44 protein-coding genes and 3 pseudogenes are annotated in these 41,528 nt (G+C 64.4%); 23 read left to right on the top strand and 24 right to left on the bottom strand.

What is annotated here, in order from left to right; genetic code table 11:
- Positions 1-260 precede the first annotated feature (260 nt).
- From ABID26_RS33080 to ABID26_RS33070, 3 genes are all read right to left on the bottom strand, one after another.
- Positions 261-959: an RNA polymerase sigma factor gene (locus ABID26_RS33080; RefSeq protein ID WP_292304032.1), complete on the bottom strand. Its 699-nt coding sequence runs from the start codon at positions 957-959 to the stop codon at positions 261-263.
- A gap of 81 nt (positions 960-1,040) precedes the next feature.
- Positions 1,041-2,126, bottom strand: coding sequence for an HPP family protein (locus ABID26_RS33075; RefSeq protein WP_292304034.1), 1,086 nt, complete (start codon positions 2,124-2,126; stop codon positions 1,041-1,043).
- A gap of 207 nt (positions 2,127-2,333) precedes the next feature.
- Positions 2,334-3,506: a cystathionine beta-lyase gene (locus ABID26_RS33070; RefSeq protein WP_292304036.1), complete on the bottom strand. Its 1,173-nt coding sequence runs from the start codon at positions 3,504-3,506 to the stop codon at positions 2,334-2,336.
- Between the two features lie 298 nt (positions 3,507-3,804).
- Here ABID26_RS33070 and ABID26_RS33065 point away from each other — a divergent pair, with 298 nt between their 5' ends.
- The 5 genes from ABID26_RS33065 to ABID26_RS33045 all read left to right on the top strand — a co-directional run bounded on the left by ABID26_RS33065 (position 3,805) and on the right by ABID26_RS33045 (position 8,381).
- Positions 3,805-3,954 (top strand): hypothetical protein, encoded by a 150-nt coding sequence (locus tag ABID26_RS33065; RefSeq protein WP_354417742.1) that lies wholly within the window; start codon positions 3,805-3,807, stop codon positions 3,952-3,954.
- Positions 3,955-4,060: 106 nt separating this feature from the next.
- Complete coding sequence (locus ABID26_RS33060) at positions 4,061-5,089, top strand: amino acid ABC transporter substrate-binding protein (protein WP_292304038.1); 1,029 nt, start codon at positions 4,061-4,063, stop codon at positions 5,087-5,089.
- Positions 5,090-5,152: 63 nt separating this feature from the next.
- Complete coding sequence (locus ABID26_RS33055; RefSeq protein ID WP_292304040.1) at positions 5,153-6,340, top strand: amino acid ABC transporter permease; 1,188 nt, start codon at positions 5,153-5,155, stop codon at positions 6,338-6,340.
- A 4-nt stretch (positions 6,341-6,344) separates the two neighbouring features.
- Positions 6,345-7,502, top strand: coding sequence for an amino acid ABC transporter permease (locus tag ABID26_RS33050; protein WP_292304041.1), 1,158 nt, complete (start codon positions 6,345-6,347; stop codon positions 7,500-7,502).
- A 75-nt stretch (positions 7,503-7,577) separates the two neighbouring features.
- Positions 7,578-8,381 (top strand): amino acid ABC transporter ATP-binding protein, encoded by an 804-nt coding sequence (locus ABID26_RS33045; RefSeq protein ID WP_059186423.1) that lies wholly within the window; start codon positions 7,578-7,580, stop codon positions 8,379-8,381.
- A 269-nt stretch (positions 8,382-8,650) separates the two neighbouring features.
- Here the strand turns inward: ABID26_RS33045 and ABID26_RS33040 are convergent, their stop codons facing one another.
- Together ABID26_RS33040 and ABID26_RS33035 are read right to left on the bottom strand one after the other, a co-directional pair.
- The gene (locus tag ABID26_RS33040) at positions 8,651-9,886 is read right to left on the bottom strand and encodes an FAD-dependent monooxygenase (protein ID WP_292304044.1); all 1,236 of its coding nucleotides are present in this window, start codon (positions 9,884-9,886) and stop codon (positions 8,651-8,653) included.
- Positions 9,887-9,914: 28 nt separating this feature from the next.
- Positions 9,915-10,160, bottom strand: a complete 246-nt coding sequence (locus ABID26_RS33035) for a zinc-finger domain-containing protein (protein ID WP_292304045.1) — start codon at positions 10,158-10,160, stop codon at positions 9,915-9,917.
- A gap of 237 nt (positions 10,161-10,397) precedes the next feature.
- Here ABID26_RS33035 and ABID26_RS33030 point away from each other — a divergent pair, with 237 nt between their 5' ends.
- A complete protein-coding gene (locus tag ABID26_RS33030; RefSeq protein ID WP_126100680.1) occupies positions 10,398-12,593 on the top strand; it encodes an RNA degradosome polyphosphate kinase in 2,196 nt (731 codons plus the stop codon).
- Complete coding sequence (gene ppx, locus ABID26_RS33025) at positions 12,590-14,125, top strand: exopolyphosphatase (RefSeq protein WP_292304050.1); 1,536 nt, start codon at positions 12,590-12,592, stop codon at positions 14,123-14,125. The genes ABID26_RS33030 and ppx overlap by 4 nt, the downstream gene beginning before the upstream one ends.
- A 6-nt stretch (positions 14,126-14,131) precedes the next feature.
- Here ppx and ABID26_RS33020 read toward each other — a convergent pair whose 3' ends face one another.
- From ABID26_RS33020 to ABID26_RS33005, 4 genes are all read right to left on the bottom strand, one after another.
- Positions 14,132-14,554, bottom strand: a complete 423-nt coding sequence (locus tag ABID26_RS33020; RefSeq protein ID WP_292304052.1) for a DoxX family protein — start codon at positions 14,552-14,554, stop codon at positions 14,132-14,134.
- Positions 14,555-14,677: 123 nt separating this feature from the next.
- A complete protein-coding gene (locus ABID26_RS33015) occupies positions 14,678-15,100 on the bottom strand; it encodes a DoxX family protein (RefSeq protein WP_126100677.1) in 423 nt (140 codons plus the stop codon).
- A gap of 422 nt (positions 15,101-15,522) precedes the next feature.
- The gene (gene fumC, locus ABID26_RS33010; RefSeq protein WP_292298384.1) at positions 15,523-16,920 is read right to left on the bottom strand and encodes a class II fumarate hydratase; all 1,398 of its coding nucleotides are present in this window, start codon (positions 16,918-16,920) and stop codon (positions 15,523-15,525) included.
- 265 nt (positions 16,921-17,185) lie between these two features.
- Positions 17,186-17,665 carry a cupin domain-containing protein gene (locus ABID26_RS33005; protein WP_292343866.1) on the bottom strand — a complete coding sequence of 160 codons (480 nt, stop codon included), beginning with the start codon at positions 17,663-17,665 and terminating at the stop codon, positions 17,186-17,188.
- Between the two features lie 103 nt (positions 17,666-17,768).
- On the opposite strand from ABID26_RS33005, the gene ABID26_RS33000 reads away from it, so the two are divergent.
- The gene (locus ABID26_RS33000) at positions 17,769-18,746 is read left to right on the top strand and encodes a LysR family transcriptional regulator (RefSeq protein WP_292304242.1); all 978 of its coding nucleotides are present in this window, start codon (positions 17,769-17,771) and stop codon (positions 18,744-18,746) included.
- Here the strand turns inward: ABID26_RS33000 and ABID26_RS32995 are convergent.
- Positions 18,731-19,507: an SDR family NAD(P)-dependent oxidoreductase gene (locus ABID26_RS32995; RefSeq protein WP_292304240.1), complete on the bottom strand. Its 777-nt coding sequence runs from the start codon at positions 19,505-19,507 to the stop codon at positions 18,731-18,733. The two genes, ABID26_RS33000 and ABID26_RS32995, sit on opposite strands and share 16 nt — an antisense overlap.
- An 86-nt stretch (positions 19,508-19,593) precedes the next feature.
- The gene (gene betI / locus ABID26_RS32990; protein WP_292304239.1) at positions 19,594-20,244 is read right to left on the bottom strand and encodes a choline-binding transcriptional repressor BetI; all 651 of its coding nucleotides are present in this window, start codon (positions 20,242-20,244) and stop codon (positions 19,594-19,596) included.
- A 74-nt stretch (positions 20,245-20,318) separates the two neighbouring features.
- On the opposite strand from betI, the pseudogene choX reads away from it, so the two are divergent.
- Together choX and ABID26_RS32980 are read left to right on the top strand one after the other, a co-directional pair.
- Positions 20,319-21,256 (top strand): annotated as a pseudogene (gene choX, locus ABID26_RS32985) (choline ABC transporter substrate-binding protein).
- Entirely contained in the window at positions 21,253-22,095 is an 843-nt protein-coding gene (locus ABID26_RS32980; protein WP_354417737.1) for an alpha/beta fold hydrolase, read from the top strand. Before choX ends, ABID26_RS32980 begins: the two are co-directional and overlap by 4 nt.
- Here the strand turns inward: ABID26_RS32980 and ABID26_RS32975 are convergent, their stop codons facing one another.
- On the bottom strand, positions 22,096-22,851 hold the full coding sequence (locus ABID26_RS32975) for an NIPSNAP family protein (protein ID WP_435528634.1): 756 nt from the start codon (positions 22,849-22,851) through the stop codon (positions 22,096-22,098).
- A 146-nt stretch (positions 22,852-22,997) separates the two neighbouring features.
- Here ABID26_RS32975 and ABID26_RS32970 point away from each other — a divergent pair, with 146 nt between their 5' ends.
- Positions 22,998-23,624, top strand: coding sequence for a TetR/AcrR family transcriptional regulator (locus ABID26_RS32970; protein WP_354417749.1), 627 nt, complete (start codon positions 22,998-23,000; stop codon positions 23,622-23,624).
- Between the two features lie 57 nt (positions 23,625-23,681).
- On the opposite strand, the gene ABID26_RS32965 is transcribed toward ABID26_RS32970, so the two are convergent.
- Positions 23,682-24,275 carry a hypothetical protein gene (locus ABID26_RS32965; RefSeq protein WP_126100670.1) on the bottom strand — a complete coding sequence of 198 codons (594 nt, stop codon included), beginning with the start codon at positions 24,273-24,275 and terminating at the stop codon, positions 23,682-23,684.
- 239 nt (positions 24,276-24,514) lie between these two features.
- Here ABID26_RS32965 and ABID26_RS32960 point away from each other — a divergent pair, with 239 nt between their 5' ends.
- Complete coding sequence (locus tag ABID26_RS32960) at positions 24,515-25,645, top strand: metallophosphoesterase (RefSeq protein ID WP_354417747.1); 1,131 nt, start codon at positions 24,515-24,517, stop codon at positions 25,643-25,645.
- A gap of 33 nt (positions 25,646-25,678) precedes the next feature.
- Here the strand turns inward: ABID26_RS32960 and ABID26_RS32955 are convergent, their stop codons facing one another.
- On the bottom strand, positions 25,679-25,858 hold the full coding sequence (locus ABID26_RS32955; protein ID WP_292341301.1) for a CsbD family protein: 180 nt from the start codon (positions 25,856-25,858) through the stop codon (positions 25,679-25,681).
- A gap of 156 nt (positions 25,859-26,014) precedes the next feature.
- Here ABID26_RS32955 and ABID26_RS32950 point away from each other — a divergent pair, with 156 nt between their 5' ends.
- The 5 genes from ABID26_RS32950 to ABID26_RS32930 all read left to right on the top strand — a co-directional run bounded on the left by ABID26_RS32950 (position 26,015) and on the right by ABID26_RS32930 (position 29,318).
- Positions 26,015-26,674 (top strand): glutathione S-transferase family protein, encoded by a 660-nt coding sequence (locus tag ABID26_RS32950; RefSeq protein WP_292341300.1) that lies wholly within the window; start codon positions 26,015-26,017, stop codon positions 26,672-26,674.
- 117 nt (positions 26,675-26,791) lie between these two features.
- Positions 26,792-27,547, top strand: a complete 756-nt coding sequence (locus ABID26_RS32945) for an SDR family NAD(P)-dependent oxidoreductase (protein ID WP_292343855.1) — start codon at positions 26,792-26,794, stop codon at positions 27,545-27,547.
- A gap of 77 nt (positions 27,548-27,624) precedes the next feature.
- Complete coding sequence (locus tag ABID26_RS32940; protein WP_126100666.1) at positions 27,625-27,972, top strand: ArsR/SmtB family transcription factor; 348 nt, start codon at positions 27,625-27,627, stop codon at positions 27,970-27,972.
- Positions 27,959-28,738 carry an SRPBCC domain-containing protein gene (locus ABID26_RS32935; RefSeq protein WP_354417733.1) on the top strand — a complete coding sequence of 260 codons (780 nt, stop codon included), beginning with the start codon at positions 27,959-27,961 and terminating at the stop codon, positions 28,736-28,738. Before ABID26_RS32940 ends, ABID26_RS32935 begins: the two co-directional genes overlap by 14 nt.
- A 193-nt stretch (positions 28,739-28,931) precedes the next feature.
- A complete protein-coding gene (locus ABID26_RS32930; protein ID WP_126100664.1) occupies positions 28,932-29,318 on the top strand; it encodes a YkgJ family cysteine cluster protein in 387 nt (128 codons plus the stop codon).
- 167 nt (positions 29,319-29,485) lie between these two features.
- On the opposite strand, the gene ABID26_RS32925 is transcribed toward ABID26_RS32930, so the two are convergent.
- The gene (locus tag ABID26_RS32925; RefSeq protein ID WP_354417731.1) at positions 29,486-30,073 is read right to left on the bottom strand and encodes a TetR/AcrR family transcriptional regulator; all 588 of its coding nucleotides are present in this window, start codon (positions 30,071-30,073) and stop codon (positions 29,486-29,488) included.
- A gap of 206 nt (positions 30,074-30,279) precedes the next feature.
- Here ABID26_RS32925 and ABID26_RS32920 point away from each other — a divergent pair, with 206 nt between their 5' ends.
- Entirely contained in the window at positions 30,280-31,404 is a 1,125-nt protein-coding gene (locus ABID26_RS32920; protein WP_245460359.1) for an alpha-hydroxy acid oxidase, read from the top strand.
- 166 nt (positions 31,405-31,570) lie between these two features.
- Positions 31,571-32,182, top strand: coding sequence for a LysE family translocator (locus tag ABID26_RS32915; RefSeq protein WP_292343850.1), 612 nt, complete (start codon positions 31,571-31,573; stop codon positions 32,180-32,182).
- A gap of 1 nt (position 32,183) precedes the next feature.
- Here ABID26_RS32915 and ABID26_RS32910 read toward each other — a convergent pair whose 3' ends face one another.
- Positions 32,184-33,215, bottom strand: coding sequence for an AraC family transcriptional regulator (locus ABID26_RS32910; RefSeq protein WP_292343848.1), 1,032 nt, complete (start codon positions 33,213-33,215; stop codon positions 32,184-32,186).
- 191 nt (positions 33,216-33,406) lie between these two features.
- Here ABID26_RS32910 and ABID26_RS32905 point away from each other — a divergent pair, with 191 nt between their 5' ends.
- Both ABID26_RS32905 and ABID26_RS32900 read left to right on the top strand, forming a co-directional pair.
- Positions 33,407-33,832, top strand: coding sequence for a GFA family protein (locus ABID26_RS32905; RefSeq protein ID WP_126100659.1), 426 nt, complete (start codon positions 33,407-33,409; stop codon positions 33,830-33,832).
- Between the two features lie 56 nt (positions 33,833-33,888).
- A complete protein-coding gene (locus tag ABID26_RS32900; RefSeq protein WP_126100658.1) occupies positions 33,889-34,404 on the top strand; it encodes an OsmC family protein in 516 nt (171 codons plus the stop codon).
- A gap of 48 nt (positions 34,405-34,452) precedes the next feature.
- Here the strand turns inward: ABID26_RS32900 and ABID26_RS32895 are convergent, their stop codons facing one another.
- The 4 genes from ABID26_RS32895 to ABID26_RS32880 all read right to left on the bottom strand — a co-directional run bounded on the left by ABID26_RS32895 (position 34,453) and on the right by ABID26_RS32880 (position 36,972).
- A complete protein-coding gene (locus ABID26_RS32895) occupies positions 34,453-34,890 on the bottom strand; it encodes a VOC family protein (protein WP_126100657.1) in 438 nt (145 codons plus the stop codon).
- A 209-nt stretch (positions 34,891-35,099) separates the two neighbouring features.
- On the bottom strand, positions 35,100-35,486 hold the full coding sequence (locus tag ABID26_RS32890; RefSeq protein ID WP_292304794.1) for a nuclear transport factor 2 family protein: 387 nt from the start codon (positions 35,484-35,486) through the stop codon (positions 35,100-35,102).
- 17 nt (positions 35,487-35,503) lie between these two features.
- Complete coding sequence (locus ABID26_RS32885; RefSeq protein ID WP_292304795.1) at positions 35,504-35,938, bottom strand: OsmC family protein; 435 nt, start codon at positions 35,936-35,938, stop codon at positions 35,504-35,506.
- A gap of 23 nt (positions 35,939-35,961) precedes the next feature.
- Positions 35,962-36,972, bottom strand: coding sequence for a zinc-dependent alcohol dehydrogenase family protein (locus tag ABID26_RS32880; protein WP_354417728.1), 1,011 nt, complete (start codon positions 36,970-36,972; stop codon positions 35,962-35,964).
- A 114-nt stretch (positions 36,973-37,086) separates the two neighbouring features.
- On the opposite strand from ABID26_RS32880, the gene ABID26_RS32875 reads away from it, so the two are divergent.
- A complete protein-coding gene (locus tag ABID26_RS32875; RefSeq protein ID WP_354417727.1) occupies positions 37,087-37,704 on the top strand; it encodes a TetR/AcrR family transcriptional regulator in 618 nt (205 codons plus the stop codon).
- Between the two features lie 279 nt (positions 37,705-37,983).
- Here ABID26_RS32875 and groL read toward each other — a convergent pair whose 3' ends face one another.
- The 3 genes and pseudogenes from groL to ABID26_RS32860 all read right to left on the bottom strand — a co-directional run.
- The gene (gene groL / locus ABID26_RS32870) at positions 37,984-39,636 is read right to left on the bottom strand and encodes a chaperonin GroEL (RefSeq protein ID WP_126100652.1); all 1,653 of its coding nucleotides are present in this window, start codon (positions 39,634-39,636) and stop codon (positions 37,984-37,986) included.
- A gap of 65 nt (positions 39,637-39,701) precedes the next feature.
- Positions 39,702-39,998, bottom strand: a complete 297-nt coding sequence (gene groES / locus ABID26_RS32865) for a co-chaperone GroES (protein WP_040975262.1) — start codon at positions 39,996-39,998, stop codon at positions 39,702-39,704.
- A 304-nt stretch (positions 39,999-40,302) separates the two neighbouring features.
- Positions 40,303-40,425 (bottom strand): annotated as a pseudogene (locus tag ABID26_RS32860) (3-oxoacyl-ACP reductase); the annotation flags it as partial.
- Between the two features lie 48 nt (positions 40,426-40,473).
- On the opposite strand from ABID26_RS32860, the pseudogene ABID26_RS32855 reads away from it, so the two are divergent.
- Positions 40,474-40,632 (top strand): annotated as a pseudogene (locus tag ABID26_RS32855) (LysR substrate-binding domain-containing protein); the annotation flags it as partial.
- A gap of 238 nt (positions 40,633-40,870) precedes the next feature.
- On the opposite strand, the gene ABID26_RS32850 reads toward ABID26_RS32855, so the two are convergent.
- Positions 40,871-41,497, bottom strand: coding sequence for a TetR/AcrR family transcriptional regulator (locus tag ABID26_RS32850; protein ID WP_292299801.1), 627 nt, complete (start codon positions 41,495-41,497; stop codon positions 40,871-40,873).
- Positions 41,498-41,528: the final 31 nt, after the last annotated feature.

The raw sequence follows: 41,528 nt of genomic DNA, 5'->3' as shown, positions 1-41,528 counted from the left end.
TTGCTATCATCGCCGTAGCAAGGAAGCTCCTGGTCGTCCTCAACGCCATCATCCGCGACAAAACCGCATTCGCATGAACACAGTTGCCATGCCGTGATGCTCGAGCGCCGCAGCGGTGCTGAACCTGATCATCTTGGGGCATGCCTGCGGCTGTGCCCAGCGCCCAATTCTCGACCGCCGCATTCCTTGGCCGATGTAACGGCATGGATCCTCGGGTCTGCGCGTCCGCTTCGCTTCCGCTCCGCCCGAGGATGACGAACTCAATCGCCAAACCCCAGCCTCTTCATCACCGCCTGCGTCAGCCGCTCGCAGCGCCGCCCGGCGAAGGGAAAGGCGTCGAGCAGCACCGGGCCGATCTCGTCGTCCAGCGCCTTGCGCACCAGCGCGCGCGCCCGGTGAAGTCTGGTCTTCACCGTCTCCGGCCTGATGCCAAGCAACTCGGCGGTTTCCTCGATGCTCAAGCCCTCGATGACGCGGGCGACGAAGACGGTGCGATAGACATCGGGAAGGCTGTCGGTCGCCCGTTCAACAAGCCCGAGGATCTGCCGCTGCGCCATCGTCCGCTCCGGATCGTCGCTTGGGTTCAAGTCGTTTGGGTTCAAGGGAAACCGGATGATCTGCGCCTCCGGATTTTCAGGCATCGCCACGATGCGCTTTTTCTTGCGTAGCCGGCCGAGCGCCTCATTGATGACGATGCGCGACAGCCAGGTGGCCAAGGAGGCATCGCCGCGAAAGGCGTCGAGGCTGGCGAAGGCGCGCATATAGGCCTCCTGCACGATGTCCTCGGCCTCGGCGTCGTTGCGCACCACGCTGCGCGCGATGCGGTAGAGCCGCTGGTTGTGCGTCTTGATGATTGAGCGGAAGGCATCCGCTTCGCGCGCCAGGGCACGGCGCACCAGCGCCATGTCGCCGTCATCGGCTGCGGCGATCGCGGCGGCTTGCAGTGCGGGCTTCCTCATCGCGTCCCGATCTCCCGGACAAGCGTTGCATTCGGCAATTGGATGCGCCCGCCGGCAAAAGGTTCCCGAGCTTTTCGCGGCCTATGCTACAGCTTTCAGCAGCGGCCTGTCTGCAGTCTGCACGCGCGCCGCGGCGGCGAGCAGATCGGTCTGGGTGATCAGGCCGAGGATATGCCGCCCCGCGTCGACGATCACCACCGCGTGGCTGCGTCCGTCGGTCAGCACCGGCAGCAGGCTCATCGCCGGCGTGTTCGGCGAGGCGGTGCCGGCCTTCGACATCACGTCCTTTACCGAGTCGGTCGCTCTCGTCAGCTCGCGCAGACCGACCGCGCCGACCAGCCTTGCCTCGGCATCGACCACGGGCAAGGTGCGGATGTTATGGTCTAGAAGCTGCTTGCGCGCCTCCTCGGCGCCGGCGTTCTCCGGCACCGAGATCACGTCGCGCGACATGATGTCCTGGCAAAGCAACCTGCGCTGGGAGCGCACCATCGCCTGCAGCTCGACCTGGCGCAGCAGTCTTTCGATATCGTCGCGGTCGATGTCGAAAGTCTCGTCGAGGGCGGCAAGAGCGGCATCGACATCTTCTGGGCGGAAACCGACACGCTCCGCCGGCGGCCGGTCGGCGGTGCCGTGGCTGTTGGCCACGGGCTGATGCACATGCGGGTAACTGCGCCGCGACAGCTTGTGGAACAGGAAGCCGAGCGTCACCAGTATGATCGAGTTCAGCGCCACCGGCACGAACGGAAACAGGAAGCCGGCGCTGATCACGGCCGGCCCGCCGAGCACGGCGGTGAGGGCTGCGGCACCGCCCGGCGGATGCAGCGAGCGCGTGAACGACATGGCGGCAATGGCGAGCGCTACGGCGAGGCCGGAGGCGATCACCGGGTTGTGCACGAAATGCGCCACGGTCACGCCGACCAGCGCCGAGATGGTATTGCCGCCGATGATCGACCAGGGCTGCGCCAGCGGGCTCGAAGGCACGGCAAAAAGCAGCACGGCGGAAGCGCCCATCGGCGCCACCAGCATCGCCACATGCGGTCCGCTACCCATGGCGAGCCCGCTGATCGCCCCCGTCAGCGCGATGCCGATGGTCGCGCCGATGCAGGCGGTGAGCCGTTCGCGCAGCGTCGCGCCGGCAAGGATCGGAACGAAGAGGCGAAACGCCATGGCAGGCCCTTGGGATCAAATGGCTGGAATTTGCGCTGCTCGCAATGCCGCCGAAGCCACGGATTTGGAAGCCAAACCAATCCGTATATTCGCGGCCGGGAAGAATATTATTGCACGAGGCGCCGCGCGCCACACCATCGGCGGCCTCGGCTTTCTCAATCGCGCCAAGGCGTTACGAGCGGACTCTGTGCGGCAGGTGATCGGCCATTACTCGGCGGTCGCCGCCGCGGCAAGTCCGCGCTGGATATCGGCCTTCAGGTCCTCGACGTCCTCGAGCCCGATCTGCAGGCGGATCAGCGGGCCGGCATAGGAGCCCTTTGCGATGGTGCGGTCGCCGAGGAAGACCGGCACGGCAAGGCTCTCATAGCCGCCCCAGGAATAGCCGAGACCGAAAATGGTCAGCGCGTCGAGGAAGGCATGTTGCTGCCTTTGCCCGCCGCCCTTGAGCACGATCGAGAAGATGCCGCTCGAGCCGCAGAAGTCGCGCTTCCACAGCGCGTGGTCGGGATGGCTTTCCAGCGCCGGATGCAGCACCTGCGCCACGCCCGGCTGCTCCTCCAGCCAGCGCGCGATATCGAGCGCGCTCTTCCGGTGATGTTCGAGCCTGACACCCATCGTGCGCAGCCCGCGCAGCACCTGGTAGACGTCGTCCGGCCCGGAACAGCATCCCAGCGTGCAGAAGCCTTCATAGAGCTGCTTCCAGCAGGCCTCGTTGGCCGAAACCGTGCCGAGCAGCACGTCGGAATGGCCGGCCGGATATTTGGTCGCCGCATGGATCGAGATGTCGACGCCATGGTCGAGCGGCTTGAAAAAGAGCGGCGTCGCCCAGGTGTTGTCCATCATGACGATGGCGCCCGCCGCATGCGCGGCCTTTACGATCGCCGGAATGTCCTGGATCTCATAGGTGTTCGAGCCCGGCGATTCGGTGAACACCACCTTGGTGTTGGTCTTGATCAGCTGGGCGATGCCGGCGCCGATGCGCGGATCGTAATATTCGATCTCGACGCCGAGGCGCTTCAGCATGGTGTCGGCGAAATTCCGCGTTGGATGGTAGACCGAATCGACGATCAGCAGATGGTCGCCGGCCGAAACGAAAGTGAGCAGGGGCACAGTCACCGCCGCAAGGCCGGACGGCACCGCGATCGTGCCGGCAGACCCCTCCAGCGCGTCGACGGCGAGCGTCAGCGCGTCCATGGTTGGCGTGCCGCGCGTGCCGTAGGTGTATTTCTGGCTGCGCGACGCCATCGCGGCGGCGTCGGGATAAAGCACGGTCGAGGCATGTACGACGGGCGGATTGACGAAGCCGAAATAGTCGCGCGGGTTGTTGCCGGAATGGGCAAGCCGCGTGTTGATGCCGATCTTGCTGCCGTCTGTCGCCATAGTTCGTTGCCCGTCATAGTGTGTCAGGGGTCCAGCCATAGAGCGGCGGAACTGGCCGCGCAACCGCTCCGAGCCCGCCAAGCGTTGGTGTTTGGATGGGCCAAACAAAAGATCGCCGGCTCATCGTTTGCGCCCGCTGCGCGCTTCCGGCCGGACACCTGTTGAATGTGGCCCGCACGCCGTTTGCCGCCATGAATCATGCCAGTCCTTCCATCGTCGACGACAGTAGTAACGGGCAGGAATTCTCGTAACGTTCAAAATTTCCGGGGACCTGATTTGCCGGTTCCGGATGCAACTCTTGACCAATTCGCGGGCGCTTTTGGCTGCAATTCGGGCATTTGCGGCAATCGGTTTTCAAACCCGTCGCAATTCGGTCATTTCCCTTGACCTCACAGGAATAATCGCCTTCGATGCGTTTCGTGAATGGGAGGCAATGCATCGGCAATGATGCGGGTCCGGAGTGGGCCGAAGTGGGAGCTGCATTCACATATGAAAAAAAGATCAGGGCTGCCTGGGAAGCAGGGGCGCCTGTAGCAGAAAAGGGTCTGTGGGTCATGAAACACATTGCAATCGGCATTCTTGGCGCCGCCGCGCTCGGGTTTACGGCGTCGGCAGCTTCGGCCGGCACGCTGGATACCGTGAAGCAGAAGGGCTTCATCCAGTGCGGCGTCTCGACCGGCCTCGCCGGCTTCTCGGCGCCGGACGACAAGGGGGAATGGCAGGGCATCGATGCCGACTTCTGCCGCGCCGTCGCGGCCGCCGTCTTCGGCGATGGCACCAAGGTCAAGTTCACGCCGCTCAGCGCCAAGGAACGCTTCACCGCGCTGCAGTCTGGTGAGGTCGACATCCTCTCGCGCAACACCACCTGGACGATCAACCGCGACACCGCGCTTGGCTTGAACTTCGTCGGCACCACCTACTATGACGGCCAGGGCTTCATGATCAACGCCAAGAAGCTGCCGGGCGTGAACTCGGCGCTGCAGCTTTCGGGCGCCGCCGTCTGCGTGCAGAGCGGCACCACGACCGAGCTCAACCTCGCCGACTACTTCAAGTCGAACAAGATGGAGTACAACCCCGTCGTGTTCGAGAAGCTGGAAGAGGTCAACGCCGCTTACGATGCCGGCCGCTGCGACGTCTACACCACCGACCAGTCGGGCCTCTATGGCATCCGCCTGACGCTGGGCTCGCCGGCCGATCATGTCGTGCTGCCCGAGATCATCTCCAAGGAGCCGCTCGGACCGGCCGTGCGCCAGGGCGATGACCAGTGGTACCACATCGTCAAGTGGACCTATTTCGCGCTGCTCGACGCCGAGGAGCTCGGCATCACCAAGGCCAATGTCGACGAGATGAAGAACTCGGACAACCCCGAAATCAAGCGTGTGCTGGGTATGGAGGCCGATACCAAGATCGGCACCGATCTCGGCGTCTCCAACGATTGGGTCGTCAACATCGTCAAGGCCGTCGGCAACTACGGCGAAATGTTCGACAAGAATGTCGGCTCCGGCAGCCCGCTCAAGATCGCGCGCGGCATCAACGCGCTGTGGACCAAGGGCGGCCTGCAATACGCTCCGCCGATCCGCTGATCGAAATGTGATCCGGGGGGCAGGTAGTCTGCCTCCCGGTTTCTCTTTTCAGGGGATGGTCGCATGGCTTCGCAGGAAATCCTTCGGGAGGAGCCGAGTCGCGGCTCCTTCATCAATGACCCGAAAATACGCAGTCTCTTCTTTCAGACGCTGGTCATCGTCCTTCTGTTCGGCTCGATCTGGTGGATCGTCCACAACGTCATCGACAATCTGCAGCGCCTGCATATCGCCTCAGGTTTCCAATTCCTGAGGGGCAGGGCGGGATTCGACATCTCGGACACGCCGATCGCCTACACGTCCGATTCCACCTATGGCCGCGCCCTGGTGGTCGGTCTGCTCAACACGATCATCGTCGCCGTGGCCGGCATCGTCACCGCGACCATCATCGGCTTCATCGTCGGCATCGGCCGCCTGTCGCAGAACTGGCTGATCCGCAAGATCTGCACCGTCTATGTCGAGATCTTCCGCAACATTCCGCCGTTGCTGGTCATCTTCTTCTGGTATTCCGGCGTGCTGGCCGTGCTGCCGGCGCCGCGTGAGAGCATCCATCTGCCCTTCGGCTCCTTCCTCAACCAGCGCGGCTTCTATTTCCCGCGCGCCCTCTGGGGCGAGGGCTCATGGCTGATGATCGTCGCTTTCGTCGTGGCGCTCGCCATGGCCTGGTTCGTCGCCCACCGGGCGCGCCAGCGGCAGATGGCGACCGGCCAGCAGTTTCCGGTGTTCTGGACCTCGGTCGCGCTGATCGTCGGCCTGCCGGTGCTCGCATTCCTGCTCGGCGGAATGCCGCTTACCTTCGATTTCCCGAAGCAGTCGACCTTCAACCTGACCGGCGGCTTCCAGGTCAAGCCGGAATTCCTGTCGCTCTACATGGCGCTGTCCTGCTATACGGCCGCCTTCATCGCCGAGATCGTGCGCGCCGGCATCAGGGGCGTCAGCAAGGGCCAGACCGAGGCAGCTGGCGCCCTTGGCCTCCGTTCCGGCCCGATCCTGCGCCTGGTCGTCGTGCCGCAGGCGATGCGCATCGTCATCCCGCCGCTGACCAGCCAGTATCTCAACCTGACCAAGAACTCGTCGCTGGCGATCGCCATCGGTTATCCGGATCTCACCGCCACCGCCGGCACAGTGCTCAACCAGACGGGGCAGGCGGTCGAGGGCGTGTTGATCATGATGATCGCCTATCTGGTGCTGAGCCTCGTGACCTCGGCGGTCATGAACGTCGTCAACGCCAGAATGGCGCTGGTGGAGAGGTAGGGCCATGCAGGAACACGACATGTCCTGGGTGCGCACCGAGATGGCGCTGGCCGAGCCGGCGCCGCCCGGCGAGCGCGGCGCCATCGCCTGGGTGCGCAAGAACCTCGTCGGCTCGGCCGGCGACACCATCCTCACCATCATCGGCATCGCCATCGTCGCCTGGGTTCTGCCGCAGATCATCAACTGGGCCTTCATCAACGCCCAGTGGATAGGGCCGAACCGCACCGTCTGCGCGACAGTCTCGCAAGGCGGCGTCCAGCCGGACGGCTGGAGCGGCGCCTGCTGGGCCTTCGTCAACGCCAAGTTCGGGCAGTTCATCTTCGGCATCTATCCGATCGAGGAGCGTTGGCGCCCGACCCTCGTCGCGGTCCTGCTGGTCGTGCTTTTGGTGCCGATGCTGATCCCGCGCGTGCCGCGCAAGGGGCTGAACGCCATCCTGCTCTTCCTGGTGCTGCCGGTCGTCTCCTTCTTTCTCCTGTCCGGCGGCGTGTTCGGTCTGCCTCATGTCGAGACGTCGCGCTGGGGCGGCCTCCTGGTCACGCTGAGCCTTTCCTTCGTCGGTATTGTCGTGTCGCTGCCGCTCGGCACCGTGCTGGCGCTCGGCCGCCGATCGAAAATGCCGATCGTCAGGCTTTTATGCGTCATCTTCATCGAGTTCGTGCGCGGCATTCCGCTGATCACGGTGCTGTTCTTCGCCAGCGTCATGCTGCCGCTGTTCCTCCCTGCAGGCGTCACCTTCGACAAGTTCCTGCGGGCGCTGATCGGCGTCTCGCTGTTCGCCGCCGCCTATATGGCGGAAGTGGTGCGCGGCGGCCTGCAGGCGATCCCGAAGGGCCAGTATGAGGGCGCCGATTCGCTCGGTCTCGGCTATTGGCAGAAGATGGGCCTAATCGTGCTGCCACAGGCGCTGAAGCTGGTCATCCCTGCCATCGTCAACACCTTCATCGGCATGTTCAAGGACACCAGCCTGGTGCTCATCATCTCGATCTTCGACCTGTTGGGCGTGGTCAAGCAGAACCTGTCCGACGCCAACTGGGCGACGTCGCAGACCGCCAAATCCGGTCTTGTCTTCGCCGCCTTCGTATTCTGGCTGTTCTGCTTCGGCATGTCGCGCTATTCAATGTACACCGAACGCCGGCTGGACACCGGTTACAAACGCTGATGCATGTCGCCCAAAAGTGTGTAGCGGTTTTGGGATAACGACATGCATCAAATTCAACGATAAGGGGAATTGGCCATGGCCACCGAAAACGCCGTCAGCGCGGAAGACATCAAGGTCGATGCCAAGAAGATGCACATCTCGACCACCGATGTCGCCATCGACATCATCGGCATGCACAAATGGTATGGCGAGTTCCACGTGCTGAAGGATATCAACCTCAAGGTGATGCGCGGCGAGCGCATCGTCATCTGCGGTCCGTCCGGCTCCGGCAAGTCGACGATGATCCGCTGCATCAACCGGCTGGAAGAGCACCAGAAAGGCAAGATCATCGTCGATGGCAAGGAACTCACCAACGACCTGAAGAAGATCGACGAGGTGCGCCGCGAGGTCGGCATGGTGTTCCAGCACTTCAACCTCTTCCCCCACCTCACCATCCTGGAGAACTGCACGCTGGCGCCGATCTGGGTGCGCAAGACGCCGAAGAAGCAGGCCGAGGAAATCGCCATGCATTTCCTGAAGCGCGTCAAGATCCCCGAACAGGCCAACAAGTACCCGGGCCAGCTCTCCGGCGGCCAGCAGCAGCGCGTGGCGATCGCCCGCTCGCTCTGCATGAACCCGCGCATCATGCTGTTCGACGAGCCGACCTCGGCGCTCGACCCGGAAATGATCAAGGAAGTGCTGGAGACGATGGTGGGCCTGGCCGAAGAAGGCATGACGATGCTCTGCGTTACCCACGAGATGGGTTTTGCCCGCAAGGTCGCCAACCGGGTGATCTTCATGGATCAGGGCCAGATCGTCGAGCAGAACACGCCGGCCGAATTCTTCGACCATCCTCGCCATGAGCGCACGAAACTGTTCCTGTCGCAGATCCTGCACTGAGCGGCGCGGCAGCGAGTTGTATGATTGAAGGTTGGTGTGTGCAGGAATTGCGAACGCCTCGTTCCTTCACACCCCCCTCTGTCCTGCCGGACATCTCCCCCGCAAGGGGGGAGATTGGCAGTTCCCGCGCCCCGCCAGTTCTGCGACGTTGAAGATTGGCGAAAGCGGAGCGACATCTGATCTCCCCCCTTGCGGGGGAGATGTCCGGCAGGACAGAGGGGGGTGCTGTCCCGCCAGCATATCCAATTGACGTTGCTTGAGTAGAACTCCTACCGCCTCACAACCTTCCTCTCCTCCCACCCGTAGAGCCAGTCCAGATCCGCCGCGAGCTTTTCCGCGGGCCGGGTCGCCAGCACCAGGTTGCGGGCGATGGCCACCGGGCCCCAGGCATGCCAGGCCAGCCGATTGAGCGCGCCGCGCCTGAGCACCTTCTCGATGCGCGGCCGCCTGAGATTCTCCCACATGGCGAGGCTTTGCCGCGGATCGGCCGGGAAGTCGGCAACCAGGTCGGCGAGCATCGAGGCGTCTTCGATCGCCATAGCCGCGCCCTGCGCCGCGAACGGCGTCATGGCATGCGCCGCGTCGCCGATCAGTGCCACCCCCTCCGGCATCGTCCAGCGCCTTTGCTCGACGGTGTGGATCGCAAAGGCGGTCCATGGCCCGGCCACGGCGACAAGCCTTGCCAGCGCCGCCGACGTGCCGCGCATGGAGCTGGCGAGAATGGCGGGGTCGGCATGGCCCGACCAGCCTTCGGCGATGCGCTCGCCCTTGGTGAAGGCGGCGAGGTTGAAGGCGCTGCCCTTGCTCACCGGATAGGCGACCATGTGGAAGCCCGGATGCAGGAAGGTGGTGACGCAGTCGGCGGCGCCGATCGCCGCAAACGCCTGGCCGGCAGCGCTTGTCGCCGCAACCATGGCGCGCCAGGCGAGCTCGCCGGAGAAGCGGCTTTTCCTGAAAGCGGGCTCCTTGCCGGCAAGCTGCGATCGAACCGACGACCAGACGCCGTCGGCGCCTACCAAAAGGCCGCCGGCCGCCTCCATGCTGCCGCCATCCCTTTGCGCCGTGACGACGATGTTTTGCGGTGCAACGGCAATGTCCGTCACCTGCGCGCCGGTGATGAGTTGGATTTCGGGGTGCTCTGCCACTCGCGTCGTCAGCGCGGCCTGCAGATCGGCGCGATGCGCGACCAGATAGGGTGCGCCCCAGCGGTTCTCGCCTGCCTGGCCCAGTGGCACCCGCGCCAGCTCGCGCAAGGTGGCGGCGTCCTTCAGCACCACCGCTTCCGGCCTGACGGCGCTCACCGCTAAGCGGTCGAGCACGCCGAGCCGGCGCAGGATGCGTGTCGCGTTGGGGGAAAGTTGGAGCCCGGCGCCTGCCGCTTCGAGCTGGCCGGCCTGCTCCAGCACCGTGGCGGCATAGCCGCGCCCGGCAAAGGCAAGGGCCGACGTCAGCCCGGCGATGCCAGCCCCGGCGATGACGACCTGCCGGGACCGTGCCTCATCCATGATCTAGCAGTCATCCATGATCTGCGGATCAGGCGGCCTGGTCGATATAGAGGCAGTCGGCCGGCTGCGTTTCCGTCGCCTTCAGTTTCGGCGAATAGCGATAGAGGGTCGAGCAATAGGGGCAGACCTTCTCATCGTCGTCGCCCATGTCGAGGAACACATGCGGATGGTCGAAAGGCGGGTTGGCGCCGGTGCACATGAATTCCTTGACGCCGATGTCGATTGCCGGATGACCCGCATCGTTCTGGAAATGGGGAATGGAACCGCCTGCCATCGTCGTCTCCTTCAAATCGGCCCGTTTGCATCTGGATCATAACCGGGCAGTTTGCAAGATCGATGAAATGAAACTGTCGCAAAAGGCTGGCAGAGGATAAGTTGAGCCGGTTAAGCGCATGACCCCGGGAATCGGAGCGATCCCCTGACCGATCATGCGTCACAAAAGCATGTTAGAGCGTCGCGTCCGGCGGTATATGGCGCTCAAAAGGGCGGTTGCGGGCAAGAGCAGGAAACCATGAGTGAACTGAGGCCGGTACAAAGCGAGTTCATCACCGTCGAGGCAGCAAGCCCGGACGGCGGCAATCCCGACCGTTTCGTCAATCGGGAGTTCTCCTGGCTGCAGTTCAACCGGCGCGTGCTGGAAGAATCGCTGAACGAGCGCCATCCGCTGCTCGAGCGCGTGCGCTTCCTGTCGATCTCGGCCGCCAATCTCGACGAATTCTTCATGGTCCGCGTCGCCGGCCTTGCCGGCCAGGTGCGCGAAGGCATTGCGCTGAAGAGCCCGGACGGCCGCACCCCCGAGCAGCAGCTCGAGCAATTGCTGCGCGAGGTCGAGCGCCTGCAGGAAGACCAGCAGAAGAGCCTGTCGACCTTGATGGAGCTGCTCAACAAGGAAGGCATCGAGAGCATAACCCGCGACGCGCTGACCAAGGACGAGAGGGCCTGGCTGGAAGAGCATTTCCAGGACCAGGTGTTTCCGGTGCTGACGCCGCTGTCGATCGACCCGGCGCACCCGTTCCCGTTCATTCCCAATCTCGGCTTCTCGATGGCGCTGCAACTGCGCCATCGCAAGAACGGCGAGGAGATGAGCGCGCTGCTGCGCCTGCCGGTGGCGCTGCGGCGCTTCATCCGTCTGCCCGACCGCAAGCACCATGTACGCTTCATCCCGCTGGAAGAAGCGGTCGGCCTCTATATCGGCAAGCTTTTCCCCGGATATGAGGTCAAGGGCTCGGGCACGTTCCGCATCATCCGCGACAGCGATATCGAGGTCGAGGAGGAGTCGGAAGATCTCGTGCGGCTGTTCGAGACGGCGCTGAAGCGCCGTCGCCGCGGGTCCGTGATCCGCATCGAATTCGACACGCTGATGCCGGCCGAGCTGCGCGACTTCGTCGCCGGCGAGCTCGGCGTCACGTCGAGCCGCATCAGCGTGCTTACCGGCCCTCTGGCGCTCAACCAGATCTCCGAGATCGTCGCCATCCCGCGCGACGACCTTAAATTCACGCCCTACAATCCGCGTTTCCCCGAGCGCATCCGCGAGCATGGCGGCGACTGCCTGGCCGCCATCCGCGAGAAGGACATCATCGTCCACCACCCTTACGAATCCTTCGACGTGGTGGTGCAGTTCCTGCGCCAGGCGGCCGCCGATCCGGAAGTCGTCGCCATCAAGCAGACGCTCTACCGCACCTCGAACGACAGCCCGATCGTGCGTGCATTGATTGACGCGGCCGAAGCCGGCAAGTCGGTCACGGCGCTGGTCGAGCTCAAGGCGCGCTTCGACGAGGAGGCCAACATCCGCTGGGCACGCGATCTCGAGCGCGCCGGCGTCCAGGTCGTCTTCGGCTTCCTGGAATTGAAGACACACGCCAAGATGTCGCTGATCGTGCGCCGCGAGGATGGAAGGCTGCGCAACTACGTCCATCTCGGCACCGGCAACTATCATCCCGTCACCGCCCGCATCTACACAGACCTGTCCTTCTTCACCACCGACCCGACGATCGCGCGCGACGTAGCGCAGATCTTCAACTTCATCACCGGCTATGCCGAACCGGCCGAGGAGATGCGCCTTGCCGTGTCGCCCTTCACGCTGCGCAACCGCATCCTGAGGCACATCTCCGAGGAGATCGCCTATGCGCGTGACGGCCGGCCGGCCCGCATCTGGATGAAGATGAATTCGCTCGTCGATCCCACCGTCATCGACGCGCTTTACGACGCGAGCCGCGCCGGCGTCGAGATCGACCTCGTCGTGCGCGGCATATGCTGCCTGAGGCCGCAGGTGCCGGGTCTTTCGGAGAACATCAGGGTGAAGTCGATCGTCGGCCGCTTTCTCGAGCACAGCCGCATCTACTGCTTCGGCAACGGCTACGGCCTGCCGTCCGACGAGGCGATCGTCTACATCTCCTCTGCCGACATGATGCCGCGCAATCTCGACCGCCGCGTCGAGACCCTGGTGCCGATCACCAACCCAACTGTGCATGAACAGGTGCTTGGCCAGATCATGCTCGGCAACATCATGGACAACCAGCAAAGTTTCGACGTATTGGCTGACGGCACCTCCCGGCGCGTCGCGCTGGAGGAGGGCGAGGAACCGTTCAACGCGCAGGAATATTTCATGACCAATCCGAGCCTTTCCGGACGGGGTGACGCGCTGAAATCGCATGCGCCCAGGCGCATTGCCCAGTTCAAGCGCCGCAAGAAGAACGCCGCCGCGTGATTTCGATTTCCCAGGGCCGGCTCCAGGACCGGCGGCCGCTGTCGATCATCGACATCGGATCGAACTCGATCCGCCTCGTCGTCTATGAAGGGCTGGCGCGCTCGCCGACGCTTTTGTTCAACGAAAAGATGCTGGCTGGGCTTGGTCGCGGCATCGTTTCGACGGGCAAGCTCGATCCCGAGGCGGTGACGCGCTCGATGGAGGAGTTCCGCCGTTTTCGCGCGCTTTCGGATCAGGCCGGCGCCGAGCACATGTTCGTGCTGGCGACCGCGGCGGCGCGCGAGGCGGTCAACGGCCCGGATTTCATCCACCGCGCCGAGGACGTGCTGAAGACCGAGATCCGCGTGCTCTCCGGCCGGCAAGAGGCGCACTATTCCGCGCTCGGCGTCATCTCCGGCTTCTATCCGGCCAACGGCATCGCCGGCGACCTTGGCGGCGGCAGCCTGGAGCTCGTCGACATCAATGGCGAGGCGATCGGCGACGGTATCACGCTGCCGCTGGGCGGCCTGCGCCTGCAGGATATGGCGAAGAACTCGCTGGTCCAGGCACAGAAGATCACCCGCCAGGAATTGGCGCGGGCGAAGCTTTTGAAGGGCGGGCAGGGCAGGGTCTTCTACGCCGTCGGCGGCACCTGGCGAAACCTCGCCCGGCTGCACATGGAGATGAACAACTACCCGCTTGGCGTGATGCATCATTACGAGATCGGCGCCGATAGCGCCCAGAGCTTCCTCAGGCAGGTGGCCAAGGGCGAGGTCGAGAAGGTCCGGGGCATCGAGGGCGTCTCCAAGAACCGCCGCTCGCTCTTACCCTACGGCGCGGTCGTGCTGCAGGAGATCATGGCGGCGATGCAGCCGTCGAAGATCATCGTCTCGGCCCAAGGCGTGCGCGAAGGCTTCCTCTATTCGCTGCTCGACGCGGCCGAGCAGAAAGCCGATCCGCTGATCTCGGCCGCCGAAGAGCTGGCGCTTTTGCGCTCGCGCTCGGTCCACCACGCGCACGACCTCGTCGAATGGACCGGCAAGGCCTTCAAGGCCTTCGGCATCGACGAGACGGTGGACGAGGCGCGCTACCGCCACGCCGCCTGCCTGCTCGCCGATATCGGCTGGCGCGCGCATCCGGAATATCGCGGCAGGCAGTCGCTCAACATCATCGCGCATGCCTCTTTCATCGGCGTCGACCATCCCGGCCGCGCCTATCTGGCTTTAGCCAGCGCCTACCGGCATGACGGCATCTTCAACGATAGCATAGCGCCCGAGATCAAGGCGCTGGCGCCGCCGCGCGTGCTCGAGCGCGCGCGTGTGCTCGCGGCGATGATGCGTGTCGTCTACCTGCTCACGGCGGCGATGCCGGGCGTGATGCCGCGGCTGAAATGGGAAAGCCGCGGCAATGGCGCGCTGGCGCTGGTGCTGCCGGCATCGCTTGCCGACCTCTATGGCGAGCGCCCCGCCGGTCGGCTGGCGCAACTGGCGCGCATCACCAACCGCCGCCTGGTGCTGGCGGTCGAGGGCGGGCCGAGCGTTTCGGTGAAATAGATTGGCTCACGTCACCTCGGCGCCGATGCCGAAGCCGCGTCCGTCCGCCGACCACGCGCCCGCGCCGGCCATGGCGAGCGCCAGGAAGCCGCCGGCAATTGCAATGTCCTTCATCAGCATCTGCTGGTGCATGAAGGCTAAAGTCGCGTCGTCGGCGCCCTGACCGTAATGGCCGATGAAACCGGCTGCGATCGAGAAGGCGGCAAGCAGCAGTGCTGCGATCCGCGTCTGGAAGCCGATCAGGATCAACAATCCGGCGATCAGCTCGAACAGGCCGGTGCCCCAGGCGGCTAAAGTCGGCAGCGGCAGGCCGAGGCCGGCGAAATAGCTGGTCGTGCCGGCGATGTTGGTGAGCGCCTGGAAACCGGAGGGCACGAACAACGCGGCGAGCAGCAGCCGCGAGACGAGAAGCAATGCGTTGCGGGGCATTGGTCACCTCCCTTGCCGGCATCACGCCGGCTGCCGGCGCAGTCTACGCCTACAACCGGAAAACGAAAAAGCGGCGCGGAAAATTCCGCGCCGCATTCATTTCGGCCTGGGAGGAAAAAGACTTCAGCCGCGCTTGGCGTCGATCGAATAGGCGCCGGCGCCCGACGAGGCCAGCAGGATGAAGCCTCCGGTGATGGCGAGGTTCTTGAGGAACTGGATCATCTGCATCTGGTCGGCCCAGCCGGTATGAGCGACCAGCCCGGTGGCGATCGTGAAGATGGCGAGCACCCAGGCGGCGATCCGCGTCTGGAAGCCGACGAGAATGGCAAGGCCGCCGAGCAGTTCGATCAGGCCGACGACAACGGCGGTTACGGTCGGCAACGGCAGGCCGAGGGCGCCGAAGTATCCGGCAGTGCCGGAAATGGCGGTGAGCTTGCCGAAGCCGGAAAGCAGGAAGATGACCGCGAGCAGGATGCGGCCGAGCAGGATCGTGGTGGAGCTGTTGGACGCGGTGCCGGCGGTAGCGGCGGAAGTGTTGATGGACATGGCGAGTCTCCGAATGGGGTTGAATGCCAGTCAGATAGACGACGAAGACTGTTCACCAAAGCCACCTATGTGGCGACACATTGTTCACAGAACCTATTGTCCCACGGTTCCGCGGTCGACGCGAAATTCATGTCGGCGGATTGGGTTCGGGGAGCAAATTGTGCTGCCGCAAAATCCCTATGGCTTCGTCATCCACGGGCGAAGCAAGGAGCGAAGCGACGCAGCGCAGACCCGAGGATCCATTCCGTGACTTCAAAGCAGCCGCCGCGGTGCAGAATTCTGTTCCGCTGTGCCCTTCGGCCAAGGTTACGGCATGGATCCCAGGGTCTGCGCAGGAGCTTCGCTCCTGCTCCGCCCGTGGATGACGACGTTGGGGAGGCGTCAGCCAATTGTGAACGTCTGCGATTTGCCGCGCCGAGGAACTACCCCGGATGCGTCATGTCCTGCGGGCGCACCAGCCGGTCGTAATCGGCCTCGCTAACCAGCCCGGTGGCAAGAGCTTCCTCGCGCAGCGTGGTGCCGTTCTTGTGCGCGGTCTTGGCGATCTTGGCGGCGTTGTCGTAACCGATGGTGGGAGCGAGCGCCGTCACCAGCATCAGCGAACGGTCGAGCGCCGCCTTGATGTTGTCTTCCCGCGCCTCGATGCCGACTACGCAATTGTCGGTGAACGAGACCGACGCATCGGCGAGCAACTGCACCGACTGCAGGAAATTGTAGGCCATCAGCGGGTTGTAGACGTTGAGCTCGAAATGGCCCTGGCTGCCGGCGAAGGTGAGCGCGGCGTTGTTGCCGAACACCTGCACGCAGACCTGCGTCAGCGCCTCGCACTGGGTCGGGTTGACCTTGCCCGGCATGATCGAGGAGCCCGGCTCGTTCTCCGGCAGCGACAGCTCGCCGAGGCCCGAGCGCGGGCCGGAGCCGAGGAAGCGGATATCGTTGGCGATCTTGAATAGCGCGGCGGCCGCCGCGTTGATCGCGCCATGCGAGAAGACCATGGAGTCATGCGCGGCAAGTGCCTCGAACTTGTTCGGCGCGGTGACGAAGGAAATGCCGGTGATCGAAGCGATGCGGTCTGCCACCTTCTCGGCAAAACCCACCGGCGCGTTGAGGCCGGTGCCGACGGCCGTGCCGCCCTGCGCCAGTTCCTGCAGGCCGGGCAGCGTCTGCTCGATGCGCTTGATCGAGGAGGCGACCTGCGCGGCATAGCCGGAAAATTCCTGGCCGAGCGTCAGCGGCGTGGCGTCCTGCGTATGGGTGCGGCCGATCTTGATGATGTGATTGAAGGCGCGGGCTTTGGCGTCGAGCGCCTTGTGCAGGTGGTGCAAGGCAGGGATCAGGTGGTGTGCGACCCGCTCGGCACAGGCGATGTGCATGGCCGTGGGGTAGGTGTCGTTCGACGACTGGCTCATATTGACGTGGTCGTTCGGGTGCACCGGCTTCTTCGAGCCCATGACGCCGCCGAGCATCTCGATCGCCCGGTTGGAGATCACTTCGTTGGCGTTCATGTTGGACTGCGTGCCCGAGCCCGTCTGCCACACCACCAGCGGGAAATGGTCGTCGAGCTTGCCGTCGATCACTTCCTGCGCGGCCTCGACGATCGCCTTGCCGACGGTGGGGTCGAGCCGCTTCATCTCCATGTTCACTTCGGCCGCGGCGCGCTTGACGACGCCGAGCGCGCGGACGATCGAGGCCGGCTGCTTTTCCCAGCCGATCTTGAAATTGCCCAATGAACGTTGCCCCTGCGCCCCCCAGTAGCGGTCGGCCGTGACCTCGATGGGACCGAACGTATCGGTTTCGGTTCTGGTCTTTTCAGCGCTCACGGGAAATCTCCGGTCTGTCGATTTTGGGCAACGGCGTATCGCGTTGCACAAAACGCATCAAGCGGAGATTGCGGGGGAGGGGGATGCAAATCGGTTTGAAGGTGCGCCCTCTTCCTTCTCCCCTTGTGGGAGAAGGTGGATCGGCGCGCAGCGCCGAGACGGATGAGGGGTGTTCCAGCGGAGTGAGACGCTGGCTTTCCCTGGAGCACCCCTCATCCGTCGCCTTCGGCGACACCTTCTCCCACAAGGGGAGAAGGGAAAGCGCTCATTCTATCGGCGGCCCAACAATATCGATGCCGTTCTTCCAGCAAATTCTTGTCAGCACTTCAATCATCTCCGGCGTCGGCTCGGCCGGCGGGGGCAGGTTCGGCCGTTCCGCCGGCCGGCTCGCCTGGCGAACCATCGTCTCGAAATCCGAACCGCGCGTGACGGTGAGCGTATGCGCGCCTTCCGGGGATTCGACCTTGAACGTATGCGGCAGGCCTTTCGGCGCGATGACGGTCTCGCCGGAGCCGACCATCCGCTCATGGCCGTTGATCTGGAACCGCATCCGCCCCTCGATGATGTGAAAAATCTCATCCTCGTTCCGATGCACATGCAGCGGTGGAGAATCGCCATAGGGCAGACGATGCTCGATGACGCAGATGCCGTCCTCGCCGTCGGCCGCGGAGACCTGGATGGCAACGAGCGTGTTGTTGAACCAAAGGAGTTCCTTGCCTGTGATGGCGCTGTTGATCATTGTCATGGCTGCTCTCCCCTTGTTGGGCCGGCGAAGCGGCGTCGACGCGACCTAACCAGGGACGGGCGGGCGATGGAAATCGAATGATCGTATGGGGCGGATTGATGCGATGAATTTGAACGCTCTGGATCTCAATCTGGTGAGAGTCCTCGACGCGCTGTTGCGCGAGAAGAGCGTGACGCGCGCCGGCGAGCAGATCGGCCTCAGCCAGCCAGCCGTGAGCGCGGCGCTCAACCGCCTGCGCCATGCGCTCAACGACCAGCTTTTCGTGAGGCGCGGCAACGACATGGTGCCGACGCCGCGCGCCGAAAGCCTGGCCGAGCCGGTGCGCGCGGCGCTGCGCGAGATCGAGCGCGCCTTCCAGCCTACGACCGGCTTCGATCCGGCGAGACTCGAACGCACCTTCACCTTCATGGGCGCGGACTTTTTTTCGATGCTGCTGATGCCGCCATTCGCCGCCCGCATCGCGGCGATGGCGCCGCGCGTTTCGTTCCGCTTTCTGGATAGCGCCATCGGCGATGTCTCTAGGCTGCTGCAGGAAGATCAGATCGACGTGGCGCTGGAGCGTCCGCTGGAGGTCGCCGAATGGGTCTCCAGCGTGCCGCTGTTCGGCTCGCCCTTCGCCATCATCGCGGCGAAAGACAATGTCGAGCTACGCCAGGCGGGCATCGGCGAGGGCGAGCAGGTGCCACTCGATCTCTTCTGCGAACTGCCGCATGCGCTGCGCTCCATCGATGGCTCGATGTCGGGCTTCACCGACGACGCGCTGGGCAGGATGGGCCGGACGCGCCGGGTTACGCTCGCCCTGCCGCATTTCCAGGCCGTTGCGCTCGCGGTGGCGAGCGGGCCTTATCTGGCCGCCGTCCCAAGGCAGTTCGCGACGGCAGCCGCAAAATCCTTGCCGATCGGCATTTATCAACCGCCGATCTCGATACCTTCGCCTGCGGTCAGGATGTACTGGCACGCCCGCCGCGACGACGAGCCGCCGCATCGCTGGGTCCGCGAGCAGGTTCTGGATGAAGTGGGGAAACTCGGATTCAAGGACTGGGACGGCATGGCCGATATACAACCTTACCCCGCCGTGTAGCCGCCATCGACCGCAAATATCGCGCCACTGGTCCAAGCGGCTTCGTCGCTAGCCAGATGCACAGCCATGCCGGCAACATCCGCGGGCCGGCCGATGCGGCCGAGCGGATAGCTGCGCTCGACATAGGCCTTGAGTTCGGCTTGCGCTTCGGCCGGCAGGTTGACGATCGACTTCCGCCGCATGGCGGTGTCGACGGTGCCGGGTGCAATGGCGTTGACGCGGATGCCGTGCGGGCCGAGCTCGAAGGCGAGCGACTTGGTCAGCGAATTCATCGCGCCTTTCGACAGCGAATAGAGGCTCGACGGCCGCTTCGGGATCATCTTGTTGGCGAAGTAGGACGAGATGTTGATGACCGAAGCGCTGGCGCCCAGATGCGGCAGCAGCCGCTGCGTGAGGAAGAACGCCGCCGTCACATTAAGCGTGAAGGACTGCCGGAACTCTTCCTCGCTGACCGCTTCGAACGGCACGAAATAGGCGACGCCGGCATTGTTGACGAGGACGTCGAGCTGCCGGCTGGATTGCCTGATATGGGCTGCCACGGCATCGATGCCGGCGCTGGCGGCGAGATCGGCCGGGAGCGTCTCGACGGTGCCGCCGCCTTTAGCCTCTCCGGTCAGCGTGTCGCGCGCGGTCTCCAGCTTGCCGGTGTCGCGGCCGACGATCAGCACATCGGCGCCTTCGCGGACAAAAGCTTCGGCGATCGCCAGGCCGATGCCGTCCGATCCGCCGGTGACCAGCGCCCGTTTGCCGTGAAGTCGCATCGCCATGCCCCTGCAATTGTCGCGCAGGAATGCAGCGCCGAATGGCGCGGGTGGTCAACCCGAAGGCCTATCGTCCGGTATGAACTTTATCCGGCCGAGGCCAGGCCGGCGGCAGCGGGTTGTGGCAGGGCAAGCCGCCCCGCGACATAGTCCTTCACCTGCCGGACAGCCTGCTCGCGTGTGACGCTGCCCGGCTGCAGGCCGAGCCTCAGCCACAGCCCGTCGATCAGCGCGGTGACGCCGAGCACGATCTCGTCGGCCAGTTCCGGCGATGCGAGGCCGCGCAGGCCGGACAACAGGTTCGAGCGCATGCGCGCGTGGATCACCTTCTGGATGCGCGCCAGCTTCTCGTCGCGCGGCACCTCGGCGCAGAGCGACAGCCAGGCGTGGCAGAGAGGCGGCAGGAACAGATGCTCCTCGAAATTGCCCTCGATCACCGCTTCCAGCCGCTCCATCGAAGTCCGCGCCCGCTTGAGCCGCGCTACCACCGCGTTGCACAGCACGGCATTTGCCTCGCGCATCGCGTGCTCGAACAATTCCTGCTTGTTGCGGAAATAATGCAGCACGATGCCTTTCGAGGCGCCGGCCTGGGCCGCCACCTTTTCCAGCGTCGCTCCGGCAATGCCCTCTCGCTCCAGCACAGCGAAGGCCGCCTGCCGCAACTCCTTGCGGCGTATGTCGCTGAGACGTGTGAGCTTCACCGGATCGATCCATGCATGACGAATCCATGTTGACATTTTCGTCCGCTCAGATCAACAATTGACCAATGGGACAATAACATGACCAAATGGTCAATATGAGGAGAAACGAAATGTTGCGCATGCTTGCGAATGGCGTTTGTCTGGCTGCTTTGATGCTGGCAGCTCAAACGGCTTATGCGGCCGAGGCGGGTGAGTGTAGGGCGGTCCGTATGGCGGAGCCCGGCTGGAACGATCTCGCCTTCACCACCGGCGTGGCCAAGGTCCTGCTCCAGGCCCTGGGCTACGAGCCGCAGAGCGAGGTGCTCGGCATCAACGTCATCTACGAAGGCATGAAGAACAAAGACCTCGACCTGTTCCTCGGCTACTGGGACCCGGCGATGGTCACCTACTACGAGCCCTACAAGCAGGACGGCTCGATCGAGAATGTCCGCGTCAATCTGGTCGGCGCGAAATACACCTTCGCCGTGCCGACCTATGTCTGGGAAGCCGGCGTCAAGGACGTGGCCGACCTGCACAAGTTCGCCGACAAGTTCGGCAAGAAGATGTACGGCATCGAGCCCGGCTCGAACCAGCTGATGATGGACGCCATCGCCGACCCTCAGTTCCAGCTCGACGGCTGGCAGTGGTCGAGTCGAGCGAAGCCGGCATGCTCTCGGAGGTCGGCTACGAGATCAAGGAGAAGCAGTTCATCGTCTTCCAGGGCTGGGCGCCGCATCCGATGAACACGATGTACGACTTCAAGTACCTGACCGGCGGCGACAAGTTCTTCGGCCCGAATTTCGGCGCCGCCACCGTGACGACCCAGGTGCGCAAGAGTTTTCTGCAGCAATGCCCGAATGTGGCGCGGTTCCTGAACAACCTCGCCTTCGACATCGATCTGGAGAATGTCGGCATGGGCTACCTCATCAATGACGGCATGAAGCCGGAGGAAGGCGCCCTGAAGTCGATCACCCTGAACAAGGACCGCCTCGACGCCTGGCTCGCCGGCGTCACCACCTTCGACGGCAAGCCCGGCCTTGCCGCGGTCAAGGAAAAGCTCGGACTGTGAGGCCGGAGGCAATGGACCTGCCGGAGCAACAGGCCGAGCAGGGCGCCTGGGCCGGCCGCAAGCGGTTCGTCGATGTCGGTGACCTCGATCTTGCCTATGTCGAGGTCGCCGGTTCGGAGCCGTCGCTGCTGCTCGTCCACGGCTTCACCGACACCAGCCGCAGCTTCTCGCTGCTTGCGCCGCATCTTTCCGGCCACCGGCTGATCATGCCCGACCTGCGCGGCCACGGCGCCTCGCAGGCGGGCGAGGGCTGCGCCGTTGCCGATTTCGCCGAAGACATGGCCGGGCTGATCCGTCGCTTGCGGGTCGAGCGGCCGGTCGTCGTCGGCCATTCGCTTGGCGCCATGGTGTCGATCGCGCTTGCGGCGCGGCATCCGGAACTGATCGGCGGGTTGGTGGTCATGGCCGGCACGCTGAAGACCGATTTCCTTCCGGACCATCCCCTCGTCGCCGGCGTCGCGGCGCTGCGCGATCCCATCTCGCCGGCCGATCCGTTCTACGACTGGTGGCATGCCTGCGGACCCGGCGTGCCGCAGGCCTTTCTTGCCGGCCTGGCGGCGGATGCTTCGGCCATGCCGGCGGCGCGCTGGCGCGCCATTCTCGAAGAAATCCGCCGGACTGATCTGACCGCCGCGGCACTGGCCGTGCGGGTCCGGACGCTGGTCATAGCGGGCGCCTGCGATCCGCTTTTCGGCGAAGCGCACCAGCAGGCCCTGGTTGAAGCACTGGCCGGATCACATCTCGTCTTTGCGCGGGATTGCGGTCACAACCCGCATTGGGAGGATCCCGCCCTTGTCGCCGACGCGATCGCCGGGACGTTTCAGAACGCGCTAGCGTGATCACCTCAGCAGCGATCGGGCCGTCGGCGTCAGGCGCAGCACCTCGGCCGGCTTTGCGCGATCGGCCTGCAGGGTGTCGCGCGAAGCGGCGAGGGCGACGCTATAGCGTGCATGGGCGGTTTCGTCGTCGAAACCAAGGACGGCGATGAAGACATTTTCGCCGGCTCGCACAGGCAGCCGTGGAAAGGTGTTTTCGGCATGCTCGCTGACGAAGGCGCCAAGCAGGCGCGTGCCGTTTGCCGCGAGTTGCGGAACCGCCTCCGCCTGGAAACGCTCAGCAAAGCCAGCTTCCATGCCCGGGCGCAAATGATGAATCTGTATCTCAACAATGCCGTCCAAGTGACTCTCCCGGCTCCTGTTTTCGACGTCGCTTGCGGCTGGCCGATGCAATCCCGACAGGTCGAACCTCGCGCTCTGCCAGGCCGGCTTCAGAAGCAGCACATCGTCGGAATCGATCATCGTCGCATTGGCGGCGTCGCGATGCCTGGTCCACACCGGCCCGCCATAGAAGGCGGTCAGCGCGTCCTTCCTCACCTCCATGTCCTCGAAACCGCGCAGCCAGACGAACATGTCGGGGCGGTCGAGGTCGCGGAACTGGCCGATGACGGTCATGCCGGTCGCCTCCTGCGTCTCGATGAACTCCCGGTCGAACAGCGCGATCAGCGTTTCGCGCCGGCCGGGCTTCAGCGTGTATTGGCGGAGTTCCATTACCGGCGAGGCAAGGCGAGGTGACATTTCGTTTCGAGCGAGATCCATTATCGATTCCAAAACAGGGTGATCATCCTGTTTATAAACAGACCGGTTGTCCTGTTTTGTCAATCTGATATCTTGGCGGCATGTCAGGAGAGATTGCAGCTCAGCCGCGCTCGCGGCGCAAGAAACGCACCAACGACCCAGAAGGCATGCGCCGCCGTGTGCTCGACGTGGCGGAAGACTCCTTCCAGGCGCGCGGCTATCACGCCTCGAGCCTCGGCGACCTGATGGCGGCCGCCGGCGTCACGGGCGGCGCGCTGCACCACCATTTCCCGACCAAGAAGGCGCTGGCGTTGGCGGTGATCGAGGAGCGTGTGGCGGCAGCTGTTGAGGAAACCTGGATAACCCCGGTGCGGGCGGCGCCTTCGGCGCGCGAAGGCGTTCGCGCTGTGTTCGAGGCGGTGGCGGTGGAACTGGAGCAGCAGGGCTATGTGCGTGGCTGCCCGCTCAACAACCTGGCGCATGAACTGTCGTTGGCGGACGACGAATTTCGTTTGGCGCTCGCCGACATCTTCGCCGGCTGGCGGCAGGCGATCGCCGACAAGATGCGGGACGATCAAGAGGCCGGCGCGGAGGGCGGCACAGATCCCGACCGCTTCGCCGCGCTCATCGTGGCGGCCTATTCCGGAGCGATGTCTATGGCCAAGACCGCACAGGACTCGGAAGTGTTGCGGGAGTGTTTGAAAGGGCTGGAGAGTGTCGAGCCGTCGCCATCGCAGAGCGGATTGCCAGCGAAGCGGCGCCGCAGGGTATTGCGACGGCAGACGGTCCGCTGAAGAGTTGGCGGGAAAGCGCTGTCCCGCCGGCGTCTCCGATGTTCTCTTCGACCGGCCTCACTCCTTCAACGGCTTGATCGTCTCGAATCCCACCTCGCTCTGCGCGCTGGTACCCTCGTCATAGCGCCGCGCTAGCACGGCCCGCAGATCCGGCGAATAGAGCGCGGTGAAGCTGTCGACCACCGCGCCGGAATCGCCGGTGATCGTCTCGCTCACCGCCAGCACGCTGTATTTGCAGTCACCCAGCTTGTAGGTCTCCTTGCCCTTGACGGCGAGCGCCAGCGTTTCGGTGCCCTTCGGCGCCTTCTTCGCCGACAACCGCAGGAACTCGGTCTTGCTCTTGGCGCCCGCCTTCAGCGGGAACAGCTTCTTGATGTCGCCGAGCGGGATCATCGACAGCCGGCCGGTGTCGCTGTCGCGAAAGACCTCGATCAGCCCGGCGTAGAGATATTGCGTCTGCGGCGACTGCGACTGGTAGTCGTTGACGACCGCGACCATGCCGCCCGGCGCCGGCCGGAACTCGCTGCGGATGCCGGGCTTCTCCAGCACGAAGCCCGTCTTGGCGGACTTGGCGTCGACGCAGTCGGCCGCCTGCGCCGAGCCGGCAAGTGCCAGCGCGGCGACCATCATGCCGAACGTTTTGGTTCTCATGCTGTCCTCCTCTGCTCGCTCAGGTTGCCCCCTGAAGCAATGGCAGACCGAGGTGGCTCTGTCGACCCGGGCCTAAAGCGCGTCGCACTGAAACGGATTCAGGCGACGCGCTTTAAGTCTTTGTTTTTATGCATGTCGCGCAAAACCGCTGCGCACTTTTGCGCGACATGCATTAGGCGCGAAAAGTCGCCATGCCCAATCTGGACGATCCGGCGCTGAAACTGTTCAATCGGGTGATCATGAATCGACCACCCTCATCGTCCTTTTCTCGCCGCGCTTTCCTCGAGCGGATGGGAGGCCTCGCCGCGGCCTGCACTTTGCCGCGTGCCGCTTTCGCCCAGACCGGCCGGCGCATCCAGCCGATCGACGCGACTTTTCTGTTCATCGCTGACATCCATGCCTGCCGCATGGCGCGCAAGTTGAGTCCTCATTGCGAACAGGAAGGCAAGACCGACGCGGCCTTGCTGCGCAATGTGGCGGCCTTGAACGGGATTTCGGACAAGGAATGGCCGGTCGAGATCAACGGCGTCGCCACTGGCCTGCATTCGGCCGGCACGCGCATCGGCACGCCGCTCGGCCTCGTCACCGGCGGCGACATCACCGACGACGGCGGCGGCCAGGTCACCGAGCCCAGCGAAGGCACGCAGCTTCTGCAATTCAGCCAGCGCTATCAGCAGGGCGTCGGGCCGGACCGCGTCCACATTCCCGTCTATGTCGGTCTCGGCAACCACGATCTCGACCAGAACGGGTCGCCTCCGCATGTCGACTGGTATCGCCGCGAATTGCGCGACTATGTCGAGGTCAACCATCGCCCCGGCGTGTTCTTCAAGCCGCCGGTGCCGGCGACAAACTACGACGTCGACACCGACTGCTATTCGTGGGACTGGGGCGGCCTGCATCTTGTCCAGACGCACCGCTTCGCCGGCGACACCGGCCATGGCGCGATAAGCAGCCTGCCTTGGCTGAAGCAGGACCTGGCCACCTATGCCGCCGACGGCCGCCCGGTGATCCTGTTCCAGCACTATGGCTGGGACACCTTCTCGATCGAGCGCTGGGACCCGGCAAAGCGCGCCTATGGCGACGAAGGCGCGGGCCGGCCGCACTGGTGGGGCGACGCCGACCGCCAGGCGTTGGTCGCCGCGCTGAAGGGCTACAACGTGATCGCGATCTTCCACGGCCATCAGCACGAGGTGCCGATGATCTACCAGCGCGACGGGCTCGACCTCGTCAAGCCGAAGGCTGCCTATATGGGCGGCTTCGCGCTGGCGCGGGTGACCGATGACAACATCGATGTCGCGCTGGGCGAGGCGGCCGGCGACCATGGCGAGGTGGTCTTCACCAACGCGTTCTCCAAGCAGTTCGAGGCATGAAAACAGGCCGCCCGGAGGGGGCCGTTTGCGGGATCAGAGCGCCTTGCGGACCTTGTCCTTCACGTCGCCATAGGCCTTGCGCACCTTGCCGGCGATCTTTTCGGACACGCCTTCCACCTGCATGCGCCGGTTGCCGGTGGCTTTGCCGGCCGCCTGCTTGACCGAGCCTTTTACCTGCTTGGCGATACCGGCGACCTGATCCCTGTTCACCATGTCCGCATCTCCTGGGTCGGATGCGGGGGCCGCACCCGACACGACAACGAACCGATAACGTTCGGGTTCCGTCCTACCTGCAAGTCGCGGCGAGGACTTTCGGCGGGAAGGCGAAGCGGTTAGCCTGACGTCGCAATCGGCATGAAGTGGGCAACCATGGCGGAATTCACGCTCTTCATTGGCAACAAATGCTTTTCGTCATGGTCGCTCAGACCCTGGGTGGCGATGCGGCATCTGGAGATTCCGTTCGAAGAAAGTTTCGTGCGCCTGCGCACGTCCGAGACTGCCGCCAATCTCGCCAAGGTGTCGCCGACCGGCCTGGTGCCGGTCTTGAATCATAATAACAGGATTGTCTGGGAAACCCTTGCGATCCTTGAATATCTGGCCGACCTCTTCCCGGAGAAAAAACTCTGGCCGGACGATGCCAGCGCCCGCGCCTTGGCGCGCTCGGTGGCGACCGAGATGCATTCCGGCTTCCGCGAGGTCCGTTACGGCTGGCCGATGAATTTGCGCCGGCCGAAGGCCTACAAGCCGCTCGATGCCGAGGGTGAAGCGCAGCGGGCGCGCATCGAAACGATATGGCGGCAGTGCCGTGAGCAATATGGCAGGGCCGGCCCGTTTCTGTTCGGCCATTTCACCGCCGCCGACGCCATGTATGCGCCGGTCGTCACTCGCTTCGACACCTATGGCGGCGAACTGGCGCCCGTCACCCGCGCCTATGTCGATACCGTGTTGGCGACCCCGGCGATGCGGCACTGGTACGCCGAGGCCGCCAGGGAGCCATGGCCGGAGCCAGGGCCGCACGAACAGGACTGAAGCAATTCCGGGAAAAGTGTGAAGCGGTCCGGAATGCGTCAACTGCTCTGATGGCGGGCTTCCAGAATGCCTCGCGCGGCCTATCTAAGGCTGCGGGCGGGTTGCTGGAGATTCCTCATGACATCCACAGATTCCCCTCTCTCGGGTAAGGTCGCGCTCGTCACCGGCGCCTCGTCCGGTATCGGCGAGGCGACCGCGGCCGCACTTGCCGCCGCCGGCGCGAAGGTGGCTGTCGCCGCCCGCCGCATCGATCGTCTCGCGACGCTCTCCAGCCGCATCGAAAAGGCCGGCGGCACCGCATTCGCCATCGAAGCCGATATCGCCAAGGGTGGCGACGTCGCCGCCATGGTCGACAGGGCCGCTTCCGAATGGGGCCGGCTCGACATCCTCGTCAACAATGCCGGCGTCATGCTGCTTGCGCCCACGGCCGAAGCCGACCTCGATGACTGGCGCCGCATGATCGAGCTCAACCTGGTTGGCCTGATGGGAACCACCAAGGCCGCGCTGCCGCACCTCAAGGCCTCCAAGGGCCATGTCGTCAACGTCTCCTCGGTGGCCGGCCGCGTCGCCAACCCAGGCGCCAGCGGCTATGCGGCGACCAAGTTCGGCGTCGTCGCCTTCTCTGAGTCGCTGCGCCGCGAGGTCTATGCCGACAAGGTGCGCGTCACCGTCATCGAGCCGGGCCTCGTGCGGACCGAACTCGGCGACCACATCACCAACCAGGAATTCAAGGCCGGGCTCGAACACCGCCTCGCCACCATGGAAGCGCTGACCGCCGAGGATATCGCCAACGCCATCCTCTACGCCGTCAGTCAGCCGCCGCGCGTCAACATCAACGAGATCCTCATCCGCCCGACCGACCAGGAGCGCTGAGCCATCAGCGAACCCGGTCGACAACAATTGACCGGCGCCGCATTTCGGCATAATACGTAACCAGATGGATACATATTATGCCGCAGGCTGATCCCGACCGTTCCGTCTTCCGCGCCATCGCCGATCCGACGCGGCGCGCTATTCTCGACCGGCTGCGGGAAGGCCCGGCGCCGGTCAACGAACTGGCTTCCGCCTTCTCGCAGAGCCGTCCGGCGATTTCCAAGCATCTGAGGATACTGCGCGAGCTCAACGTCGTTTCCGAGCGGCGGCAAGGCCGTGAGCGCGTCTACCGGCTGGAGCCGGCCGAATTGAAGGACGTCGCGGACTGGATCCTGCCTTACCGCGACTTCTGGCAGCAAAGTCTCGGCAATCTCAAATCCTATCTGGAGAACGCCAATCCGGAGGAGACCAATGGCCAGCAATGACAAACCGCGTGCGATCGCCGACGTGTCAGCCGGCACCATCCTTGCCACGGTGACGATCGCCGTGCCGCCGGAACGCGTCTTCCACGCCATCACCGCCGGGGACCAGATCCCGCTCTGGTGGGGCGCGGACAACATGTACCGGACGACGAAACACACGGCCGACGTCCGGCCCGGCGGCGCCTGGCGCTCGGAAGGCAAGGGCGCTGACGGCCACGATTTCCATGTCGGCGGCGAGTATCTCGAGGTCGAGCCGCCGCATCGCCTGGTGATGACCTGGATAGCGCCGTGGGACGGCGATCATGTCACCACCGTCACCTATACGCTGGAAGCGGTGGAGAACGGCACGCGGCTGACGCTGTGCCACGACGGCTTCGGCGCGCGCCGCGACTCCTGCCGTGACCACGGTTCCGGCTGGGAGCGCGTGCTTGGCTGGCTCGGCGACTTCCTTGTCAAGGAGACTGGCAGCAAGGCGCCGACCGTTTTCCATTGCCGGTTGATCCCGCCGCGGCCGGATTTCGCCTTCACACTGACGGAGGAGGAGCGGATGCTGATGAATGCGCATGCCGACTATCTGCGCGGCCTGCTCCAAGATGGCATGATGATGCTGGCGGGTCCCGTCGCCGATACCGCCGGGCCTTGGGGCCTGTTGATCCTGCGCGTCCGCGGCGAGGCCGAGGCCAGGGCCGTGACCGACGGCGATCCGGTGTCGCGCTCGGGCCGCGGCTTCCGTTATGAAATCCTGCCGATGTTGAGCACGATCATGTGAGGCCCAATGAAAAACGCCTCTCGCGCTTTTTACGACGCGGGAGGCGCTTTTGCCGTCAACCTTTCTCGATTGCTCGTGAACTGTCGACGACAATAGGAAACCCGCAGCCGGCGAAAAGGTTCCCGGCAAAATAAAAAAATCTTTTCGGTCGGCGTGCGCGCTTTCCGGGCTCTGTGCTAGAGGCGTCGCCAGTATGAGGATCGCCTTGCCGCACGACCATTCCTTCCTGAGCCTGACCGACGCATCAGCCGCCTTCGACTGCCAGAGCTGCGGCGCCTGCTGCGCCTATTCGGCCGACTGGCCGCGCTTCTCCACCGAGGAGGATGCGGAACTCGACCGCATCCCCGAAGCGCTCGTCGCCGCCGATCAGTCCGGCATGCACTGCGAGGGCAGCCGCTGTTCAGCGCTTTGCGGCGAAGTGGGCAAGGGGACAGCCTGTACGATCTACGAAGTCCGCCCGCATGTCTGCCGCGCCTGCATGCCCGGCGGCGATGATTGCTTGATGGCAAGGGCGATGTATGGGCTGGCGGTGGAGAGCGTAATCTCCCCCCTTGTGGGGGTTGAGGAGTGGTCCGCGTAGCGGACGCGAAGCCAATTGCTTGGCTTTGCGAACGACGAAAGCCCGGCAGGGCAGAGGGGGGCGCTGTCCCGCCGGCTTTTCCATCAGGCTTCAATCGCACACCGGAGTAGGTTCTCGCTCGAAAACCGAGAGGGGCACCAAGGAATGAGGCGCTGTTCCAGTTGCCCTCACGACATGGGCGGCGACGAACCGTCCGCCACCAGCCGCTTCGCCGCATCCGCGGCGGCAGTGCAGTAGCTTTGGTCGCCATGGATCAGGATCATTACCATGGCGCCTTCGATCAGCAGGAAGAGCTCGCGCGCCCGTGCCTTGGGCGCCGGCACGTTCGCTTCAGCAAGCAGCGTTTCCAGATGCCGCTCCATCAGCGCCTTGTGCTGGCGGGCGATCGAGCGCGCGGGATGGCCGGATAGATCGGCGAGCTCGATCGCCAGCCGGGTGAAGCCGGAGCCCGCCCAGCGCGGCTTGGACGTCCATTTGACCAGGCCCTCGAACAGCTTGTCGATCAGCTCGGCCGCGCCGCCCGACAGGTCGATGCCGTAGTTCTGAAAGTCGGCGAAGGTACGCTCGTGCTGCAAGGCGAGCACGGCGGTCAGCAGCGCGTCCTTGCTATCGAAGTGGTAGTAGAGCGTGCGCTTGGTGACGCCCGCAGCATCCGCGATCTCATCCATGCCGACACGGAAGAAGCCCCGCCGGCGGAACAGCTTGTAAGCCGCCTGCAAGATCTCAGGCCTGGTCTCGTCGGACCCTCTGGGCATGGGGGCGGCCGCTGCCGGTGAAAGTATACTCGCTAGTGAATTTACATCAGGGCGGGCGCGGCGTTCAATGATCAGAGCTTGCTAATATTCAAGGGAGGACGACGATGGAAAGAGTAGTCCCCACAGTGCTCGATGTCCCGACAGGGATCGTGACGCTGGCAGATGCGATCGGGGCAGCATCGGCTGCTCCGCAGTTTCTCAAAGGCATGACCTGCATCGAGGACCTGCGCCAGGCGGCGCGCCGCCGGGTGCCGCGCGTCTTTTTCGACTATCTCGAGTCCGGTTCCTATGCGGAGCAGACGCTGCGCGCCAACAGCGCCGACCTCGAGCGCATCACGCTCAAACAGCGCGTGCTGGTCGATGTCGAGCAGCGCGACACGGCAACCACGATCCTCGGCGAGAGGGTAGCGCTGCCGGTGGCGCTTGCGCCGATCGGCCTCGGCGGCATGCAATGGGCCGATGGCGAGATCCTCGCCTGCCGCGCGGCAAAAGTCGCCGGCATTCCCTACACGATGAGCACGATGTCGATCTGCTCTATGGAGGACGTTGCTCAAGCGGTGGGCAAGCCGTTCTGGTTTCAGCTCTATGTGATGAAGGACCGTGGTTTCGTGCGAGCGCTCGTCGAGCGGGCGCTCGCCGCCCGCTGCAGCGCGCTGGTACTCACCGTCGACCTGCAGGTGCTGGGGCAGCGTCACGCCGATGTCAGGAACGGGCTCTCGGTGCCGCCGGCGCTCAAGCCGCGCACTATCCTTGACATTGCCAGTCGGCCGGGCTGGGCGGCCCGCATGCTCTCAGCCAAACGCTGGACCTTCGGCAACCTCGCCGGTCATGTGAAGGGCGAGGACAGCATCAAGGCGGTGGCGGATTGGGTAGCGCATCAATTCGATGCAACGCTGAACTGGAGCGACGTCGACTGGATCAGGAGCATCTGGCCGGGCAAGCTGATCCTCAAGGGCATCCTCAACGTCGACGACGCACGGAGCGCCAGCAAGGCGGGCGCCGACGCCATCGTGGTGTCCAACCACGGTGGCAGGCAGCTCGACGGCGCGCCGTCGACCATTTCGATGCTACCCAGGATCGCCGAGGCGGTGGGCTCGGAGATCGAGTTGCTGTTCGACGGCGGCGTGCGCTCGGGCCAAGATGTGATGCGGGCGCTGGCGCTCGGCGCCCGGGCCTGCCTGGTCGGACGCGCCTATGTCTACGGCCTCGGCGCCGGCGGCGAGGCCGGTGTGGCGACGGCAATTGAGATTCTGCGCAAGGAACTCTCCGTCACGATGGCGCTCACGGGGACACGCAACGTCGAGGAGATCGATGGGAGGGTGCTGAATTAGGCGGGGGGCGGCGGGAACCTGGACTATCGAGAAGTCGGCGGGACAGCGCCCCCCTCTGGCATGCCGGGCCATTTCCCCCACGAGGGGGGAGATTACGCTCTCCCCCGCTTGCCCACTCTCTCACCTCCCGATACCTTGCCGCGCGGGCATGGCCGTGGAGGAAACCGTGAGCATCGAATTCCTGTTGACGTCGCTGATCATCGTCGCTTCGCCGGGCACCGGCGTTCTCTACACGCTGAGTGCCGGCCTCTCGCGTGGCGCGCGCGCTTCGATCATTGCAGCCTTCGCCTGCACCTTGGGCATCATCCCGCATATGGCGGCTGCCGTCACCGGCCTTGCCGCGGTGCTGCACACCAGTGCCGTCGCCTTCGAGACGCTGAAATATCTCGGCGTCGCCTACCTGCTCTATATGGCCTGGAACACGTTGAAGGAGAAAGGCGGGTTGAGTGTCGACGAGAATGTCGCCCCGCGCTCCGCCGCCAGGATCGTCGCTTCCGGCATCCTGATCAACATCCTCAACCCAAAACTGTCGATCTTCTTCTTTGCCTTCCTGCCGCAATTCGTCAGCACCGGCGAGCCGCACGCGTTTGGCAAGATGCTGGAGCTCTCCAGTGTCTTCATGCTGATGACCTTCGTCGTCTTTGCGGTCTACGGCGTGTTCGCGGCGTCGGTGCGCAGCCACATCGTGTCGCGGCCGATGGTGTTGACCTGGATGCGCCGCACCTTCGCCGGCGCCTTTGTCATGCTCGGCGCCAAGCTGGCGCTGGCGGATCGCTAGCTCACCGCTGCTTGTCGGCCAACTCGCCTCCGGTTTCGGAAGCCTCGCTTGCGGAACCGGACGCAGCCCGAATGCCGAGCCGCCAGGCCGAAGGCGGCACGCCGGTCATCTTCTTGAAGGCGCGGCTGAACGCCGCCTCGGACTCGTAGCCGATCTCCGCCGCGATGTTCGCGACGTTGCTGTTGCCGGCGCTGAGCAATTCCGAGGCGATCTGCATGCGCCATTTGGCGAGATAGTGCATCGGCGGCATGCCGACGAGCCTGGTGAAGCGCTCGGCAAGCACAGTGCGCGATAGCGCGGACTCTTTCGCCAGCGCCTCCAAGGTCCAACTATGCGCCGGCCGATCATGGATCAGCGCCAGCGCCCTGCCCAGATGCGGATCGCGCAGGCCCGCCAGCCAGCCGGTCTGTTGCGGCGGCAGCGATTCCACATAGCGGCGCAGGACATCGACGAACATCAATTCGCTGAGCTTGGTCAGCACCGTCTCGCTGCCCGCCCGCTTCTCAGCCACCTCCGATACGGCCAGCTTGATGAACAGGCCGAGCCAGCCGCCGTCGCCTTTCACGTCTCCAGCCTTGATGACCGGAGGCAGCGCTTCCAGCAGCGGATTGAAGGGCAGGGCATCGCAAGCGAGATAGCCGCACACCAGCCGGGCCGACAGCGATCCGTCCTTGACGTAGTTAATGGGGAACGGCGTCTGGCTGGCGGCCGCGATCTCCAGGACATCCGCGGTCGGCGGATCGGCCCTCAAGTCGGGCGTGCTCGACATGATATGCGGGTCGCTCTTGGTGAAGACGACGACCTCGCCGGCCTCCACGAGTATCGCTTCCTTGCCGATGATGCGCGCGAAGCAACGGCCGGCTGTGAGCACGTGGTAGGAAATCAGGTGATCCGCGCCCGGCAGTATCCTGGGCAGTATCGAAGCGGGCGAGGGCGAGCAGACCGCCCAGGGATCCTGGGCCTCGATGTCGAAAAACGTCGCGCCGGTGAGGCGCACCGTTTTCAACAGGTCAGACAGAGCGTCCCCGGCCATTCCACCCAAGTCCCGTAAGTTGCGCGGCAACCCGGCGCGACATCCCTTCCGAGTTCCGGACGCGCTGTCAAGTAAGGCGGACGCGCCGTCATTCCGTTCATGGCCGGAAGCTTTAAACCCCCACCGGTGCTTGTGTGGTGCCTCAGGTAGGCGCCAGGCGCAGTCGAACCAAACGAAAAAGGATGTAAGTCATGACGGTACATAAGGGCGGATGTTTTTGCGGCGCCGTGCAGATCGAAGTTCATGGAACCGCCGAGGCAATGGGCTATTGCCATTGCGGTTCCTGCCGGTCGTGGTCGGCGTCTCCCGTGAACGCCTTCACGCTATGGAAGCCCGAAAACGTCAAGGTCACCAAGGGCGCGGAATTCCTGTCCGGCTTCAGGAAGTCGAAGATGAGCGACCGCCGGTACTGCACCGAATGCGGCGGGCATCTGATGACGGATCATCCGCAGCTTGGCCTGGTCGACGTCTATGCGGCGACGATACCGACGGTGGAATTCACGCCGGGGGTCCATGTCAACTACGCCGAGACGGTCCTGCCGATGAAGGACGGCTTGCCCAAGCTGAAGGATTTTCCGGCCGAGCTCGGCGGCTCCGGCGTGAGCCTGCCGGAGTAATCCCCGGCGATGACAAAGGACTCCCGAGAACCACACTACACGACAGGAGAATATGCATGGATATCGCGACATTTCGCGCCACGCAGGAGCCGATCAAGGATCTTTATCGCAACGATGCCCGGGCGGCGCTTCTCACGCTGAAGGCAAAGGGCAGCGCCGACGACGCCAGGGTGACCTGCAAGGTCGAGACCGGACGCGGCCTGGCACTGGCCGGCATCCACCCGAAGGCCGGCGGCAGCGGGCAGGAGCTTTGTTCCGGCGACATGCTGCTGGAAGCGTTGATCGCCTGCGCCGGCGTCTCGATGCGGGCGGCTGCCGCCGTCCTCGAGATCCCGATCAAGTCGGCGGAAATCTCCGCCGAAGGCGATGTCGACCTTCGCGGCACGCTGGGCGTCACCGAAGGCGTGCCGGTCGGCTTCAAGGAGATCCGCTTGCGGTTCGACATCGAGACGGACGCTCCGCAAAAACGACTGACGGAACTGCTGGAGCTCACCGATCGCTACTGCGTGATCTTCCAGACGATTCAGCGCAGTCCCAAGACCTTCGTGAAGCTCAACAGGGTCGCGCGCTAACCACCCTTTGCGAGACGCGCTTGCTTCGTCATTGTCGTCGTATCGCGCTCAGCTGAGTTCTTGCGCGAGTCCGATGAGAAGCCCTTCAGGCCCGCGGATGTAGCAGAGCCGATACACGTCTTTATACCGGACTACTTCGCCTACGAGCTGCGCGCCGCGATCGCGGAGCCTTTCAAGCGTCTCGTCGATGTCGTCCACGGCGAACATGATGCGGAGGTAGCCCAGAGCATTCACCGGGGCGTTGCGGTGATCCGCGACGGTAGGCGGCTTGAGGAAACGGGAGAGCTCGAGCCGGCCGTGGCCGTCTGGCGTGCGCATCATGGCAATCTCGACGTGCTGATCGCCCAGCCCAGTGACACGTCCGGCCCATTCTCCTTCGATGGTGGCGCGCCCTTCGAGCTCAAGGCCGAGGTCGCGAAAGAAATCAATCGTCGCTCCGAGGTCGTCGACGACGATTCCTACATTGTCCATCCGTTTGAGCGCCATGTGTCCAATCTCCAACGTGTCGTCTAAAGCGCGTCGTGTTGGAACGGATTCAGGCGACGCGCTTTAAGTCTTTGTTTTGATGCATGTCGTTGCCCCAGAAGCCGCTGCACTGCTGGGCGACATGCACTGGTCTGACAATGGACGACTTTTGCCCGGGAGCCAAACCTTGGCGGGGATTCCGGGTTGAGCGCGGCTTTTCCGGCCAGGCCCTATCCCTTCACATAGCCCATCGCCTCGACGATCTGTCCGTCCGCGACGCGCATCAGGTTGACGCCGCGCAAAGAATTGTCGTCAGACATCCAGAAGCGCCAGCGGATCGTCGCCCGGTCACCGGCCACAAACGTCTCCTCGATGTCGAAGCGCGTGCCGGGTGCGGTGGCGATCGCCGACCATAGCTCGACGCAGGCGGCCTTGCCGGCGCGGCGGGCGCCGTCCGGCGCCGGCGTGGTGTTCTCGATCACGCAGTGATCCGCCACCAGCTCGTCCAGCGCCGACGGATCGTGCTTTTGGAAGACGTCGTTGTAGCGCCGCATGATTTCGGCCGTTTCGGCCGAGCGTTTGGCCGTGGCGATGTCGATGATCAATTCCTGGGTCATTGGTTTCTCCTTCCGCTTCAGTGGTCGATGAGGTTCGCCTTGAGCGTGATCGCGGCGACGCCGGTGAGCGCCCGCGAGACGAGGCAGGTCGCCTTTGCGGATTGCGCCAGCCGCTCGAAATCGTCCGCGGCGAGCCCGGCGACGCTCGCTTCCGTCTCCAGCTCGATGCGGGTGATGGTCGGCCCGGCCGTGGTGGCGCCGAGATGCACTTTCGCGACGGTGCTGATGCGCGCGGGAGTAAAACCTTCGCGGCCGAGAATGGCGCTCAGCGCCATCGAGAAGCAGCCGGCATGCGCCGCCGCGATCAGTTCCTCCGGATTGGTGCCCGGGCCGTTCTCGAAGCGTGATGGAAAGGAATAGGCGCCCTCGAATACGCCGCTGCCCAGCCGCAGCCGGCCGGATCCTTCCTTGAGTGTGCCCTGCCATTCGGCCGAAGCGTCGCGGATTGTCATTGCTGTCTCTCCTGTCTGGTTGGTCAGGCGCCGTCGACGACGACCTTGCCGAAGACGTCGCCCTGCTGGAAATGACGGTAGGCCTCGCGCGCCTCGGCGAAGGGAAAGACCCTGTCGATGACTGGCTTCAGCCGATGCGTCGCGACGGCGGTGAGCATCGCCTCCAATGCGCTGCGGCTGCCGACGAACACGCGGCTGATGGTGGCGAGACTTCGCTGATAGACGGAGCCCGGAATCTCGACCGATTGGCCCTTCTGGTCCTGCACGGTGAGCAGCACGATGCGGCCGTAAAGCGAGCTGGCGATCAGCGATTGCGCGAATGTTGCCGGGCCGCCGGTCTCGACGACGATGTCGATGCCGCCGGTCGCCTCGCGCAGTTTCATGCCCCATTCCGGCGTCTCGGCCGTTGCGATGACGAGATCGGCGCCGAGCGTCCGCAGCCTGTCGGCCTTTTCGGCGCGCGAAGTGACGGCCGCGACGCGGCAGCCGGCGAGCTTGGCGAATTGCAGCGCAAACAATGCGACGCCGCCTGAGCCGATGACCAGAACCCATTGCCCGGGCTTCGGATTCTCGGCGCCCGTCAGCGCGCTCCAGGCGGTCAGCCCGGCGCAGCTCAGCGTTGCCGCCCCATGCCAGTCGAGATGGTCGGGCAGCCGCACCGCCCATTGCTCGTCGAGCAAGGCGTATTCCGAGAGCATGCCGTCCAGCGTGCAGCCAAGCTGGTCGACCAAGCCGGGATGCATCCGGCCGTCGATCCAGCGCGCGAAATAGCTGCCGGTGACGCGGTCGCCAACGGCAAAGCGCGTGACGCCATCGCCGATCGCCATCACTTCGCCGGCGCCGTCGCTCAGCGGAACGATGCTGGGGCGCGGCATCAGCGGATAGGTGCCGTTGAGGATCATGGTGTCGCGGCGGTTGATCGAGGCGGCGCGCACCTTCACCACGATCTGATGCGGGCCGGGCCGTGGCATTGCTTCCTCGCGCAGCGCCAGTCTGTCGATGCCGCCTTGTTCCTCAAGCCGATAGATTTGCATTCTTACCTCTCGAATATGTAGACCGATTTACATATTATGTAGACCGATTGTCATATTCTGGGCAAGACCTATAATGCGCATTCCTGACAGAAGTTGACATGGTGAGAGGTTGACGTGGCGACGGACACACGCACCCGCATGATCGAGGCAACGGCGCTGCTCATCAGGCAGCGCGGCTATCACGGCACCTCGCTCAATGACATTTTAAGCGCCAGCGGCGCGCCCCGCGGCTCGCTGTACTTCCATTTCCCGGGCGGCAAGGATCAATTGGTCGTCGAGGTGACGCGCGCCAGCGTGGCCGACGTGACTGAACGGTTGGGCGCCGAGCTGGCCTCCGAAAGCGACCCGGCCGTCGCCGTCCGCCGCATCTACCAGTCGGTGGCGCGCATGCTTGAGGAGAACGAATTCTCGCTCGGCTGTCCGATTGCGCCGGTCGTGCTGGACGCGCCGAACGACGTGCCGGACCTGGCCGAGATCTGCCGCGTGGCCTTCGAGCAATGGATCGGCCTGCTGCGCCAGGCCTTCATGCGGGCAGGGGTGGTCGAGCAGCGCGCGCAGGCGCTGGCACTGCTGGTCGAATCCTCGCTCGAGGGCCTGATGGTGATCGCCCGCGCCACCCGCGACCGCGCGCCGCTCGCTGCCGTGGCCGATGAAGTGGTGGCGCTGGTTGAGACAGCGGTGCGTTCCGGCAAGACCGCACAGCGCGCGGCGGCTGCTGATCTCCCCCCTTGAGGGGGGAGATGTCGCCAAAGGCGACAGAGGGGGTCGCCGCGCGTGGAGCGCCGGCGCCTTCCGCGACGAGAGGCGACGCTGGCGATCTACGCGAGACGACCCCTTCTGCCCTGCCGGGCATCTCCCCCTCAAGGGGGGAGATTGGCTGTCGCGCAGGCTTTCGCCAACCGCAAGCAGCACGACGGCCTTGACCGCCTCAAGAGACTGGCGGCTGCAGCTGCAAACAAAAAGGGCGGCATTTCTGCCGCCCTTTCCGTACTCACTATGGGACCGGACTTCTTAGAAGTCCATACCGCCCATGCCACCCATGCCGCCGCCAGGCATGCCGCCCGGCATACCGCCGGCGGCTTCCTTCTTCGGAGCTTCGGCGATCATGGCTTCGGTGGTGACCAGCAGGCCGGCGACCGAGGCCGCGTCCTGGAGAGCGGTGCGCACGACCTTGACCGGGTCGACGATGCCCATGGCGATCATGTCGCCATACTCGCCGGTCTGGGCGTTGAAGCCGAAGGTCGCGCCCTTGTTCTCGAGGATCTTGCCAGCGACGATCGAGGCTTCGGCACCGGCGTTGGCCGCGATCTGGCGGGCCGGAGCCTGCAGAGCGCGACGGACGATGGCGATGCCCGCGGCCTGGTCGGCATTGGCGCCGGTGGCCTTGAGGGCGCCCGAGGCGCGCAGCAGGGCGACGCCGCCGCCGGCGACGATGCCTTCTTCCACGGCCGCGCGGGTCGCGTTCAGCGCGTCGTCAACGCGGTCCTTCTTTTCCTTGACCTCGACCTCGGTCGCGCCGCCGACGCGGATCACCGCGACGCCGCCGGCGAGCTTGGCCAGACGCTCCTGCAGCTTCTCCTTGTCGTAGTCCGAGGTGGTCTCCTCGATCTGCTGCTTGATCTGGGCGACGCGGCCCTGGATCTCGGCCTTCTTGCCGGCGCCGTCGACGATGGTGGTGTTCTCCTTGGAGATCGACACCTTCTTGGCGCGGCCGAGCATGTTAAGGCCGACATTCTCGAGCTTGATGCCGAGGTCTTCGGAAATGACCTGGCCACCGGTGAGGATGGCGATGTCTTCCAGCATGGCCTTGCGGCGGTCGCCGAAGCCCGGAGCCTTGACGGCGGCGATCTTCAGGCCGCCACGCAGCTTATTGACGACCAGCGTGGCCAGAGCCTCGCCTTCGACGTCTTCCGAGATGATGAGCAGCGGCTTCGAGGTCTGAACGACGGCTTCCAGGACCGGCAGCATGGCCTGCAGGTTGGAGAGCTTCTTCTCGTGCAGCAGGATGTAGGCGTCTTCCAGATCGGCGACCATCTTGTCGGCGTTGGTGACGAAGTAGGGCGACAGGTAGCCGCGGTCGAACTGCATGCCTTCGACGACTTCCAGCTCGGTGTCGGCGGTCTTGGCTTCCTCGACGGTGATGACGCCTTCGTTGCCGACCTTCTGCATCGCTTCCGCGATCATCTTGCCGACCGACTCGTCGCCATTGGCCGAGATCGTGCCGACCTGGGCGACTTCCTCGGAGGTCTTGATCTTCTTGGCGGCCTTGCCGAGCGCGCCGACGACTTCGGTGACGGCGAGGTCGATGCCGCGCTTCAGGTCCATCGGGTTCATGCCGGCGGCAACCGCCTTGTGGCCTTCCTGGACGATCGACTGCGCCAGAACCGTCGCGGTCGTGGTGCCGTCGCCGGCGATGTCGTTGGTCTTCGAAGCGACCTCGCGCACCATCTGCGCGCCCATGTTCTCGAACTTGTCCTCGAGCTCGATCTCCTTGGCGACGGTGACGCCGTCCTTGGTGATGCGCGGAGCGCCGAACGACTTGTCGATGACGACGTTGCGGCCCTTCGGACCGAGGGTGACCTTCACCGCATCGGCGAGGATATTGACACCGCGCAGCATGCGCTCACGGGCGTCACGGGAGAATTTTACGTCTTTTGCAGCCATGTTTTAGCTCCTGACAGGGGCTCGGTGAGAGCCCGAAAATTCAGTTGATGGAGAGAGGCCGATATTCAGCCGATGATGCCCATGATGTCGGATTCCTTCATGATCAGAAGGTCCTCGCCATTGAGCTTGACTTCAGTGCCCGACCACTTGCCGAACAGGACGCGATCGCCGGCCTTGACGTCGAGCGGCACGAGCTTGCCGCTTTCGTCGCGGGCGCCGGAGCCAACGGCGATGATCTCGCCTTCCTGCGGCTTCTCCTTCGCCGTATCCGGGATGATGATCCCGCCGGCGGTCTTGGATTCGGATTCGACCCGGCGAACGACCACGCGGTCATGAAGCGGGCGGAATTTGGACTTTGCCATGTTGTCTTCCTCGAATGAGAACGGTGAGAACTGTTCCTCCATCCGGCGAGGCCGGATACGAGTTAGCACTCACCAAAGGCGAGTGCTAACGTGGCGCTGAAATAGGCTGGCGGCGTGCCAGAGTCAAGGCGCGCGGGAAGGGGTGATCACGCGAAATTTTTCTGCCCATGACGCGATGCTGAAAAAGGCGGATCGCGGGGGCGTACCGATATGGAAGCGCCGTGCTTCGCCGGCAAACCGCGGCGAAGCACGGCGCGATGCGAAAGGCAAGCGGATCGGAGCGAATGCTTTCGGGCTTTGCCGCTCAGATATTCATGCCGCCCGACACCTCGATGCGCTGCGCATTGACCCAGCGATTGTCCTCCGAGAGCAGCGAGGCGATCATCGGGCCGATGTCGTCGGCGACACCGGCGCGGCCGAGCGCAGCCGCGGCCTCGGCTGCAACACCGGGCTCAACCTCGCCCGCAGGGGCGTCGACGATCTCAAGGCCGGTCGGCTTGTCGAGGTACTTCCCGATTTCCCGCCGACGCCGATCTCGGTGCACTATCCGCGCAGCCGGCAGCTGTCGCCAAGGGTGAGGGTGTTCGTGGATTGGCTGGTGGAGATTCTAGGGCCGAAGCTGGATGCGGGGTGAGCGATTTTGGCAAAGCTGGCGGGACAGCGCCCCCCACTGTCCTGCCGGACATCTCCCCCAAAAGGGGGGAGATTGGCAGATCCGGCGCTCCGCCTAATTCTGCGGCGTCGGAGATTGGCGAAGCCGTGTTGACATCCGATTTCCCCCCCTTGCGGGGGAGATGCCCGCCAGGGCAGAGGGAGGTGTGAAGGAACGCGACATTTCTCATTCGGCGCAGCTTCACGACGACCACTAAGGACTACAAAAACAACCGCAACTGCGCATGGATGATCGACCTATAATCCTCGATCGTGCGCCGGCCTTCTTCCTCGTCCTGCGTCAGCGCCAGCCGCACGACGCCGCCTGCGAGCTGGAAGATGAGGAACACGATGCGACCGAAAGCCTCGCGCCGCTCCGGCTCGATTAGCGGGCCGACATGCGCGCAGAACATCTCCGCCTGCCGCCTCGTTTCGGCGATGTCAAGATTCTTGAGCGCCTTGTCGGCTTGGATCGCGTTCTGCAGGTCCTGGATCGCCGGATCGCCGGCGACGCGGCCGCGATAGTCGTCGAGCAGCCGGTCGGCCGCCGGCATCACGTCGTCGCGGTGCCGCACGTTGGCGATGATTTCGGAGAGCCGCGCCCGGCTCTCTTCCGAGAAGCGCTCGTAGAGCATCGCCAGGATCGCCGATTTGCTGGGAAAGTAATGATAGACGGTAGCGATCGGACCGCCGGCCAGCGCGCCAACCTCCTTCATCGTCACCGCGTCGATGCCCTTCTCGCCGATCAGCCGCATCGTCGTGGCGAGGATCGCGTCGATACGCTCGCGGCTGCGCTCCTGCTTGGGCCTGCGCCTGGGTTCCGTCGCCGTTCGCCTTGCTTCCGTCATGCGCCAAATCTCACACGGCCAAATCTCACAC

Origin of the sequence: Mesorhizobium shonense, assembly GCF_040545255.1 — a bacterium.
Classification (GTDB): domain Bacteria; phylum Pseudomonadota; class Alphaproteobacteria; order Rhizobiales; family Rhizobiaceae; genus Mesorhizobium; species Mesorhizobium shonense.
Note: the sequence above shows the minus strand (reverse complement) of the source record. Positions and strands in the feature narration are given on the sequence as shown.

Excerpts from the sequence above, each read along its gene's own strand:
- ABID26_RS33080 (WP_292304032.1), bottom strand. The coding sequence starts at position 959 with ATGAGGAAGCCCGCACTGCAAGCCGCCGCGATCGCCGCAGCCGATGAC.
- ABID26_RS32970 (WP_354417749.1), top strand. The coding sequence starts at position 22,998 with ATGCGCCGCCGTGTGCTCGACGTGGCGGAAGACTCCTTCCAGGCGCGC.
- ABID26_RS32905 (WP_126100659.1), top strand. The coding sequence starts at position 33,407 with ATGACGGTACATAAGGGCGGATGTTTTTGCGGCGCCGTGCAGATCGAA.
- ABID26_RS33060 (WP_292304038.1), top strand. The coding sequence starts at position 4,061 with ATGAAACACATTGCAATCGGCATTCTTGGCGCCGCCGCGCTCGGGTTT.
- ABID26_RS32890 (WP_292304794.1), bottom strand. The coding sequence starts at position 35,486 with ATGACCCAGGAATTGATCATCGACATCGCCACGGCCAAACGCTCGGCC.
- ABID26_RS33015 (WP_126100677.1), bottom strand. The coding sequence starts at position 15,100 with ATGTCCATCAACACTTCCGCCGCTACCGCCGGCACCGCGTCCAACAGC.
- ABID26_RS32945 (WP_292343855.1), top strand. The coding sequence starts at position 26,792 with ATGACATCCACAGATTCCCCTCTCTCGGGTAAGGTCGCGCTCGTCACC.
- ABID26_RS32930 (WP_126100664.1), top strand. The coding sequence starts at position 28,932 with ATGAGGATCGCCTTGCCGCACGACCATTCCTTCCTGAGCCTGACCGAC.
- ABID26_RS33075 (WP_292304034.1), bottom strand. The coding sequence starts at position 2,126 with ATGGCGTTTCGCCTCTTCGTTCCGATCCTTGCCGGCGCGACGCTGCGC.
- ABID26_RS32880 (WP_354417728.1), bottom strand. The coding sequence starts at position 36,972 with ATGCAAATCTATCGGCTTGAGGAACAAGGCGGCATCGACAGACTGGCG.
- ABID26_RS32895 (WP_126100657.1), bottom strand. The coding sequence starts at position 34,890 with ATGGCGCTCAAACGGATGGACAATGTAGGAATCGTCGTCGACGACCTC.
- ABID26_RS33035 (WP_292304045.1), bottom strand. The coding sequence starts at position 10,160 with ATGGCAGGCGGTTCCATTCCCCATTTCCAGAACGATGCGGGTCATCCG.
- ABID26_RS32995 (WP_292304240.1), bottom strand. The coding sequence starts at position 19,507 with ATGCGACTTCACGGCAAACGGGCGCTGGTCACCGGCGGATCGGACGGC.
- ABID26_RS33005 (WP_292343866.1), bottom strand. The coding sequence starts at position 17,665 with ATGACAATGATCAACAGCGCCATCACAGGCAAGGAACTCCTTTGGTTC.
- groES (WP_040975262.1), bottom strand. The coding sequence starts at position 39,998 with ATGGCAAAGTCCAAATTCCGCCCGCTTCATGACCGCGTGGTCGTTCGC.
- betI (WP_292304239.1), bottom strand. The coding sequence starts at position 20,244 with ATGTCAACATGGATTCGTCATGCATGGATCGATCCGGTGAAGCTCACA.
- groL (WP_126100652.1), bottom strand. The coding sequence starts at position 39,636 with ATGGCTGCAAAAGACGTAAAATTCTCCCGTGACGCCCGTGAGCGCATG.
- ABID26_RS32935 (WP_354417733.1), top strand. The coding sequence starts at position 27,959 with ATGGCCAGCAATGACAAACCGCGTGCGATCGCCGACGTGTCAGCCGGC.
- ABID26_RS33020 (WP_292304052.1), bottom strand. The coding sequence starts at position 14,554 with ATGCCCCGCAACGCATTGCTTCTCGTCTCGCGGCTGCTGCTCGCCGCG.
- ABID26_RS32960 (WP_354417747.1), top strand. The coding sequence starts at position 24,515 with ATGAATCGACCACCCTCATCGTCCTTTTCTCGCCGCGCTTTCCTCGAG.
- ABID26_RS32955 (WP_292341301.1), bottom strand. The coding sequence starts at position 25,858 with ATGGTGAACAGGGATCAGGTCGCCGGTATCGCCAAGCAGGTAAAAGGC.
- ABID26_RS32975 (WP_435528634.1), bottom strand. The coding sequence starts at position 22,851 with ATGGATCTCGCTCGAAACGAAATGTCACCTCGCCTTGCCTCGCCGGTA.
- ABID26_RS33000 (WP_292304242.1), top strand. The coding sequence starts at position 17,769 with ATGAATTTGAACGCTCTGGATCTCAATCTGGTGAGAGTCCTCGACGCG.
- ABID26_RS33045 (WP_059186423.1), top strand. The coding sequence starts at position 7,578 with ATGGCCACCGAAAACGCCGTCAGCGCGGAAGACATCAAGGTCGATGCC.
- ABID26_RS33040 (WP_292304044.1), bottom strand. The coding sequence starts at position 9,886 with ATGGATGAGGCACGGTCCCGGCAGGTCGTCATCGCCGGGGCTGGCATC.
- ABID26_RS32925 (WP_354417731.1), bottom strand. The coding sequence starts at position 30,073 with ATGCCCAGAGGGTCCGACGAGACCAGGCCTGAGATCTTGCAGGCGGCT.
- ABID26_RS32950 (WP_292341300.1), top strand. The coding sequence starts at position 26,015 with ATGGCGGAATTCACGCTCTTCATTGGCAACAAATGCTTTTCGTCATGG.
- ABID26_RS32965 (WP_126100670.1), bottom strand. The coding sequence starts at position 24,275 with ATGAGAACCAAAACGTTCGGCATGATGGTCGCCGCGCTGGCACTTGCC.
- ABID26_RS33055 (WP_292304040.1), top strand. The coding sequence starts at position 5,153 with ATGGCTTCGCAGGAAATCCTTCGGGAGGAGCCGAGTCGCGGCTCCTTC.
- ABID26_RS33030 (WP_126100680.1), top strand. The coding sequence starts at position 10,398 with ATGAGTGAACTGAGGCCGGTACAAAGCGAGTTCATCACCGTCGAGGCA.
- ABID26_RS32885 (WP_292304795.1), bottom strand. The coding sequence starts at position 35,938 with ATGACAATCCGCGACGCTTCGGCCGAATGGCAGGGCACACTCAAGGAA.
- ABID26_RS32850 (WP_292299801.1), bottom strand. The coding sequence starts at position 41,497 with ATGACGGAAGCAAGGCGAACGGCGACGGAACCCAGGCGCAGGCCCAAG.
- ABID26_RS33050 (WP_292304041.1), top strand. The coding sequence starts at position 6,345 with ATGCAGGAACACGACATGTCCTGGGTGCGCACCGAGATGGCGCTGGCC.
- ABID26_RS32920 (WP_245460359.1), top strand. The coding sequence starts at position 30,280 with ATGACCTGCATCGAGGACCTGCGCCAGGCGGCGCGCCGCCGGGTGCCG.
- ABID26_RS33070 (WP_292304036.1), bottom strand. The coding sequence starts at position 3,506 with ATGGCGACAGACGGCAGCAAGATCGGCATCAACACGCGGCTTGCCCAT.
- ABID26_RS32900 (WP_126100658.1), top strand. The coding sequence starts at position 33,889 with ATGGATATCGCGACATTTCGCGCCACGCAGGAGCCGATCAAGGATCTT.
- ABID26_RS32940 (WP_126100666.1), top strand. The coding sequence starts at position 27,625 with ATGCCGCAGGCTGATCCCGACCGTTCCGTCTTCCGCGCCATCGCCGAT.
- ABID26_RS32910 (WP_292343848.1), bottom strand. The coding sequence starts at position 33,215 with ATGGCCGGGGACGCTCTGTCTGACCTGTTGAAAACGGTGCGCCTCACC.